This is a genomic window from Acidilobus sp. 7A, from assembly GCF_003431325.1.
Lineage (GTDB): Archaea > Thermoproteota > Thermoprotei_A > Sulfolobales > Acidilobaceae > Acidilobus.
On sequence record NZ_CP010515.1, the window covers coordinates 229,077 to 286,747 of the forward strand.

The 57,671-nt window shown below is 60.5% G+C and carries 51 protein-coding genes, 3 tRNA genes and 1 pseudogene; 25 read left to right on the forward strand and 30 right to left on the reverse strand.

Going from position 1 to position 57,671, the window contains the following annotated elements; all coding sequences use genetic code 11:
• Positions 1 to 122 precede the first annotated feature (122 nt).
• Complete coding sequence (locus SE86_RS01120) at positions 123 to 368, reverse strand: DUF5320 domain-containing protein (protein WP_117353936.1); 246 nt, start codon at positions 366 to 368, stop codon at positions 123 to 125.
• 150 nt (positions 369 to 518) lie between these two features.
• Here SE86_RS01120 and SE86_RS01125 point away from each other — a divergent pair, with 150 nt between their 5' ends.
• Complete coding sequence (locus tag SE86_RS01125) at positions 519 to 1,193, forward strand: GNAT family N-acetyltransferase (RefSeq protein ID WP_117353937.1); 675 nt, start codon at positions 519 to 521, stop codon at positions 1,191 to 1,193.
• Here the strand turns inward: SE86_RS01125 and SE86_RS01130 are convergent.
• Positions 1,190 to 2,200, reverse strand: coding sequence for a glycosyltransferase 4 family protein (locus SE86_RS01130; protein WP_117353938.1), 1,011 nt, complete (start codon positions 2,198 to 2,200; stop codon positions 1,190 to 1,192). The genes SE86_RS01125 and SE86_RS01130 overlap by 4 nt on opposite strands.
• A gap of 44 nt (positions 2,201 to 2,244) precedes the next feature.
• Positions 2,245 to 3,183 carry a glycosyltransferase family 2 protein gene (locus SE86_RS01135; RefSeq protein WP_158543065.1) on the reverse strand — a complete coding sequence of 313 codons (939 nt, stop codon included), beginning with the start codon at positions 3,181 to 3,183 and terminating at the stop codon, positions 2,245 to 2,247.
• Positions 3,184 to 3,378: 195 nt separating this feature from the next.
• On the opposite strand from SE86_RS01135, the gene SE86_RS01140 reads away from it, so the two are divergent.
• Genes SE86_RS01140 through SE86_RS01150 form a run of 3 tightly spaced genes read left to right on the forward strand, consistent with a single transcriptional unit; the run spans position 3,379 to position 4,930 of the window.
• Positions 3,379 to 3,822 carry a hypothetical protein gene (locus tag SE86_RS01140; RefSeq protein ID WP_117353940.1) on the forward strand — a complete coding sequence of 148 codons (444 nt, stop codon included), beginning with the start codon at positions 3,379 to 3,381 and terminating at the stop codon, positions 3,820 to 3,822.
• 5 nt (positions 3,823 to 3,827) lie between these two features.
• Complete coding sequence (sfsA, locus tag SE86_RS01145; RefSeq protein ID WP_211096623.1) at positions 3,828 to 4,568, forward strand: DNA/RNA nuclease SfsA; 741 nt, start codon at positions 3,828 to 3,830, stop codon at positions 4,566 to 4,568.
• The gene (locus SE86_RS01150) at positions 4,565 to 4,930 is read left to right on the forward strand and encodes a hypothetical protein (protein ID WP_117353941.1); all 366 of its coding nucleotides are present in this window, start codon (positions 4,565 to 4,567) and stop codon (positions 4,928 to 4,930) included. The genes sfsA and SE86_RS01150 overlap by 4 nt, the downstream gene beginning before the upstream one ends.
• A gap of 1 nt (position 4,931) precedes the next feature.
• On the opposite strand, the gene SE86_RS01155 is transcribed toward SE86_RS01150, so the two are convergent.
• The 5 genes from SE86_RS01155 to truD all read right to left on the reverse strand — a co-directional run bounded on the left by SE86_RS01155 (position 4,932) and on the right by truD (position 15,667).
• The gene (locus SE86_RS01155) at positions 4,932 to 6,281 is read right to left on the reverse strand and encodes an alkaline phosphatase family protein (RefSeq protein WP_117353942.1); all 1,350 of its coding nucleotides are present in this window, start codon (positions 6,279 to 6,281) and stop codon (positions 4,932 to 4,934) included.
• A gap of 161 nt (positions 6,282 to 6,442) precedes the next feature.
• Positions 6,443 to 10,567 carry a hypothetical protein gene (locus SE86_RS01160; protein WP_117353943.1) on the reverse strand — a complete coding sequence of 1,375 codons (4,125 nt, stop codon included), beginning with the start codon at positions 10,565 to 10,567 and terminating at the stop codon, positions 6,443 to 6,445.
• Positions 10,568 to 10,690: 123 nt separating this feature from the next.
• Entirely contained in the window at positions 10,691 to 13,357 is a 2,667-nt protein-coding gene (locus SE86_RS01165) for a hypothetical protein (protein WP_117353944.1), read from the reverse strand.
• Positions 13,358 to 13,532: 175 nt separating this feature from the next.
• A complete protein-coding gene (locus SE86_RS01170; protein WP_117353945.1) occupies positions 13,533 to 14,279 on the reverse strand; it encodes a hypothetical protein in 747 nt (248 codons plus the stop codon).
• A 272-nt stretch (positions 14,280 to 14,551) separates the two neighbouring features.
• Complete coding sequence (gene truD / locus SE86_RS01175; protein ID WP_117353946.1) at positions 14,552 to 15,667, reverse strand: tRNA pseudouridine(13) synthase TruD; 1,116 nt, start codon at positions 15,665 to 15,667, stop codon at positions 14,552 to 14,554.
• A gap of 198 nt (positions 15,668 to 15,865) precedes the next feature.
• On the opposite strand from truD, the gene SE86_RS01180 reads away from it, so the two are divergent.
• Both SE86_RS01180 and SE86_RS01185 read left to right on the forward strand, forming a co-directional pair.
• A tRNA-Trp gene (locus SE86_RS01180) sits at positions 15,866 to 15,943 on the forward strand.
• Positions 15,944 to 16,088: 145 nt separating this feature from the next.
• Positions 16,089 to 16,349, forward strand: a complete 261-nt coding sequence (locus SE86_RS01185) for a zinc ribbon domain-containing protein (RefSeq protein ID WP_211096624.1) — start codon at positions 16,089 to 16,091, stop codon at positions 16,347 to 16,349.
• A 22-nt stretch (positions 16,350 to 16,371) separates the two neighbouring features.
• Here the strand turns inward: SE86_RS01185 and SE86_RS01190 are convergent, their stop codons facing one another.
• The 7 genes from SE86_RS01190 to SE86_RS01215 form a co-directional block, all read right to left on the reverse strand.
• On the reverse strand, positions 16,372 to 16,998 hold the full coding sequence (locus tag SE86_RS01190; protein WP_117353947.1) for a DUF1641 domain-containing protein: 627 nt from the start codon (positions 16,996 to 16,998) through the stop codon (positions 16,372 to 16,374).
• A gap of 270 nt (positions 16,999 to 17,268) precedes the next feature.
• On the reverse strand, positions 17,269 to 18,360 hold the full coding sequence (locus tag SE86_RS01195) for an ABC transporter ATP-binding protein (protein ID WP_211096625.1): 1,092 nt from the start codon (positions 18,358 to 18,360) through the stop codon (positions 17,269 to 17,271).
• Between the two features lie 37 nt (positions 18,361 to 18,397).
• Positions 18,398 to 19,297 carry an ABC transporter permease subunit gene (locus tag SE86_RS01200; protein WP_117353948.1) on the reverse strand — a complete coding sequence of 300 codons (900 nt, stop codon included), beginning with the start codon at positions 19,295 to 19,297 and terminating at the stop codon, positions 18,398 to 18,400.
• A gap of 3 nt (positions 19,298 to 19,300) precedes the next feature.
• Positions 19,301 to 20,191 carry a sugar ABC transporter permease gene (locus tag SE86_RS01205; protein WP_117353949.1) on the reverse strand — a complete coding sequence of 297 codons (891 nt, stop codon included), beginning with the start codon at positions 20,189 to 20,191 and terminating at the stop codon, positions 19,301 to 19,303.
• Positions 20,192 to 20,204: 13 nt separating this feature from the next.
• The gene (locus SE86_RS01210; protein ID WP_117353950.1) at positions 20,205 to 21,641 is read right to left on the reverse strand and encodes an extracellular solute-binding protein; all 1,437 of its coding nucleotides are present in this window, start codon (positions 21,639 to 21,641) and stop codon (positions 20,205 to 20,207) included.
• A gap of 191 nt (positions 21,642 to 21,832) precedes the next feature.
• Positions 21,833 to 21,970, reverse strand: coding sequence for a hypothetical protein (locus SE86_RS07955; RefSeq protein ID WP_158543066.1), 138 nt, complete (start codon positions 21,968 to 21,970; stop codon positions 21,833 to 21,835).
• Positions 21,952 to 23,286 carry an alkaline phosphatase family protein gene (locus SE86_RS01215; RefSeq protein ID WP_117353951.1) on the reverse strand — a complete coding sequence of 445 codons (1,335 nt, stop codon included), beginning with the start codon at positions 23,284 to 23,286 and terminating at the stop codon, positions 21,952 to 21,954. Before SE86_RS01215 ends, SE86_RS07955 begins: the two co-directional genes overlap by 19 nt.
• A 399-nt stretch (positions 23,287 to 23,685) precedes the next feature.
• Between SE86_RS01215 and SE86_RS01220 the strand changes: the two genes are divergently transcribed.
• The gene (locus tag SE86_RS01220; RefSeq protein ID WP_148666733.1) at positions 23,686 to 24,678 is read left to right on the forward strand and encodes an MBL fold metallo-hydrolase; all 993 of its coding nucleotides are present in this window, start codon (positions 23,686 to 23,688) and stop codon (positions 24,676 to 24,678) included.
• 279 nt (positions 24,679 to 24,957) lie between these two features.
• Here the strand turns inward: SE86_RS01220 and cobB are convergent, their stop codons facing one another.
• Complete coding sequence (gene cobB, locus SE86_RS01225; RefSeq protein ID WP_257791331.1) at positions 24,958 to 25,767, reverse strand: NAD-dependent protein deacetylase; 810 nt, start codon at positions 25,765 to 25,767, stop codon at positions 24,958 to 24,960.
• Positions 25,768 to 25,969: 202 nt separating this feature from the next.
• Between cobB and SE86_RS01230 the strand changes: the two genes are divergently transcribed.
• Entirely contained in the window at positions 25,970 to 27,019 is a 1,050-nt protein-coding gene (locus SE86_RS01230; RefSeq protein ID WP_117353954.1) for a GTPase, read from the forward strand.
• A gap of 153 nt (positions 27,020 to 27,172) precedes the next feature.
• On the opposite strand, the gene SE86_RS01235 is transcribed toward SE86_RS01230, so the two are convergent.
• On the reverse strand, positions 27,173 to 28,054 hold the full coding sequence (locus SE86_RS01235; protein WP_148666734.1) for an AbrB/MazE/SpoVT family DNA-binding domain-containing protein: 882 nt from the start codon (positions 28,052 to 28,054) through the stop codon (positions 27,173 to 27,175).
• Between the two features lie 176 nt (positions 28,055 to 28,230).
• Here SE86_RS01235 and SE86_RS01240 point away from each other — a divergent pair, with 176 nt between their 5' ends.
• From SE86_RS01240 to SE86_RS01260, 5 genes are all read left to right on the forward strand, one after another.
• Positions 28,231 to 28,791 carry a 2-oxoacid:acceptor oxidoreductase family protein gene (locus tag SE86_RS01240; RefSeq protein ID WP_117355022.1) on the forward strand — a complete coding sequence of 187 codons (561 nt, stop codon included), beginning with the start codon at positions 28,231 to 28,233 and terminating at the stop codon, positions 28,789 to 28,791.
• A gap of 35 nt (positions 28,792 to 28,826) precedes the next feature.
• Complete coding sequence (locus tag SE86_RS01245) at positions 28,827 to 29,120, forward strand: 4Fe-4S binding protein (RefSeq protein ID WP_117355021.1); 294 nt, start codon at positions 28,827 to 28,829, stop codon at positions 29,118 to 29,120.
• Between the two features lies 1 nt (position 29,121).
• On the forward strand, positions 29,122 to 30,321 hold the full coding sequence (locus tag SE86_RS01250) for a ferredoxin oxidoreductase (protein WP_117353956.1): 1,200 nt from the start codon (positions 29,122 to 29,124) through the stop codon (positions 30,319 to 30,321).
• A complete protein-coding gene (locus SE86_RS01255; RefSeq protein ID WP_117355023.1) occupies positions 30,321 to 31,292 on the forward strand; it encodes a thiamine pyrophosphate-dependent enzyme in 972 nt (323 codons plus the stop codon). Before SE86_RS01250 ends, SE86_RS01255 begins: the two co-directional genes overlap by 1 nt.
• 100 nt (positions 31,293 to 31,392) lie before the next feature.
• Positions 31,393 to 33,297, forward strand: coding sequence for an APC family permease (locus SE86_RS01260; protein ID WP_158543067.1), 1,905 nt, complete (start codon positions 31,393 to 31,395; stop codon positions 33,295 to 33,297).
• Positions 33,298 to 33,366: 69 nt separating this feature from the next.
• Here the strand turns inward: SE86_RS01260 and SE86_RS01265 are convergent.
• The 4 genes from SE86_RS01265 to SE86_RS01275 form a co-directional block, all read right to left on the reverse strand.
• Positions 33,367 to 33,474: transfer RNA gene (locus tag SE86_RS01265), tRNA-Pro, on the reverse strand.
• A gap of 271 nt (positions 33,475 to 33,745) precedes the next feature.
• Positions 33,746 to 33,913 carry a hypothetical protein gene (locus SE86_RS07960; protein WP_158543068.1) on the reverse strand — a complete coding sequence of 56 codons (168 nt, stop codon included), beginning with the start codon at positions 33,911 to 33,913 and terminating at the stop codon, positions 33,746 to 33,748.
• A gap of 557 nt (positions 33,914 to 34,470) precedes the next feature.
• Positions 34,471 to 35,961: a lysine--tRNA ligase gene (gene lysS, locus SE86_RS01270; RefSeq protein ID WP_117355024.1), complete on the reverse strand. Its 1,491-nt coding sequence runs from the start codon at positions 35,959 to 35,961 to the stop codon at positions 34,471 to 34,473.
• An 83-nt stretch (positions 35,962 to 36,044) separates the two neighbouring features.
• The gene (locus SE86_RS01275) at positions 36,045 to 36,605 is read right to left on the reverse strand and encodes a hypothetical protein (RefSeq protein ID WP_117353958.1); all 561 of its coding nucleotides are present in this window, start codon (positions 36,603 to 36,605) and stop codon (positions 36,045 to 36,047) included.
• Positions 36,606 to 36,734: 129 nt separating this feature from the next.
• Here SE86_RS01275 and SE86_RS01280 point away from each other — a divergent pair, with 129 nt between their 5' ends.
• Together SE86_RS01280 and hemB are read left to right on the forward strand one after the other, a co-directional pair.
• On the forward strand, positions 36,735 to 37,904 hold the full coding sequence (locus tag SE86_RS01280; RefSeq protein WP_117353959.1) for a hypothetical protein: 1,170 nt from the start codon (positions 36,735 to 36,737) through the stop codon (positions 37,902 to 37,904).
• A gap of 37 nt (positions 37,905 to 37,941) precedes the next feature.
• Positions 37,942 to 38,958, forward strand: coding sequence for a porphobilinogen synthase (hemB, locus tag SE86_RS01285; RefSeq protein WP_117353960.1), 1,017 nt, complete (start codon positions 37,942 to 37,944; stop codon positions 38,956 to 38,958).
• A gap of 136 nt (positions 38,959 to 39,094) precedes the next feature.
• On the opposite strand, the gene SE86_RS01290 is transcribed toward hemB, so the two are convergent.
• Both SE86_RS01290 and glmS read right to left on the reverse strand, forming a co-directional pair.
• Entirely contained in the window at positions 39,095 to 40,225 is a 1,131-nt protein-coding gene (locus SE86_RS01290) for an NDP-sugar synthase (RefSeq protein ID WP_211096632.1), read from the reverse strand.
• A gap of 2 nt (positions 40,226 to 40,227) precedes the next feature.
• Positions 40,228 to 42,075, reverse strand: a complete 1,848-nt coding sequence (glmS, locus tag SE86_RS01295; protein WP_117353962.1) for a glutamine--fructose-6-phosphate transaminase (isomerizing) — start codon at positions 42,073 to 42,075, stop codon at positions 40,228 to 40,230.
• A 256-nt stretch (positions 42,076 to 42,331) separates the two neighbouring features.
• Here glmS and SE86_RS01300 point away from each other — a divergent pair, with 256 nt between their 5' ends.
• From SE86_RS01300 to SE86_RS01335, 8 genes are all read left to right on the forward strand, one after another.
• Positions 42,332 to 42,835, forward strand: coding sequence for a YbhB/YbcL family Raf kinase inhibitor-like protein (locus SE86_RS01300; protein ID WP_117353963.1), 504 nt, complete (start codon positions 42,332 to 42,334; stop codon positions 42,833 to 42,835).
• A 97-nt stretch (positions 42,836 to 42,932) separates the two neighbouring features.
• Entirely contained in the window at positions 42,933 to 43,337 is a 405-nt protein-coding gene (locus tag SE86_RS01305; protein ID WP_211096633.1) for an Lrp/AsnC family transcriptional regulator, read from the forward strand.
• A gap of 10 nt (positions 43,338 to 43,347) precedes the next feature.
• A complete protein-coding gene (locus SE86_RS01310; RefSeq protein WP_117353965.1) occupies positions 43,348 to 43,647 on the forward strand; it encodes a signal recognition particle subunit SRP19/SEC65 family protein in 300 nt (99 codons plus the stop codon).
• 65 nt (positions 43,648 to 43,712) lie between these two features.
• A complete protein-coding gene (locus tag SE86_RS01315; RefSeq protein ID WP_117353966.1) occupies positions 43,713 to 44,876 on the forward strand; it encodes a TIGR04053 family radical SAM/SPASM domain-containing protein in 1,164 nt (387 codons plus the stop codon).
• Entirely contained in the window at positions 44,864 to 45,835 is a 972-nt protein-coding gene (locus SE86_RS01320; protein WP_117353967.1) for an Lrp/AsnC family transcriptional regulator, read from the forward strand. Before SE86_RS01315 ends, SE86_RS01320 begins: the two co-directional genes overlap by 13 nt.
• A complete protein-coding gene (locus SE86_RS01325) occupies positions 45,832 to 47,004 on the forward strand; it encodes a radical SAM protein (RefSeq protein ID WP_117353968.1) in 1,173 nt (390 codons plus the stop codon). The genes SE86_RS01320 and SE86_RS01325 overlap by 4 nt, the downstream gene beginning before the upstream one ends.
• On the forward strand, positions 47,001 to 47,699 hold the full coding sequence (locus tag SE86_RS01330) for a bifunctional precorrin-2 dehydrogenase/sirohydrochlorin ferrochelatase (protein ID WP_158543069.1): 699 nt from the start codon (positions 47,001 to 47,003) through the stop codon (positions 47,697 to 47,699). The genes SE86_RS01325 and SE86_RS01330 overlap by 4 nt, the downstream gene beginning before the upstream one ends.
• Before the next feature lie 922 nt (positions 47,700 to 48,621).
• Entirely contained in the window at positions 48,622 to 48,939 is a 318-nt protein-coding gene (locus SE86_RS01335; RefSeq protein ID WP_148666735.1) for a hypothetical protein, read from the forward strand.
• A 56-nt stretch (positions 48,940 to 48,995) separates the two neighbouring features.
• Here SE86_RS01335 and SE86_RS01340 read toward each other — a convergent pair.
• The 4 genes from SE86_RS01340 to SE86_RS01355 form a co-directional block, all read right to left on the reverse strand.
• Positions 48,996 to 49,073: transfer RNA gene (locus SE86_RS01340), tRNA-Arg, on the reverse strand.
• Between the two features lie 251 nt (positions 49,074 to 49,324).
• Positions 49,325 to 50,194 (reverse strand): arginine deiminase family protein, encoded by an 870-nt coding sequence (locus SE86_RS01345; RefSeq protein ID WP_236747385.1) that lies wholly within the window; start codon positions 50,192 to 50,194, stop codon positions 49,325 to 49,327.
• Between the two features lie 485 nt (positions 50,195 to 50,679).
• Positions 50,680 to 51,519 carry a uridine phosphorylase gene (udp, locus tag SE86_RS01350; RefSeq protein ID WP_174221328.1) on the reverse strand — a complete coding sequence of 280 codons (840 nt, stop codon included), beginning with the start codon at positions 51,517 to 51,519 and terminating at the stop codon, positions 50,680 to 50,682.
• Positions 51,520 to 51,551: 32 nt separating this feature from the next.
• Entirely contained in the window at positions 51,552 to 52,490 is a 939-nt protein-coding gene (locus SE86_RS01355; protein WP_117355027.1) for a carbon-nitrogen hydrolase family protein, read from the reverse strand.
• 206 nt (positions 52,491 to 52,696) lie between these two features.
• On the opposite strand from SE86_RS01355, the pseudogene SE86_RS08330 reads away from it, so the two are divergent.
• A pseudogene (locus tag SE86_RS08330) lies at positions 52,697 to 52,903 on the forward strand (transposase); the annotation flags it as partial.
• Between the two features lie 46 nt (positions 52,904 to 52,949).
• Here SE86_RS08330 and gyaR read toward each other — a convergent pair.
• Positions 52,950 to 53,957: a glyoxylate reductase gene (gene gyaR / locus SE86_RS01365; RefSeq protein WP_117355028.1), complete on the reverse strand. Its 1,008-nt coding sequence runs from the start codon at positions 53,955 to 53,957 to the stop codon at positions 52,950 to 52,952.
• A 154-nt stretch (positions 53,958 to 54,111) separates the two neighbouring features.
• Between gyaR and SE86_RS01370 the strand changes: the two genes are divergently transcribed.
• Complete coding sequence (locus SE86_RS01370) at positions 54,112 to 56,220, forward strand: heterodisulfide reductase-related iron-sulfur binding cluster (RefSeq protein WP_117353971.1); 2,109 nt, start codon at positions 54,112 to 54,114, stop codon at positions 56,218 to 56,220.
• Here the strand turns inward: SE86_RS01370 and SE86_RS01375 are convergent.
• Positions 56,215 to 56,688 (reverse strand): Hsp20/alpha crystallin family protein, encoded by a 474-nt coding sequence (locus SE86_RS01375; RefSeq protein ID WP_117353972.1) that lies wholly within the window; start codon positions 56,686 to 56,688, stop codon positions 56,215 to 56,217. The two genes, SE86_RS01370 and SE86_RS01375, sit on opposite strands and share 6 nt — an antisense overlap.
• A gap of 11 nt (positions 56,689 to 56,699) precedes the next feature.
• The gene (locus SE86_RS01380; RefSeq protein WP_117355029.1) at positions 56,700 to 57,476 is read right to left on the reverse strand and encodes a PAC2 family protein; all 777 of its coding nucleotides are present in this window, start codon (positions 57,474 to 57,476) and stop codon (positions 56,700 to 56,702) included.
• Positions 57,477 to 57,671 lie beyond the last annotated feature (195 nt).

Genomic DNA, 57,671 nt, shown 5'->3' on the forward strand with positions numbered 1-57,671 from the left:
CCTTTCGCCCTCATCTGGGCAGCCTTAAACTTAAAAGCGTTGAGGCCCTTTCGACTAAGCTTAAAAAGGTAGCTATATTATATTAACTAAAAATAAAATAAGGTAGACCGGCGCCCGAGCTGTTATGCCTGCTGGCCGGACTTCAGCTCAGATATCCTCTTGTCTACTGCCCTCAGCTCCTCATCCAGCCACGACCTGAGGTCCTCAAGGTAGAGCCTGTAGGCCTGCAGGCTCCTCAGCTCGGACTCCCTGTCATACACGGGCACCGCTGCCCAGTAGGTCCATCCAGGCCTCTCCCACGGCGGCAGGTACGCGAAGGGCCCGTGCCCAGGCCAGGGTCCTGCCCACGAGCGCCTCCACCAGCCCATATCGCTCACCCGACTCGAATATACGATACAGGCCTATTAAGCTTTTCTGTCGCAGCTCAGGGAAGTCTGAGGGCCAGGTACATGAAAAATATATAGACATGCAGGGCCACAAGCTGGACGGGACTGTATGCAAGCTGCAGGTGGTGCGCCTTGCTTTCAAGGGTCAAGGTGTCCTTTGAGAGCGTGACGAGAGACGACAGGGAGGCCGTGCTATCGATGCTAAGGGGGGCGCCTGAGCTGGCTCACGTGAACATAGAGCCAACCTTTGACAGGTGGCTCAGGGAGGGGCTCTTCATAAAGGCGGTTGACGCGGACAACAGGATAGTCGGCGTTATACATGCCAGGCAGCTCGAGGACTCCTACTGGCTCGAGGGCATAGCCGTTAGCAACGACATAAGGAGGAAGGGGGTGGGGAGGCAGCTGGCCCTCCACGTCATTGAGCTCACGGGGGGCAGGACCTTCAGGGTCATGGCAAGCGAGAGGAACGTGCCCTCGAACGCCCTGGCGCTGTCGCTCGGCTTCAAGGAGGTGGACAGGGTGTACTTCTCTGACGGCGCCTCGTACTCAGCCCCGGAGCTGGCCTCGAGGCTTGGCCTCTCCCAGGGGGGAGCCGACGACCTGCCGGGCCCGGGGTTCGTGGACTCCTGGACCTGGAGGCCGATAGCGCTCTACAGGGGCAGGACCTTCAGGGGCAGCGGGGTCGTAGTGCTTGAGACAGACCCGCCCTTCTTCGCCGCGGGCGACGCTGAGGGCTACAGGAGGTTCTCAAGGCAGAGGGGGAGCTACTCGGAGGCATTCATAGTTTACGAGCTGAGAAAGCCTTAGAGGAACAGCGCCAGAGCCACGGCCCCAACTGCCGCCTGGAGGCACATGAGGCCTATTGTCACGCCGCGCTCCGTGGCCCTGCCCCTGAGGGCCCTCTGGAGCCTCAGCATCACGTGAGTTAAGCTGTAGGACCTGTCGTAGGGAGGGCTCAGGGAGCCGTCGCCGTTTACAACGCCGAAGTTCTCCTTGTAGACGCCGTGGGACAGCCCCCTGACGAAGAGGATAAGCTCAACGTAGTAGAGCAGGTACATGAAGAGGCCGAAGGCAGCTATGTCGCCGAGGACCACTACGCCGGCGTAGTAGGCCCCCACGGCGTACGTCATGGTGTTCCCCGGGAACACCTTGGCTGGGTACCAGTTGTATATTAGGAAGCCCAGGAGGCCGGCCACCATTATGAGGGAGAGGTAGGCCGTCATCCAGAGGCCCTTGGCTATGGCAAAGGCCGCCGTGAAGGAGTACAGCATGACCCCCATGCCTGCCTCGAGGCCGTTGTAGCCGGCTATCATGTTGTAGGCGTTTGAGGCGCCCATAACTCCTATAGGCACTACTACCAGGGGGAAGAGTAGGCCCAGGTATATCTCGTGGAGTATCGGCACGTGGACTATGTACCCGTTGTACTTGGCTATCATGAGGGGCAGGGCCGCCGGTATGGTTGAGAGCACCCTAACGAGGGGCGGTATGCCCTTCTTCCACCCCAGTATGTCATCTAGGAGCCCAATGAGGCCTGTGAGCATGAGCAGGGAGACCATTGAGAAGATGGGCAGGGGCTCGTATGGCGACCCGTTGACGAAGGTGTTTATGGCCTCCATGACAAGGAGGCCCAGGGCCACGCCAACTATGACCCAGAGCCCTCCAGCCTCAGCCGCCTTCCTCCTGTCGGCCTTGTTCATGTCAGACCCAACGAGGCCCCTGGACCTCGCGACCTCTATCCACGGGGGCTCGAAGGCCACCACTGAGCCGAAGGCGACCAGCGAAGATATCAGCGCCACAAGGGCCTCCTGAAGCAAACGCGTCAGCCCCAGGGCATCAGGCCCCTTGGCATTTTATTTAATCATGGACAGGAGCCCAGTGGCACGCCTATCTCCTTGGCCCTCTCTATCACCCTGGCAGGCAGCGATGACACTTCAAAGCAGGGCCTTGACCTCACGTCCTCCTCAATCATCCTGAGGCCCACCTCCCTCAGGTCGTCCGTGCCGTAGAGCTCCCTGGCCCTCCGCCTCACGGCCTTCATGGCCACCTCGACGCCCTGGGAGGAGGCTATGGAGTGGAACCCCACGTCCCTGGAGAGCCTCTTCCGCGCCAAAACCTCGGGCCTCCTGACCCCCGTGAGGTGAAGCCCCAGAGGGGCCGAGGAAAGCCTCCTCCTGAAGTAGTAAGGTGGAGCAAAGAGGTAATCGTCTCTGCCATCCCAGAGGTACTTAAGCCTCCTGGAGTAGGTAAAGGCGAAGTGCTCCTCGTGATACCTGTCAGCCCTGCACCTGTGGCTCAGGTCTCCGCAGAGCGTTATGAAGGGCCAGTAGAGGAGCACATACTTGTCCCTCCCCTCACCCTCCACGAAGGTCCTGAGGAGCTTCCCAAGTCCCTCAAAGGCTATGAAGTCCGAGTCCCACATGAGGACGTAGCGGTACTTAGACTCCCTGAGGGCCAGTCCCTTAGCCTCTGCCCAACCCTGGGGAGGGTACTGCCTCACAACCCTAATACCAAGCCCTGACCTGGCCTCCTCAAGCGCCTTCTCAGTTTCGTCCCAGGGGTCGGAGGAGTCAACGACCAGGACCTCGTCAGCCATTGAGGCGGCGTCCTCGAGGGCTAGGGGGAGCCAGTCGGGGTCGTTGTAAACTAAGACTGCAGCGGTTATGCCAAGGGGTCTTCCCTCCCTTGAGGGGCTCACTAGCCTGAGGCCGCTCGCGATATAGGCTAAGGCGTTATAAGTGGCCCACGTGACCCTTCTGCCCAGCAGCCTCCTAAGCCACTTAACTGCGACGGTTGCCAAGGCTCCCTGGCCGTTGAAAGGCTGACGGTTAAGTTTAAATCCATATGAAAGCTCGTACTGCTGTGCCTTGTGATCCGCGCGGAGATGTCCCTCCGCTGGCGGCGCTGAGGGCGTCCACAGGTGCAATCAAGTGCCGTTAGCAGGGGGGCTCACAGATTAATAGTCCAGCCGTTCCAGGCCAGCTGGGACTAGCCGTTGGAGTGGGACAGCGTCATCAGGGTTGTCCTCTCAATGCCGCCCCACAGGGACCTGGCGCTTGCAAAGCTCAGCGTCCCAAGGCCCCAGGCCTCCGGCTTCAGGAGGAGGTGGCTGGCGGAGCCCAGGGGGCAGAGGGCCGACTGGGAGAGGGTGATGCCTGACGGCAGGTCCATACACGTGAGGGAGTACAGGGACTTCTACCTTGTGCACTGGGACGTTGCCTCCCCCTCAAGGAGCGCCGTGAAGCACCTGGTCTACGACGCGCCGCACTGGCTTGTCATAGCGGCGGCCGCGGGCCTCACCGCCCTTGGGGCCCTGATGGGTCCAGGGGCCAAGGTCAGCGCGCTCGGCAGCCTGATGGCTTTTGGGAGGGTGCTTCTCAGCTACAGAAGGCCCCAGGCCGTCGAGGCGCTCGTCACGCCCCTGATGACTACGGGCTGAGCTCAGTGGTTGTTAGCCCCGAGCTGCTCAAGTATGGCCCTGGGCCAGGCTCAGAGGTCCTCGAGGTCCCGGGACCCCTGAGCGAGGCCGTCGTAAGGAGGAGGGTTAACAGGTTCCTCGTTGAGCTCCAGGACGGCAGGCCCTGTCACCTTCACGACCCTGGGAGGCTGCAGGATCTCATCTACCCCGGCGCCAGGGTGCTCGTGAGGCCCACCAGGGGCGTCAGGACGAGCTGCTCAGTGACGGCCTCCTGGGCCGGCGAGGCCGCCGGGTGGGTCCTGATAGACAGCAGGTTCCACTCTGACGTAGCGGCAAGGTTCCTGCCCCCGGGCGCCGAGAGGGAGGTGCGGGTCGGGCGCAGTAGGCTCGACTTCAGGCTGGGCGACGTCTACGTTGAGGTCAAGGGCTGCACGCTGGCCAAGGGCGGCGTGGCGCTCTTCCCTGACGCCCCAACCGAGAGGGGGGCCAGGCACGTGCGCGAGCTCGAGGAGCTGGCCTCCAGCGGCCACGGGGCCATGCTGATGGTCCTTGATATGAGGAGCGACGCCACGTGTTTCTCCCCTAACTGGGAGACGGACCCCAAGTTCGCGGGGGCGTTACTTGAGGCCCTCCGCAAGGGGGTCGCTCTGAGGGTTCTCAAGTTTGCCTTCAGGCCGCCGCACCTCATTTATATTGGCGACATAGGTCTCTGCCCAGGGGCCCTGTTTAAAGGGGCCGGGGCGCAGCCGAGGCAGGGGCTGCCTTGAGGGTCTGCGTCGCAGTTGACAAGGACGGCAAGGTAGTGGTGTCGTCAAGGGCTGAGCTGATGGCGCTGGGGGAGCTTGATGGGAACTCCGTCAGGGTTGAGAAAACAGTTGGCAACCCAGCCCTCAGGGCCAGGGAGAGGAGGCCCACCTTCATAAGGGCCTGCGGTGAGGCTGGGGCTGAGGCCGTGATAGCAGCCCACGGCTCCTTCTGCGTGCCGTCCTTCGCTGAGGCCAGGAGGCTCGGCCTGAAGCTAATGGTTGGCGACGGCCCTGCAGGAAGCCTAAGCCTGAGGAGGGCGGGCCCCTGGGAGGCCATGTACTCGAGCGCGCTGGCAGTCGCCGAGAGGCTCAGAGGGCACTAGCTTACCTGCCAAGGATAAGCTCCTCCAGGAGCCCCCTGACCCTGGTTATGTCAATGATCCCCATGTCGCCCCTGCTCACCGTGCCCTCAGGGTCATACACTGAGAGCACCCCGAGCCAGTCGTGCATGGAGTCGTCAGGCCCCTTGTCGTTCCTGTCCATGTAGTTGGAGGGCCAGCCGACTGTGCCTATGGGCCTCCAGTTGAGGTCGTCAAGGTAGACCGTGAGGTCAGGGGCGTCGCCCCTGGCCACCGGGTATATCTCCTGCGGCTCGTAGGCCTCGTTCCTCCACGCCTCGCCGTTGGGCCCCCTTATCCTTGAGACTGCCTGCTTGACCTCCTTCACAAGGCCCTCAAGCTCCTCCCTGCCCACTATGCCGTGGGGCTCCCTGCCCCTCACGTTGAAGAAGAAGCGGGAGTAGTAGCCTCCCCAGGCCCACACCCTCGTGTGGTCCCAGTCTATCATGTCAAAGGTCAGGTCCTGGCCCGGCGCCCTGGGCCTCTCCCTGAGCTTAAGGTAGCCCTCCTCCTCGAGCCACTGGTTTATGGCGAAGGCCCCGTGCATGGACTTAGTGCCGTGGTCGCTCGCTATTACAACTATAGAGTCCTTGAGTGGGCCCCTCACCATGTCCTCAAGCCAGGAGTCCACCACGCTGTAGACCTCAGGTATGGCCCTGCTGTAGACCTCGTGGTAGGTGTGCCTCGGGTGCCTCTCGTCGAAGTACTTCCAGAAGGCGTGGTGGGCCCTGTCCACGCCTATCTCAACGTATATGAAGGCGTCCCAGGCCCTCCTCTCAGCTAGGTACTTAACTATCCTGCCGTGGTTCTCCACCATTGAGAGCAGGTCGAGCCTCGCCCTGTCCCTGTCCTCGGTCCTGAAGACTATGTCAAAGATGGGGTCCCCTACCTGGGACTCGAGATCCTGCTTCAGCCACGGCGGCCACGTGTAGGGCCTCTGGGGCCCTGGGGTGTTGAAGTCCGTCACCATGAAGCCGTTAACGGGCTTAGGGGGGTAGGTGGGGGGCACGCCGAAGAGGCCGAACCTCAGCCCCCTCCTGCCCAGGTCGTCCCATATGGCCGGCTCCCTCACGTCCTGGGATGTCACTACGTAGGAGTCAAATGTGCCCGGCCTCCTGTGCCTGAAGCCGTAGACACCCAGCTCCCCGGGGCTCTTCCCCGTGAACATGACCATCCAGGCCGGCACGGTTATAGGCGGGTGGCATGTTCTCATGAGGTAGCGGGCTGATTCCTCAACTAGGCCCCTTATGAACTTGAAGCCTCCCCCGTCGTGGCCCTCGTAGAGCACGTAGGGGGGCAGGGAGTCAAGGCCCAGCACGAACAGCCTCCTTGGCAAGGCTCCTCGCCTGCGGGGGGAGGCGGGGAAGTTAAAAAGGCACCGAAGGCGCGCGGGGTAGCGCTGAAAGCAGAGAGAAGGGGACAACAGCAGCAAGAAAACGTGAAGGAAGAAGGGAAAAAAGAAGAAAATAAAGATAGAGTTAGGCTAAGCTGTGGCCCTCAGAACTTGGCGAATGCCACGTAGGCTATGAGGGCGAGCGCTATTATTGCTACTATCAGGGCGCCGAGGCTGTACGTAGCTGCGCTTGAGGCCGCTGAGAAGGCGCTGTGGGCGCTGCTCTCAGCGCTCGAGGCCGTGCTGCTTATCGTGCTGAGGGTTGACTGCATTGAGCTCAGCGTGCCCTGCATGCCGCTGACCGTTGAGCTCAATGAGCTGAGCGTGCTGCTGACGCCGCTGAGGGTTGATGACATGCTGTTCACAGTTGATGATATGGAGCTCACGGTGCTGCTGAGCGAGCTCAGCGACGAGGCAACGCCGCTTATCGTTGAGGTGGCCGAGCTCAGGGTGCTGTTTATGCTCTGTATCGAGCTCGCCAGGGCCGTCATACTGCTCGACAGCGAGCTCACGTCGCTCTCTACCGTGTTCACGTCAGAGGCCAGGGCGCCAACCTGGCCGCCCACGTTGGTCAGGTCGAACTCTATCGTTGATATGCTTGAGTTGACGTAGCTGAAGTTGCCGTAGAGGTAGCCGCTTATGGTGCTCACCACGCTGCTCACCTCTGAACTTATGGAGGCGTTGAGGCCCTTCACAGCGGAGCTTAGTGACTGTATGGAGGCGTTGAGGCCCTTCACCTCAGAGGCCACCGTTGAGCCCTCGCTCTGCACCTGCGAGCTCAGGGTGCTCACCGCGCTGCTTATCTCTGACTTTATGGAGGCGTTGAGGCCCTGTATGAGCGAGGCCACCTGCGACTCAGCTGAGGCTATCTCGCTGTTTATGGCCTGCGTGTTCACCGACACTATGCCAGAGGTCGCGGCGGCCTGGCCTGTGAAGGTGTAGGCGCTCGGGTCAAACTTGTAGGCGGCCGTCACAGTCACTATGATGTCGACAGTTCCATTTGCAACTGTGCTGGGCAGCGTCACGTAGTACACGTCGAAGCCAGGTATGGCCGTCACGAACCGCACGCTGGAGGCCGGCAGCGGGTACACGCCGCTGGCGTTAGCTATGTAGGCGCTCACCTGCGGCGCGGACACTGTGAAGAAAGTCGAGGCCTCGCTGGCCGGCAGGCCGAGCACTGAGACCTGCTTGGACACCAGCACCTCAACCGGCACGCCAACAGAGGCCGTGCCTGGGGCGGTCACGCTGAACTGCACCGGGATTGTCGGTATCTGCTCCACGTAGTACATGGTTAGCGTGACCGGCGTTGATGGGTAAGTGACAATAGTGCCCGTGGGCACGTAGGGCCCTGTCAGCTGGAAGCTCAGTTCGTTGTAGCCTGGGCACAGCGGCAGCGTGGTGCCGGCGCTCAGCGTGGAGCCCTTGACGTACGTGCCTGTGAAGTTGCTAAACAGCGTGCCGTTGATTATGTAGCCGAGCGGCACCACCTTTGTGGCGACGCCGCACTGCGCGGAGACTGTGAAGTTGACGGGCAGGGCCTCGCCCGTGGGCTTGCTTATTGGCGAGCCGAACACGTAGGCCGTCACAGGCACGCCTGGGAGTACCAGTATGGGCTGGCTGGTCAGAGGCGACGTCACAGTGATTATTCCGCCCGTCGTGCTGTTTGTTATGAAGTAGGCCAGCGAGTAGGTGCCGAGCAGCAGGTCGCCGGCCTTGCCCACGTAGAGCATGGTTGAGGCCGGCTCTGAGGTGATAGTGCCTGAACTTGTGACGTTAGTTATCGCTATCATGTATGGGTACTGGCTGCTTGTCATCCAGCCCGCGTTGCCGGGCAGGTCTGGCACGGGCACGTTGTTGAACACGCCGTAGCCTCCCAGCACCCACGTGCCGCTGAAGCTGCTGTCGCCGAAGGGGGCCACCTTTGACACGTTGAGGCTTCCGAAGTACTCACTGTTTATGTAGAACTTGAGCAGCACGGAGCCGTACTTGCCGGTGGTTATGTTCGCGTTGGCGCCGGCGCCGACTACCACTATCTCGTGTATCATGCCCTCGGAGGCCGGTATCAGGTACGTAGTGCCGTTAGTTATGTACTGGGTCGCCTCGAACGGGTACTTGAACAGCGTTATAGGCATCTGTATGGCGCCGAGCAGGCCGCTGACTATGGGCGTCGGCGGGTAGACGACGGGCGTCGGGTTGACGTACACTATGGCCGCGCCTGGGTTAGAGTTCAGGTAGACCTCGTAGTTGCTGCTGGCGTTGCTCATTACTGACGCGTAGACGGAGTTAGCGACGTAAGCCGTGACCTTCGTGAAGCTGGTCGACCGTATCTTCGTGACCAGGAAGTTATAGAAGGACCCGCTTATGGGCACCTGGCTTATGTAGGCGAAGTCGCCGTAGCCGTCTGTCTGGACGCTGGTTATGGGCGCCAGTGTTGTGGCCGCTATAGGCGCCGTGGTGCTGTTCATGATGACGGGGTACTCGCTAGAGCTTATGGACGTGCTGAAGCCGAAGCCCCTGACGAGCAGGTAGTTGCCGAAGAGCAGGCCCTCTGGGGCGCTGCTGGTGCCGTTGAAGTAGAACATGCCGTTAGCGTTGCTTGTGAACACCTGGTAGAACGGGTAGACCTCTAGCGGCCCGCTCGTGGTCCACAGCGTGCAGTTGCTAACGTAGGCGTACGGGCTTATGGTGCCCGACACGAGCTCAGGCGTGTAGGTTATTTCGTACTCGAGGCCGAGCTTAGCGAGCGGGTAGTAGGGCGCGTTCGGTATCAGGACGTCCACCGTGGCCTCGCCGCTCACCGGTGTAATAGCGCTGGTGAACGTGTTGTTAGTGAAGGTGCCGATACTCTCAACGACGTAGCCGGAGCTCGTGTAGTAGCTCTCGTAGTTCTCCTCAGCTGGGTATAGGTACGGGCTAGTGGGCAGGAGGGTGCCGTTGCCTATGGCCGTCACCGCTACGAAGCTCGTGCTGGTCGGCAGGTTGTAGAAGGTGAGAGCCAGCTCGTCGCCTGGGTTAAGCTGGCCGCTCGGGCCGGCCACATTCGGGTATTCGTTGGTCACCTTGAAGCTCGGGAATATGTTAAGGGTCCCAGCTGCTGGGCTAGGCGTGAAGAGGCCGTAGGGCTTGAAGGTCGACGGGTTGACGCCGTAGTTGCTGAGGGTGTAGTTGACCACCGGGAAGCTCACAGCCGCGGCCTTCCCTGTGGTCGTCCCGTACTGGTAGGTGCCGCTCGGGAAGAACTCAATGTAGGTCGTGCCGTTAGCCGGGACGACTGTAATCGGGGTCTTGTACATCACGTCAAGGCTGAAGTCGCTTATGTTGAAGTATGAGGTCACGGCGCCTGAGCTGAAGTGCACGGAGTTGGTCAGCGCGGGCGGGATGAACGTGCCGTCGAGCGTGCCCTTAACGCCTATGCTGACCGGTGTGGAAGTGTAGTTCACGTAAATGGAGCTCCCGAATACCTCTGAGGAGTTGGATGATTTACTGATATTCGCTATGATAGCGGATGTCGTGGAGACCGTAGAGTTAGCGAAGGAGCCCAGGAGCGTGAGTTTGTAATTAGCAAGGTCCGACATAGTGCTGCTTATTATGCCTGAGGCGTAGGCGTTAGTGCCCGTTATGTTGAGGAACGCATTGCTTGACGTCGGCAGGCAGAGCGAAACATAGCTCAGGTTGTTCAGGGGTTTTATCGTGACCTCCATGGTTGGCCTTATGGTCAGGTTGAAGGGCCCAGCGGCTATGGCCGGGGCTGAGCCGCCGTACTGCACAGGGGCTGACGTCGAGTACTTGAGATAGACGAGGGCCCAGCCCTGCGTCGTCAGGTTGTGAAGCACAGTCGTCTCCTGGGTGGCGCCGTTTGAGGCGGCGTCCTCTGCCGGGCCGTAGGTGCTCAGGGCTGTTATGAAGTTAGCCAAGTCCGTCGCGGTTATGGGCACACTGCCGACAACAGCTGTCACGTTGCTCGTTGAGAATGCTGGGGTTATCGGGACGTCACCGAAGTAGACGGCATTTATGCCGTTGGCCGAGAGGTATATGTGGGCCGCGGCGCCCTGGTATGATGACGAGAGGTTGAAGTCAAAGGTCACGGCACCACCGACGCTCACAAGCTTGGTGTACACCAGGCCGGTTCCGGGCTGCGGGTATGTTGCGGCCTTCGCCACCAGCCCCAGGAGCGGGGCCAGCAGCACGAGGGCCAGAACTACAGCCGCCACTATCTTATACGATCTCACAGCTATTCACCACTTGTGGCTCGGTCTAACGTAGAGGCCTATGGGGTATTTAAGAAGTAACACCCTCCCCCCGGCCACATAGAGTCCCACATGTGGGATAGGGGTTATGCGCCGCGGAGGTGCTCAGCCGCCCCTCGGGGCCACCAAAATAACTAAGCCAACCCTGCCCGTGACCTCCAGCTCGACCTCCCCCGAGAGGGGCGAGGGGGAGAGGGCCAGGTAATACTGGCCGCTGGCGTTCAGCAGTGCCAGGTATGACGTTGAGCTCAGCTCAGCGCAGGCAACGACCCTCGCAGTTATCAGCGTCACGTTGACCTCAGAGAGGGCGCTCAGTAGGGCGGTCGCCGTCGACTCCATGAGCTCCGCCGGCACCTCGAAGTCAGTCAGGTTATACCTGCCCAGCACAGAGGCGGCCGCCTCCGAGAGGTTAAGCGCCTCCTCCGCGTAGCTGGCCCCCTGGGAGCCCTGCACAAGGGCCAGGGCGGCCTCCCTCAGGTAAGTGACAGCTGCCCATAGCTCAGGGAGGGCCCTGGCAACAGCGGCCCCCTCCTCGCCCAGGGCGCCCTCAGCCTTCTCCTGGAGCGCCTCTAGCTGCTCCGCAGATGATGCCAGGGCCTCGCTCAGGTTATAGACAGGGGCCGCAAGCGAGGCTATTGCAAGCACGGGCTGAGGGCCGCCGGCCTTTATGCCGGCAACGTACGACTCCGCCTCCTCCGCGTAGCCTATTGCTGAGCTGTAGTTCCCCTCCCCGGCCTCCACGGCTGAGAGGGAGTCAAGCCTGAGGGCCCTGCTCACGTTACCCCAGTACTCCGCGGCCTCGGAGGCCCACGACCTCAGCTGCGCGACGGAGGCCTGTGAGCCCGAGAGCTGCCCTGGGACGGCAGCGGCGACCTCAGCTATAGCTATAGCGTCGTCCGCTGCGGAGGACAGCGTCGCGTTAAGCTCCGGCAGGCTCGGGGTCCCGTTAACGGCCCTTGAGTAGCTGTATATGGAGTACGCGGCCTCCGCTGACGCACCCGCAAGGCCTATGGCGTAGGTCACGTTGCCCTCGTAGGTCTCGCTGAGGGACCAGGAGAGCAGCTCGGAGGACCAGATGGCAAAGGTCAGCTCGCCGACGGTGGCGACGCCGTTTGCTATAACTGCTGCAGCGCTTGGGGACCTCGTGCTGACCTCCCTCGTGAGGTTCGCAACGACGGGGGCGGCCCGCCAGAGGTAGCCGCTCGCGTTCTCCAGGGTCTCATTCGCCCTGCTAAGCATGCCCAGGCCGCTCTCGTTCACAGCAATTGCGTCAAGCATGAGGGCCTGCGACAGCATGTCAGTGACGTTAATGGCCTTCTCCAGGTACTGGTCGTAGCCTGATGGGAACGCCGGGTAGTTGCTTATGCCGTAGCTGACGTAGCTGTCAAGTGTCAGTATGTCAGCGCTCAGGCTGCTGACTGAGCTCCCTGAGAGGGCGCCTGTGTTAACGTAGTAACTTGTTGAGTACTGGAGGGCCCTCTCAGCCAGGCCCTGGGAGCTGCTGACATATGAGGACGCCAGGCCGTCGTTGCCGCTCATGTATGCCTCAAGGGCCGCCGAGAGGTTGCCCGCGGCCTCGTAGTCCCACCACAGGAGCTGGGAGGCCTCAGCGGGCGAGGCCCTAGCTATTGACGTCGAGAGGCTCACGTTGTCGACGCTGTAGTTCACAACCTCAAGGAGCTGGCCCAGGGTCCCTGTGAGCACGCTGATGTTGTTAATGGTCCAAACGGCGTACTGGGCCTGCGGCGACCCCTGGACCTTGGCCTCTAGGCTCATGGCCTCGCTGAGGGCCGCGTAGGCGCCCGCCAGCGATGGCAACTCTGAAAGCGAGAGGCCCTCTATAGCCTGCCTGGCGCTGGCGTACGTCATGTTAAGGTAGCCGAGGGCCGCGCTAAGGCTCACGTAGGCGCCCTGCAGGCCGAGGCTCACGTTGACGTTCTTGAGCCCCGCCGCCACCTCCCCCGTGTAGTTGATGGCCAAGCTTATGTTGCCGTGGAGCTGCCCCTGGGGCAGGGTCACGCTGCACTGGGCCGGGGGCTCCACGGCGCGCGCCTCAAGGGCAAGGGCGCCGCCAAGGCATGAGAGGGCTGAGGACGCGTTCTCCATCTCCCCCAGGATCGCTGCGTAGGTGGAGTTCATCTCCTCGGCCTCCGCCTCAGCCCTCTGAAGCTCCGAGTACGCCTCACTTATGTTAGCCATGGCCTCCCCGTAGACTTTGACCCTGAGGCTCGCGTTGAGCAGGGGCTGCACAAGGCCCGCGTTGGCCCTTAGCGCCTGGAGAAGCTCGAGGATCTCAACCACCTGGGATGGGCTGGTCACGTTAGCCCTCGCTATCAGCCCCTCAAGCGGCTCAACGTAGCTGTAGGCGTTCATCATCATTTCGCTGCTGGCCGTCGAGTTGAGCAGCCCCACGTCATCCTTGGCCAGGGAGCTGATTGCGCTGAGCGAGGCGTTGAGCCCCTGGGCGCTCGACGCAGAGGAGTAGGATGCAGTTGCGCTAAGCGCCCTGAGGCCCAGCTCCCTGGCGCCGCTGTAGTTGCCCTGCTCGAAGAGGCTGTAGGCCTCCGCGGCCAGCTGCCTCAGCTGAGACGCGTATGTGGAGTTGAAGGACAGCGACGCCGCCAGGTATGATGCGAGGGCCACGTAGGCAGCGGCCTCAGCCCAGGGGGCAGGCCTCGGCTCTAGGGCAGCAAGGTACCCTGAGGCCTCCCTCATGACCTTCAGGCTGAGGGCCTCAGAGCCGCTGTAGTTGCCCTGCTCCTCGAGCTTCACGGCCAGCGAGAGCGTCGCGTTGAGGGAGCTGACATTGATGTTGTACCTCTCAAGGACGGCAAGGTCCTCTGAGGCGGCGGCCAGCCAAGGCGCCTGCGGCTGCGGGCAGCGATGGGGGCTAGGAGCGGGAGAAGCATAACTGCTATAAGGGCCGCTGCAAGGGCTCTGGCGGGCCTCAAGCTCTCGACCTCCTCAGGGCTAGGGCCACAGCCACTATAACAACTACTATGACAACGGCTGCCGCGGCGTAAACGTAAGCCGCGCTGCTCGGGTGCCCTGTGACCGTTGTCGTTGGCGGCGTAGTTGACGCGCTGGTCGTTGAAGTTGTAGGGGTGGTTGTTGAGGTGGTCGCGGTAGACGTGGTTGTAGTAACTGGCGTCGTGCTCGTAGATGTCGTGGTTGTTGAGGTGGTCGTAACGCTACTGGTTGTTGTCGTGGTTGTCGTGACGGGCTCCACGGTCACGTCAACGGTCAGGTTGCCCGGGCCGGCCTCGAGCTCGGAGGCGTTTATCAGCGTCGCGTTGGCCCCGCTGTAGTACACGAGGACGCTGCCGTTAGCCACATAGACGTATGCCCTCGCCGGCAGGTATATCCAGTAGGTTGCGAGCGCGCCGCTCACCGAGCAGGGCGGCCCGTAGACGCTTACGTTTACCACCCCTGGGTCAAGCACGGACACCTGCAGCGTCCCATTCACGTACTTGGCGTAAAGGTTGCCGTAGCCCTCCTCGTAGGCAGCGTATGAGTACGGCGCTGAGCAGAGGGGCACCTCGAGCAGCTTTGGGGCTGAGGTGACGTTCAGCTGGAGGCCCAGAACGTAGCCATAGTAGCTCACGTCGACGCCCTGCGAGAACGCGAGGGGCAGGAGCGTAAGGATGACGACCGCCACAACAGCTAAGGCGAGCGACGACCGCCAGGCCTTCATAGTAGGACCCGCGTGGGCTGGCGGGCGCCTTAAAAAGTCTGTAACCTTTTTAGTAACTCTGTTATTTTTAATCACTTCTAATCTTAAGCTTTAAGCAGGCTGAGGCTGTGCTAATCAATTTTATAGCTTTTATGCTAACATTAGATCGGAGGGCGCCACAGTGAACTCCCCGTCGTGGCCGGGAGCTGTGCTCCCTAACCTAGGCGCGGGAGGGGAGGAGGAGTGATGAGGCCGAGCGACTATTAGTCACGATGAAGGCCGACTCTACTGCCTCAGCCTGCGAAGGTGAATGGGTCCTGCCTCAGCAGCTCCCTGAGCACCACGGTAGCGTACATGCCCCTTGGCAGCGAGAACTCAAGGCCCGCCTCGCCCAGCCTCAGCCCCCTGACCTCCATTAGAGACGGCCTTGTAAGGTCCCTGGCTGCGGCCCCCAGCTGCCCAGAGGCCAGCTCCTCGACCCCCTCATCCCTCATGACCTCCCTGCAGGCCCCCTCGGCGTCCGAGGCCCTCCTGGGCACCCTCAGGGCCCTCGGCAGCGCCCCGTTGGCCTCGATGAGCCTTGAGAGGCACAGGTTGAATATGTAGGACTGGTAGGCCTCTATGAAGAACCCTGGCCCCATGGGGTAGGCCTTTATGGCCCTCGCCGGGTCGCTGCTCCTAAGCAGCTCCCTGAGGACCCTGGCCTCGGGCCACAGGCTCCTCGGGGCCGCCCTGAGGGCCTCCTCGGGCCTGCCATCGTCGTAGAGCCTCCTGAACGTCCTCCAGGCCTCCGGCTCAGCCTCAAAGGGCCTGCCGAGCAGCAGGTCAAGGGCCTCCCTCAGGTCGCCCCTGACTATCGCTTTACCCACCAGGTGGCTGTTGGGCCTCACGAGGCCAAACCTCTGGTAGCCGAAGAAGGCCGGCAGGAGGGGGGCTGAGGCCAGCCTCTCGACCCTCCCCTTAAGCTCGGCCTGGTCGCCCTCAACCCTTATAATAAACCTGTTGCCCGTGTGCTCAAGCCTGCTGTCGTGGTCCCCCAGGTAGGTGAGCTCAACCCCGCTAAGCCTCGTCCTCCCAGGCCGAGGCCTGCCGCCCAGCGTGTAGACCAGCTGGTAGGTCACCGCGTTGGAGTCCTTCATGCCGAGGTGGTGGGGCCTTGAGCCCAGGGCCCTTGAGGCTAACCTCACGGCAGTGGCGTGGTCGACGCCCACCTTGGCGAGGAGGTAGACGCGCATGTTGCCCCTTCCGCTCGGCCTGAACTCTGTGCACGGGGCGCCTGAGACCTCCTCTATCACAGTGAAGCCCTCGGGCCTCCTTATGGTGGCCCCGAGGGGAGGCCACCCCTCGTCTAAGTAGTACACGAGCATGCCAACGTGCCTGTCGAGCCAGTGGGGGCTCCTCAGGGGCATCCCTGTGGGCTCTCCCCGACGGGGCAATTAAGCCGTTGGCGAGGGCGACGGCCCAGGCTGACGGCCCCCCGCCCTTAAGGGCGAAGCCTCCAACAAGGTGAACGCCCTAGCGCACTGCATAAGCTTAGGGGCCGACACCTGTACAGCATTTCAAGGCCAGCAACGCTTTAAACTCTTGAAGGCCAGAGAGGCAGCGGCGGGCCCGTAGCTCAGCCAGGTTAGAGCGGCGGGCTCCAGACCCGTAGGTCGGGGGTTCGAGTCCCTCCGGGCCCACCACAGAGGCCTTTCCAGGGCTCCCGGCCAGCGCCTAGGCGAGCGCCAATACAGCTCGGCCCTCGCCTTCGAGGGCCATGATCGCCTTGCGCTGTCCTGTGGTTGCTTTGACTCTCATATAGGTTTACAATGTTGATTACCAAGCTCTTTGGTAGACCCCCGAGGCACCTCATCAACGTGTCCAAGGTGCGGTACTAAGCTCGTTGAGGTTGGCTATCGCAGGCTCAGGTGCCCTAGCTGCGGCCTTGAGGCCGACAGGGACACAATAGCTATACTGAACATTGAGGGGAGGGCGCTTAGCCAGATGGGGGGAGCTCTGGCCTCCCCGACTGCCCCCCAGGTGACAGATGTAAGCCCGAACAGATGGGGGGAACCTGTGAACCGCCCTAAGGGAACCCTCGCCCTTTAGGGCGGGGAGGAGGTCAGATAGTCTACCTTCCCTTAGACCTCTCCCTGACGCAGCGGCCGAGGCCCTTGGCGATCTGAATCAGTATCCAGAGCGAGGCGCCCACGTCGGGGTCCCTCAGCCTGTACCCCATCCCAAGGGCCCCGTAGCGCCTCTCCTCGGTGACGTCGACCCTGCCCAGGGCCGTTATGGAGCACCTGGCCAGGTCCTGAAGGGCGTTCTGGGCGTTAGCTATGTCGTCGGCCGAGACCTTTGAGACTCCGTAGCTTACGGACGCCAGCAGGGCCAGGAGCCTCATAAGCGCTGGATCCGTGGCCGCCGCGAGGAAGGACTCCTCTGCCTTGTCCGCGAGGTAGGACAGCATGCCGAGGATGCCGCTCCTCTTGAGTTTGACTACAGCCTCCACGAGCTCTACCAGGGCGAGTGTCCCCACGTCAACGTTTGGGGGAGGCGGGAGCTCAGGCAGCGCCGGCTTAGGGGGCTGCGCTGCCTGAGGCGCTGGGGGCTTCGCCGCGGGGGCCGCCTGGGGCTTAGCGGCCTGCTGGGCGGCTGGCTGCTGTTGCTGGGCCGCCTGGGGGCCCTGCTGCGCCTTCTGGCCCGCGCCCTGCGGCTGGGGCTTTGTGGGCTGCCCTGCGCTGGGCTGGCTTGACAAGCTCCCTTTTCACCGGCTGGGCGCGGCCCGCCTAGAAATTTATGTCTAAGGGCCTTGCGCTCATTAGATTCTAACCAAACAGGCCGCTAACTCTTAACCCACCGGAGGCACGCGTAGCCATCATGCCTCCCCACGTGGAGATCTCCTGCCGCGTCATTAGGCCGAAGGCTGCCCATAAGCCCACTAGGAATACCCTGGTGACAGACGACCCTGAAGCATGGGGGATTTAAAATTTCTGTGAGCGCCCCGGCCTGCCCCTTAAAATGCCGCTCAGGACGAGGCGGCCTCTACTCTCTTCCCGGTGGCCGGGTCGAAGAGGACGAGCGACCCTGGGCGCACGGTGAAGGAGACCTTGTCGCCCCTGTTGACCTGCATCGTGGACGGGTAGAGGATCCTCAGGAGCGTCCCGTCGCCAACATCAACGTGAACCACTGTGTAGGCCCCAACCCTCTCGATCATTGAGACGACGCCCCTTAGGTCGCCCTCCCCAACAACTGCGTCCTCCGGCCTGAAGCCGAAGGTCACGTCCTGGCCCTCCTTAACTGACCCCCTGTAGCTGCTCGGCAGGGGCAGCTTCAGCTCGCCCTTCTTTGAAACTATGTAGCCCTCCCTCACCGTGCCCTCGAGCACGTTCATGGGTGGGTTGCCGACGAACGAGGCCACCCAGGTGTTCCTGGGCCTCCTGTAGACCTCCATAGGGTCGCCGAAGTCCTGTATTACGCCGTCGTGCAGCACTGCGAGCTTGGTCGCCAGGGACAGGGCCTCAACCTGGTCGTGCGTGACGTAGACTATGGTGGTGCCCAGCTCCTTGTGAAGCTGTTTGAGCTCCTCCCTCGCGTACACCCTGACTATGGCGTCAAGGTTTGCCATGGGCTCGTCCATCAGCAGTATGTCGGCCCCCTTGACGAGGGCCTTGGCTATGGCCACCCTCTGCCTCTGGCCGCCGCTGAGCTCTGAGGGCTTCTTGCTCAGTATGTCGCCTATCCTCAGCATCTCAGCGACCTTCTTGACCTGGGCGTCTATCTCCTGTTTAGGCCTGTGCATGAGCTTAAGCGGGAAGGCTATGTTGTCGTAGACGCTCATGAAGGGGTAGATGGCGTAGCTCTGGAACACCATGGCCACGTTCCTCTCCCTGGGCGGCAGGTCGTCAACAAGCTCACCCCTGAGGTAGACATGCCCCTTGTCCTGTCTCAGCAGGCCAGCTATAACCCTTAGCAGAGTCGTCTTGCCCTCGCCCGAGGGGCCTAGGACCACCACCAGCTCACCCTTGTCGACGCTCATGCTGAGGCCCCTCAGGGGGGTCACCGTGACGCCCTTCGTCTTGTACGTCTTCCAGATGTCCTCAAGCTTTATGTACTCCAAGCCTGCTCCCCCTCCAGCCTAGCCCCTGCATAAAATATCACTTTATGCCTGCCAGGCTGCTGTACGCCCTGGTCATCATCCTCTGCGACACAAGGAAGAGCGCCATTAGCGGTATCCCCATCAGGACCGCGCCAGCGGCGAATATGTTGTAGTTGGGGGCTGAGGCGTAGTTGTAGAGGCCAGCAAGGTAGTAGAGGCCGAGCATGGCGGTCCACTGGTTTGAATTTGTACCTATGAAGGCGTAGGCCGTGGCGTAATCCATGTAGGCTCCCAGGAAGCCTAGCAGGGCAGTCAGTGCCACGATAGGCATAGCCATCCTGAACACTATCCTTATGAAGACCCCAAAGCGGGAGAGGCCGTCGACCATTGCCGCGTCCTCGTAGTCGGGCGGTATGGAGTCTATGGCTAGCTTGGCCAGGAAAGCAGCGAAGACGGCCGTGCCAGGCGTGTAGGCGAGAACGAGCCCATAGTAGTTGAGCAGCCTGAGCTGAGCGAAGAGGAGGTAGAGGGGGACCGTGGTGGCGGTGACGGGCAGGAACGTGATTATGTAGGTGAATGTTGCCAGCGTCTTCTTGGCTGGCATGTCAAGTCTTGAGAGGCCGTAGCCGGCCAGCATCGCAAGCGCTATTGAGAGCAGCGAGGTGGCCGCCGCCAGCATTATGCTGTGAGCCACCCACAGCGGGAAGTCGGGGGCCTTTATCGACGGTATGAACCTGCCGAAGAGCAGCTCCCTGTAGGCCTGCAGGGTCACCTGGGTGGGCACCAGGTCCTTTATCGAGACAGCCAGCAGCCTCGTGACGTGGCTGAAGGACAACATTATAACGTAGTATATTGGCATTATGGCCCATATTGCCACCACTATGAGCACGAGGTACGATATGCCAAGCCTGAGGGCCTTGTATGCCAGCCTCCTTGACCTGCCCTTCAATTCTACCACCCCTCACGTTATGCCCTCCAGGACGCCTGTGAACTTCATGACCACCACCGCCAGCACTATGGTTATCACCGTTGAGATTATTGACAGCGCCGCGGCGACGCCGTAGTTGTTATAAGAGAACGCCTGCTGATAGGCGTAGACTATGAATGTCTCAGTCGATATGCCGGGCCCGCCGCTCGTCAGGACGTATATGGGGTAGAAGTTGTTCCAGGTGAAGACGAAGCTGGTTATGAAGACGAACGCTATGGTCTTCCTCAGCGAGGGCACAGTTATCCTGAGGAACTTGGTGAGGGCGCCGGCCCCGTCCACGTCAGCTATCTCGTAGAGCTCGGCTGGTATGCTCTGGAGCCCCGAGTAGAAGACCGTCATGTAGTAGGGGAAGCTGAGCCAGAGGTTGGTTATTATGAGCTCGGCCCATGCGTCGCCCACCGACTGAAGCGCGTTAATCGTCGGCAGGTGGAGGGAGGGGAGGACGTACCTGTTCATGAAGCCGTAGGGGTAGACCCACATGCCCTGCCAGACCAGGAGCGATATGAAGCCTGGGAAGGCCCAGGGCAGTATAAGTATGGCGTAAAAGAAGGACTTGCCCCTCAGGTCCCTCTGGTTAAGTATTAGCGCCAGCGCGAAGCCGAGGGCCATCATTGGGATCAGGCTCCCAAGGGTCCAGATGACCTCGTTTATCAGCAGCGTCGATATGTAGTGCTGCCTCAGCGCAAGCACGTAGTTGAACGCGCCCACGAACCTGTACGTGTGCCTGAAGAAGTTCACCAGGTTCATGTTAGTGAATGACACGTACGTGGAGTAGAGCAGGGGGTACAGGAACAGGAAGAGCACGGCAGCGAAGAGGGGCAGAAAATAAATAAAACCCTCAAGTTTGTCGCGAGCGCTTGGCATTAAGCTCCCCGCCTCAGTACCTTGAGGCAGGGAGCTCTGGCACGGTTAAAACTTCACTTGGCGTTATGGGGACAGGGCTTAGGAGGCCGGCGCTCTGCAGCGCGCTTATGAAGGCCTGCTCCATGCCCTGCGCCGCCTGCTCGGCGTTTATCTTCCCGGCGAAGAACTCGCTGGCGTACTGGTGGAACGAGTTCCAGTAGTAGGACATCTGCGGTATGTTGGGGAACTTCTGGCCGTGCTGGCTCTGCTCAAGTATCCCCTTTATGACCTGGTGCAGGCAGGCGAGCGTGGTGTTGCTAGTAGGCGCGCTCAGGTTCTGCATGGCGGCGTTGTAGGCGCTGTTAAGCGCAGGTATGTCGCCTGCGTACTTGAAGAGGTCGTACTCGTTGCTGTAGTTCGTCATGAACTCTATGAAGAGCAGGGCCGCGTGTAGCGTGGCGTTCCACTGGCTCGCGGGCACGCCGTTGGCCTGCTCAGTAGTTATTGACCAGCCCATGCTCCCTATGAATGGCGTCGCGTAGAGGCCCGTGCTGCTAACCACGGGCAGCGGGGCAGCCCCCAGGTTGCATCCCAGGGCCTTGAAGTAGGGCATGAGGTCCCAGGGGCCGTCGAATATTATGGCGGCCTTGTTCTCCATGAACAGCTGGCCCTCGACGCCCCCGGCCCCAGTGCTAGAGGCAAGGTAGTTTACCTTAAGGTCGTAGGTCAGGTTGTACCAGAAGTTGAGGGCGTTGACCATGGCGCTTGAGTTGAGTGCCGGCACTATCTTGCCGTTCTGGGTTGTGAATATCTGCCCGCCGAAGCCCGCGAACCAGGCGGCGAACCTGTAGCCGTACTCGTCGCTCGCCCCATAGGCTATGCCCCAGACGCCGCTCTTGTTGACCTGCTCAGCCATCTGTATCATCTGGTCAGTCGTGTTGGGCGGGGCAGTTATGAACTTCTTATTGTAGAACATAACTATGTAGTTTATGTTGTCCGGCAGGCCGTAGACTGAGCCGTTGAGGGTCCAGTCCTGTATTGCAGTCGGGTTGAACCGGCTGAAGTAGCTGGGCGGCAGGTACTGGGACAGGTTTACAAGTATGCCTGAGGCGAAGAGGGCGCCTGCCGAGTCGCTGCTGTCCCTTATTATTATTGGCGCGTCGTGCGCCTGGGCCTCAGAGGTGTACGGGCTGGTGCCTACGCTGGCGCCGTACTCGACCTTAACGTGAATCCACGGGTACTTCTGCTCGAAGGCCGCCAGGCTGGCGTTGAAGGCAATGTTCTCACTGCTGCTGTAGCTGTCAGCCACTGTTAAGGTCACGACCTGCGTCGTAGTTGTGGTAGTAACGTGATGCCTTGTCGAGACGTAAGCCATGTAGCCTCCGACCGCCGCTACCACTACCACCACAATTATGATGGTCGCCAGGGCAACAGTTGAGATAGACCTCCTACTTGACTTCAAAACACCCACCTCTCAACTTGCCGCTTTCTTTAAGGCGTCCAGGTAGTATAAAAGGCTATACTATTTAGAGAAAAGTTATTTAAAAACATAAAAATCTAAACGTATAACTTAGAGGAAGCTCAAGGGAGCTGACCTCCTCCCCGCCCTAGAAGGGCGAGGCTTTCTATAATAAGGTAAAGGGTAGGCATGACAGCAGGAACTCAGCCGACGCGAAGCCTTGACCTGAGCCTCACAGCCACGTCGTATGGGTAGTAGCCCTTCGCGCTCCCCCCAAGGGCCGCGCCGTCGGCTCCCTTGGGCAGGGGGAGGCCCATGAGTGCTAGGGCTGTGGTGGCCACGTCGTGGGTCTCAGCCCCGTCGCCCTGACCTCCTCGCCAACCACCAGGAGCACCCCGTTGACCTCGTGGTCTGGCATCAGGTCGCGCCTCAGCTGAGCCATCGACCTGCTTGAGACGGGCCAGTACCTCTCCTCGTCGACAGACTCTACGAAGAGGGCCGGGTACGGGGGCAGGTAGGCGCCCCTGAACCTCTCCTCGAGCCTCGTCACCTTAAGGTAGCGCGATGCCTTGGAGCTGGCTATGGCTTTAAGCCCCCTCTCCCTCTCCGCCTCACCCCTGAAGTAGAGGACCCTGTCTATTGAGAGCCCGCCTGCGTCGTATGTGAACGGCTGCCCCGAGAGCTCGCTCTGCTGCCCGGCGCCCTCGTGCGTTGCCGCCCTTGTCACGGTCACCAGCTCGCCGCCCACGCCCTCCCTCAGCCTCCTCAGCGGCCCCCTCCTCGAGATCTCCCTCGGCGACAGGCTGGGCGGCAGCACCCTTGAGAGCTCGTCAAGAGCACTGACAAGGCTTAGCGAGAGCCTGCCCCTCAGGCTGCCCGGCAGCCCGACCCTGAACTCCCTCATGAGGGGGGCTAGCACGTTGACGCAGGTCCTGTGGACCCCGGCGCCGTGGTCTGAGACTATGACGAGGTACTTGGACCTCCTCATGAGTTCCCCGGCGAGCTCGTCTATGGACCTCCACACCTCCTCGGACCTGGGGCCCACGGAGAGCACGTCGTAGTGGTCCTTGTGGAAGGCCTGGTCCGGGTACGGGAGCACCACGAAGTAGGCGTCCGCGTCGACCTCGCTGAGAAGCTTAAGGGTGCCCTCCACCAGCAGCTCAGTCCTCCTGTAGGGGTCAGGCATGGCCTCAAATGTCACGAAGTACTTGCCGAGCCTCTCGGCGAGGCCCTGGGGGCTGTACTCAACCCTTGGGGCCAGGAAGGTGTCTCCAACGACTGTCATCCTCTCGTGGCAGCAGAGGCCCCTGATGGGCCAGGTAAGCGGGTAGTTGACCACAGCCACGTCAAGGCCCATGAGGGCCGCGTCCTCAAAGGCCCTTGGGAACATGACGTCAAGGGACGTGTAGGGCCTGGAGAGGTGCTCCCCGCTGGGCCCCCTGTAGTACTTTGTGAAGCCCCAGACGCCGTGCTTGGCCGGGTTCACCCCAGCCGCTATGCTAGTCCACTGCACAGGTGTTATGGGAGGCATCGAGCGCAGCGGTATAGGCCTTGAGCGCGAGAGGGCCTCGCCCAGGTTCCTAAGCTTAAGCTTTGAGACCGCCCTACCAAGCAGCCACGGCGACAGGGCATCAAGGCCCAGCAGCGATAGCTCCAATGTCCGCTACCAAGGGGCTTCCTACGGCAGGAAATTTTAAGGTGAAGGTTATGCGCCCTCGGCGAAGGCGCTGGAGAGGTACCAGTCTAGGCGCCCCTCGTCCTCAGCTGTGACCCTGAAGCTTATCCTCCTCCCTGCGGTCCTCCCCTCCTCAGCAGCCCCCTCTCCTCTACCCTTGCGCTCACTCCTCTCACCAGTCTTGTCTATTGTTGACGAAGCCTAATAAAGGGGTGTCCCTGAGGCCCCCCGACAGCGTCTAAGTAAAAACTGAGCCCCTGTCGCCTGCGCGCAGGCTACCGCCTTTCTCGCTTAGCACAAAACAATAGCGCAGGCACCTATATACGGTTTCAACTTCTCCCGATGCAGGGACGCCGCTGAAGGAAGGTAGAAAAGGCCCCCTTGACAGGTCGCATCGGGATCGACGTGATGATCGCCAGGCTTAAGGTGGACATCCCTATAAAGGCCCTTGGCCACGTCAACTCCTACGCCATAATTGACGATGAGGGCTTCCTGCTGGTGGACCCCGGCATGTACTGGGCCGACGGCTTCAGGAGCCTTGCGGCCGAGCTCAGGAGGGCGGGCCTAAGCCTCAGGGGGCTTAGAGCTATTGTGGTCACCCACTTCCACGTGGACCATGCCACCGCCGCCCCTGTGTTAGCTGAGCTGGCGGGCTCTGAGGTCTTAATGGGCCCCAGGGACCTTGAGGTCGTGAGGAGGGGCTTCAGGGAGTACTTCAGGGACGTCACTGAGACCTTCCTGCACTACGGCGTCCCGAGGGAGGAGGTTAAGGCCATGGAGGAGGTCCACCCAGTCCCAAGGCTTGGCGACGTCTATGATGAGCTAGCGGCCGTCGCGAGGCCCGTGGGGGAGGGCGAGTCGATAGGGCTTGGCGACGGCGAGCTTAAGGTCCTTGAGCTGCCCGGCCACACGCCTGGCCACATAGCGCTCCTCCAGGGGGTCACAGCAGTTGTCGGCGACGTACTGCTTAACGGCATAACTCCTAACGTTGTGGCAGACTCCCCTGACCCCAGGAGGGACCCCCTGGGCGACTACCTGAGGACCCTTGAGAGGGTCTCATCCCTTGGCCTCTCGTCCGCTATGCCCGGCCACGGGGAGCCTATAGGCTCGCCCTCCGCCAGGGCAAGGGAGTTAATGGCTCACCACGAGGAGAGGCTGAGGCTAGTTAAGTCGCTGCTCGACGCCCCCAGGACCCTATACTACGTTGCGAGGAACCTCAGGTGGAGGACCTCCGCCGCCTCCTGGGACGACATGAGCCCCTATGAGAGGTACTTCGCCGTCGGCGAGGCCCTGGCGCACCTGAAGCACCTTGAGGCCGTGGGGGAGGTTGAGGAGATGACAGCTGGCGGCGAGGTGTCCTTCCGCCTGGCTTGAGCTGCCGGCCTGTAACGCCTCTGCAGGCTAATCACAGCCTCTGACCCCTTTTGCACTACCAGGCAGACCAAGTTGACCTCCTCCCCGCCCTGAGGGGTGAGGCCTTCGGCTGCAAAGCTCGTTTGCTTTGCTGTCAAGTGCAAAGGAGGGCGCCACCGTGAAGTCGATGAGCAGCCGTGAGGCAAAGGGGCGCCCGGTGAGGCCCCGCGTCCCGAGGGAAGGCGGGCCCCCGCAGGCAACATGATGAGAGGCGAAGGATGATGAAGTAGATGCCTAAGGTCACGTAGAGTGGCTGCTAGTCGCGGTGAACGTCGAACCCTCCCTGCACGGGCTCCTGGCGGCTAGCATGTCCTCCGCCAGGGCGCAGACCATCGGCATGAACTCCTCCGCCGGGGCCTCTACCCTCACATCGGCCAGGTCGTCAAGTGCCGTCTCGCCCACGTTAACTATCACCAGCTTGGCACCCCTTGACCTGGCCACCAGGGGCAGCTGGTTGGCCGGGCTGACCGCGAGGCTCGACCCAACCACTATGAAGAGGTCTGAGCTGCCGGCCAGCGAGAACGCCTCCTCAAGCGCGTCGGGCGGCAGCGGCTCCCCGAAGTAAACAACGTCAGGCTTCAGAAGCCCCCCGCAGACGGGGCACGTGGGGAGCCTGCCTTCAGACACTGCCCTGAAGGCCTCCCTTATGTCGTACTTCCTCCCGCACTCCGTGCAGACGGCCCTGCCGGCGTTGCCGTGGAGCTCAACGACCTTTCTGCTCCCGGCGGCCTGGTGGAGGCCGTCTATGTTCTGGGTTATCACCGCCTTAATGAGTCCCATCTCCTCAAGCCTTGCTATGGCCACGTGGGCTGGGTTTGGCCTCACCCCGCTAAGCTGGCCGAACCTCTCCATGAAGAGCCTCCACGAGCCCAGCGGGTCTGAGTAGAAGTGGGATATCTCAAAGAGGGAAGGGTCAAGCCTCCTCCACAGCCCGTTGGGGCCCCTGAAGTCAGGTATGCCGCTGGCTGTGCTGACGCCGGCCCCTGACATCAGAACTGCGCTGTTTGAAGCTACCAGCATCCCCGCGACCTCCTTGGCCTTAGAGCTCAGCGACGTCCCGCTTCACCTCGAATAAGGCCTGGCGCCGACAGGTTAATAGCTAAAGGCCCCTGACAAGTTTAATGGCGCAGGAGCGAGGTGTCAGACAATCGTAACAAACCTGCCGGCCGAGGCCATAGCTAAGCTAAACAAGTACAGCGAGGCTAAGACAACGGAGGAGAAGATCAGGGCCCTCGAGGAGTTCCTCAGCTCCGTGCCCAAGCACAAGGGCACGGAGAAGCTCAGGCTGTGGGCCACGAGGAGGCTCTCCGAGCTCAGGGAGGAGGTGGAGAGGGAGAGGGCAAGGAGGTCGGGCGGCGGCAGGCCGGGCATGTTTGTCGAGAAGGCAGGGGCCGGGCAGGTGGTTTTGATAGGCCCCACGAACTCCGGCAAGAGCTCAATAGTGGCCAGGCTGACTAACGCAAAGGTAACGATAAGCCCCTTGCCCTACGGCACCCAGGCCCCCGTGCCGGGCATGATGACGTACCTTGACGTCCAGCTCCAGCTCGTCGACACCCCGCCCCTCATAAACCCTGACGGCAGCGTCAACTCAAGGGTTGTGGCCCTAGCCAGGAACGCTGACGTCATAGCCCTGGTCATAGGCCTTGACTCCCCTGAGCCCAGGCGCGACCTTGACGTCTCCCTTAGGGCCCTCGAGGACAGGGGGGTTGCATACTCCCTTGAGAAGGGCTTCGTCAGGGTTGAGAGGAGGACCCAGGGAGGGATAGCGTTCACCTACAGGGGGACCCCGAGGTTCACCGAGGAGGAGGCGAGGAGGCTGCTGAACAGCTACAGGGTGTACAACGCGCTGGTTGAGGTCAGCGGGCCCGCCACCCTGGACGACCTCGAGGAGGCCATATTTAGCGCTAAGGTCTACAAGCCCGCCTTCGTCATATTCAACAAGGCTGACCTGCCCTCAGCTGAGTCGAGGGCGAGGGAGGCGGCCTCGGCGCTACCCAAGGACGTCCAGTGGGTGCTGGCGTCAGCTGTAACGGGCGTCGGCCTCAGCAGCGTGGGCCCCGTGGCCTACAGGCTCCTGAACATAAAGAGGATATACACTAAGAAGCCGGGCCAGCCCCCGAGCCCTGAGCCCCTTGTTGTTAGTGCCGACGCCACCGTCAGGGAGATAGCTGAGAGGATAAGCCCCTCCCTGGCAAGGTCCATGAAGTACGCCAAGATATGGGGGAGGGGTGCTAAGTACGGGGGGCAGAGGGTGGGGCCTGACTACGTGCCCCAGGACGGCGACATACTAGAGATAAGGTAGCTGACCTCCTCCCCTCCCAGGGGCTCGGGGATATGTGGGCCCCTGTTGGGACATCCCTTGCGGGGACACCATTTGTTCTGCGATGCTTTCAAGTGCTCAGGTGTTTTATGCCTTACCCCGCCCCTGGAAGGGGCGGGCCTGCCGTTCACTTTGTCACTCTATGGGCTCCTCAGGCTCCTGCTCGAGCAGGCTTGGGCACAGCAGCTTCATCGAGACGCTTATCAGGGCGTCAGCTATTGGAACCACCGCTGCCGCGGGCCCGCCGACGTGCATAGCCATGTTCCTCAGCTCCGATGCCAGCATAGCAGCGTTAAGCAGCCTCCTGCCGCTGGCGCTGGCGAGGCCCCCCATGAACTCCCCTACGGCCTCCTTAAGCTTCCCAAGCAGGTCGGCCCTGCCCTTCAGCATGAGGGCCGCGTCCGCGACCATGGAGGGCAGCGACAGCAGCACGCCATATGCCATCGGGTCGATTATGTTGCTCTCCTTGGAGCTCCTTAGGGAGGCCTCAACGAGCTCGAGGGCCTGAGCCCTCAGCCCCTCGACCTCGGCCTCCTCCGCCCCCCTGGAGGCCTCGTCAAGCATGTCCTGGAGCCTGCTGCTGGCCTCCTTGATTAGCCTTGTGGCGTCGGCGCTCGGTGACGGAGCTATGGTGACTACCACCCTGTCTGAGCCCCTCTCCACCGACGCCACCTTCTCATTTTCGTTGAGCTCAGCCATGAGCCTCTTAACGTCAGTCTCCCCGAGGCCCCTCAGAGGTATCTCAACCCTGCTGTAGCCGTGAACAAATGCGCAGTCAACTATTGCGTCAACGCCAGCTGCCCTTGCGACGCCGTTGTACCTTAATGTGACCGTGCTAGCCCTGTCCTCCGCCCTGCTGTCCCTCGGCCTTACGAGGAGCTTACCGCCGGCCTCTACAACCTCTATCTCGTCGCCGACCTTTATCCCGAGCCTCCTAGCCCACTGCTTGGGCAGCGTTATTATCAGGCTGGACCCGCCGAGCCTCTGGACCTTCCTTGTAGTTGCGCTCTCGCTCAACTCACGCACCCTTGCAACTAGTATTGGCGGCGTATATATAACTTTAACGCTGTTAAAGAAAAATGTATATTATTCTAAACGAAAAATCTTTCTTATAAACAAGGGACTGCCTCCCTGCACTCAGCTTATATTTTACGAGGCCCGCAGCAAGAGGGGCGAGGCGCAGGAGCTTGAACATGCTTGAGATAAGGTGGCACGGCAGGGGCGGCCAGGGGGCAGTCACAGCCAGTGAAATCATAGCGTCAGCCTCCATAATAGAGGGGAAGTACGCCCTCGCCTTCCCTGAGTTCGGCGCCGAGAGGAGGGGCGCGCCAGTTAGGGCGTACACGAGGATAACTGACAGCCCTCTCATACCCAGGACGCCAATTGAGCGCCCTGACGTCGTAGTGGTACTTGACAGGAGCCTGCTCAAGCCTACCTACATAGAGGGCCTCAAGGAGGGCGGCACCCTTGTCGCCAACAGCCCGCTGAAGCCCGCTGAGCTCCTGGAGAAGCTGGGCCTCGGTGGGGGCAAGTACAGGGCGGCGGCCGTCGACGCGAGCTCAATAGCGATGAAGTGGCTCAGGGCCAACATAGTGAACACTGCCATACTGGGTGCTTTTGTAAAGTCTACAGAGCTCGTGAAGTTGGACACCGTTTTAGACGTAATAAGGTCCAGGTTCCACGGTAAGGTGGCTGAGGCGAACGTGATGGCCGTTAAGGAGGCATATGAGTCCACGCAGCTCTCTTGGGGGTGAGGCAGGTGTCGGTGAAGCTCCCAGGATGGAAGGAGATGACGATTGGAGGGGTCATAACAAACCCCGGCAACAGCCTTGAGTACAAGACGGGCGACTGGAAGGTCCTGATGCCGGTCATAAACCAGGAGAAGTGCATAAGGTGCAGGATATGCTGGTACGTCTGCCCTGACAGCGCTATACTTGAGCTTGACAAGCCCTACACGACCAAGGCTAAGAGGGTATACAAGATATCCTACGACGTCAACTATGACTTCTGCAAGGGGTGTGGCATGTGTGCCCAGGAGTGCCCAGTCAAGGCGATTGACATGGTCCCCGTGGAGGTGAGCTGAGGTGGAGGCAGCGCAGGAGGTTAAGTCGAAGAGGCCCATACCGCTTAGCACTAACTACGCAGTGGCTCACGCTGCAAAGGACCTAGATGTCGACGTGGTGGCAGCCTACCCAATCACGCCCCAGACAACTGTGGTCGAGAAGCTCTCGGAGTTTGTGGCAAATGGTGAGCTCGACGCTGAGTTCATACACGTCGAGAGCGAGCACAGCGCCCTCAGCGCGACCCTGGCAGCGTCACTGACGGGCGCGAGGGCCTTCACTGCGACTGCGAGCCAGGGCCTGGCCCTCATGCACGAGATGCTGCACGTGGCCTCGGGCCTCAGGGCACCGATAGTCATGAGCGTGGCAATGAGGGCCCTGAGCGCCCCCATAAGCATCTGGAACGACCAGACGGACCTCTTCAACGCCAGGGACACGGGCTGGATAATCTACTTCGTCCACACGGCCCAGGAGGCGTATGACACAGTAATACAGGCCTACAGGCTTGCTGAGGACAGGGGCGTTATGCTGCCTGTCATGGTCGGCTATGATGGCTACGTGATGAGCCACACGACGGAGCCGGTGGTGGTTGAGGACAGGGCCAGCGTCCTCAAGTTCGCGCCCAAGAGGCCGTACCCCTACAGGCTTGACCCCGACAAGCCCGTTACGATTGGGCCCATAGTGCCGCCCGAGTACTACTATGAATTAAAGTACCAGCAGGTGAAGGCCATGGAGGGCGTCCCCGAGAAGGCCGAGGACGTAGATAGGGAGTTCCAGAAGGCCTTCGGCCGCGGCTACGGCATAATGGAGTGCTACATGTGCGAGGGGGCCGATGCCCTCATAGTTGCAAACGCCAGCTACGCAGCCACGCTCAAGAGCGTCCTGCCGGACGCCTGGAGGGAGGGCCTGAAGGTCGGCCTCCTGAGGCTCAGGCTCTACAGGCCGTTCCCAGCCAAGCACTTCGTGAACTACACCTCGAACGTCAAGAGCGTCCTGGTGATAGACAGAGCCATAAGCTACGGCGCCCCGTACCAGGGGCCACTCGCCAACGAGATAGCTGGCCTCAAGGTAAGGGAGGACCTGGGCTTCAACCTGACTAGCGTCGTTGCCGGCATAGGGCAGAGGGCTATGGAGCCTGAGGACTTCTTGGCCCTGGCCCGCCTCGCGTGGGAGGCGAGGACCAGGAAGTATCCTGAGACCATATTCTACGGGGTGAGGGAGTGATGGCACAGCAGGCGGGCAAGTCGCTCAGGATAAAGAGCCTGTTCGACCTGCCCAGGGAGGAGCTCTTCATAAGCGGCCACGGCCTCTGCGCAGGCTGCACGGCTGGGACAATAATGAGGATGCTGACCAAGGTAGCCGGCAAGGACACGATAATAGTCAACGCCACGGGCTGCGTCGAGGTAGCAACAACCAGGTACCCGTACTCCAACTGGCTGGTGCCGTGGTTCCACTCAGCCTTCGAGAACGCAGGGGCCAGCGCCAGCGGCATAGCCAGGACCATAGAGGTCCTGAAGAGGAAGGGTGTAATACCAAAGGACAAGCAGGCGAAGGTTGTAGTAGTAGCGGGCGACGGCGGCACTGTTGACATAGGCCTCCAGAGCCTAAGCGGCATGCTCGAGAGGCGCGACCCCGTAATGTACGTGCTCTACGACAACGAGGCATACATGAACACAGGCATACAGAGGAGCGGCGCCACGCCGTTCCACGCGTGGACCACCACGACGCCGGCAGGCAAGGTCTGGAGGGGCGAGTGGAGGACGAAGAAGGACATAGCTATGATAGTTGCGGCGCACAGGATACCTTACGTCGCCACAGCTAACCCCGCCTACCCGCAGGACATGATAAACAAGTTCGCCAGGGGCCTCGAGGTCCTTGACGAGGGGCCGTCATTCATACACGTCCTCATGGCGTGCACCACTGGCTGGAGGTTTGACCCAGCCCTCGGCATAACCATATCAAGGCTTGCAACGGAGACCGGCGTGTTCCCGCTCTACGAGATAGACCACGGCAACTTCAGGGTCACCTTCCCGGTAGCCAAGAGGAAGCCCGTCTCGGAGTACCTCAAGCTGCAGGGCAGGTTCGCCCACCTGACGCCTGCTGAGATAGAGGAGATACAGAAGCTCGTAAACGAGAGGGTGGCAGAGATAAACAAGCTTGCGGGCAAGGAGGTCATAGGCCCCGTAGCCAAGTAGCCTTCTTTATACATATCTGTATCCAACTAATCACGTCCTTTTTTCCTGAAACGTTTAAATAGTGGTCCTACCGTAACGCGGGCTGAGGCGACCCACCTTTGTGGTGGAGAGGGAGCCCGGCCCTGAGTCCGGGCAAGGGAGCCCTGACGGTCAGTCCGGCGGGGGTAGCCGCGGCTTTGTATCGCGGTCTCCCCCAGGTCATCTTGTAGAGTCCGACCTAAAGCTGAGCAGGTCGCTCGGCTTCTGGCACTACGTCGGCTTAAACATTGGTGCCATCATAGGAGCCGGCTGGCTCCTGGCACCTCTGGGCGCAGCCGCCTTCGCTGGTCCGCTCTCCATAGCCTCCTGGCTCGTAGCAGCCGTCCTGGTGATCTTCATGGCGCTTGCCTACGCCTACCTCGCGGGCTTAGCGCCCAGGACAGGCGGCGTGGTCAGGTACCCCCAGATGGCCCACGGAGACCTGGCTGGCTTCGTCACCGGCGTCCTCTACCTGCTCTCCATATCATCACTTATGCCGGCCGAGGCCATAGCTGTCGTCAGCTACGCAAGCTACTACGTTCCTGGCCTCGTGACCAGGGCAACTGTGCTGGGCCAGCCCGTCACTGTGGTCACATGGAAGGGCATGCTGCTGGCCCTGGCCATAGTTGCGCTCGTGTTCCTCATCAACTACTTCGGAGTTAAGTTAGTTGGTAATGTGAGCCTGGGCCTCATGATCTGGAAGGTGATAGTGCCGCTCGTTGCAATCGTCGCACTGTTCGCCCTCGCCTTCAACCCCCATAACCTAACCCTCCAGGGCCCGACCCAGGCGTCCTCCATGGGCCTCACCGGGGCGGCCGCCGTCCTGATGGCCATACCGCTCGCGGGCATAGCCTACGCGATGCTGGGCTTCAGGCAGGCCGTCGACTACGGCGGCGAGGGCAGGAGCTCCTCCAGGGACGTCCCACTGGCAGTGATAACCTCAGTCCTCATAGCTTCAATAATCTTCATCCTGCTCCAGGTGGCCTTCATAGGCGGCCTCAGGTGGTCTGCCATAACCGTCGGCTCGCCTAGCGACGCAGCCCCGCTAACCCCTGGCAACTGGAGCGGGCTGGCGACCTCCAACATAGCCTCAGCCCCGCTGGCCAGCGAGCTAGCCCTAGCTGGGCTCGGGGCCCTGAGCGTGCTGATGATAATAGACGCCTGGGTGTCGCCTCTGGGCAACTCCATAATACAGATGGGCAACCTGGCCAGGATAGTTTATGGCATAGCCGCAAACGGCCACCTGCCCTCCAGGCTGACCTCGCTCAACAGGTACGCCGTGCCGGGCCTGGGCCTCCTAGTGGCCCTAGCCCTAGGGCTCGCCTTCATGGTCCCGCTGCCCAGCTGGTACGCCATAGGTGGCTACGCCGTGCTCACCACGCTGATGACCTACGTGACGGGCGGCACGGCGCTCGGGGCCTTCTCAAGGAGAGGCCGCGCGGTCTTCAAGGTAGTTGGTGCCCTGGGGGCCATGGCGGCGGCGCTGCTGGCCTACTGGGCCGGCATGACCCTCATGATACCCGTCTTCATGACGTTCATCTCAGGCGTAGCGGCCTACCTAGTGATAAGGGGCGTTACCGGCCAGAGGAGCCTGCTGAGCATCGGGATCCCCTACGCGGCCGTCATCGCCTTCGTTGACTACATGCTGGCTGTTAACGTCTTCTACCCCATCAGCTCAGGGTTAACGACCTCAGCCCATGAGGTGACCGCCCTGGTAACCATCTCGCTGGCGCTCTCGGCCGCCGAGACCGCTGTAGCGCTGGTCTCCTATGCCTTGGTCGGCGGGCCTGAGGAAAGGAAGGCCGTGAGGTCTGGCGCCTGGTTCGTGACCCTGGCGTTCCTGATATTCCTGATAGACGTGATTGGCCCGTACGGGCTGTCCTCAGTCTACGGGGGCAGCCCGCTCCTGCCCTTCCCCTACGACCTGGTCACCGTGGCGGCTGGCGCTGTGACCCTTTACGTGGTGGCGGTCCTCACGGCGCCTTAGAGTTCCCATAGAACACACCTTCATGTTTTTCTTGTGTTGACCTCTGCCATAGGCCTTCGTCACAGGAGGTGGTGGGCCCGGGGGGATTTGAACCCCCGACCACAGGGACCCGAGTCGGGCGCCATGTCACCTCGGCACTGGCGTACCCCGCATCCTGCCAGGCTGGACTACGGGCCCACCAAGGGAGGAGCAGCTGGCCAACATATTTAAGCCTTGAGGGGTTCAGCTCTCACAAGTTCACGTGATACGTTTTCATCGCCTCACCCTTATTTCCCGCGCCCCGCTCGGGTTTCATCGGGCCCGGGGCGCTCAGGGTTACCCCAGGGGCCCCACATCTTGAGCGTCCTGCTACATACCTCCTGTAGATGTTGACTATAGCGATGACGTCCCCTATCTGCCTCAAAGCCGCACCTTGCTGACATCTCGCGTTTTGTGCTGTCTTCCCACTTTACCTTGAAATAAGGCTTCCAATACTCCCTCCAGACCCCTCGGCAAGCTCGGAGAGGCTCGCGGCCGCTGCCAGAAGCGCCTTCAACTTCCCCTCGTCAGGCCTCTCGCTGCCCATTACCTTGGTCAGCGTGTAGAGCTTCACAACTAACTCCGCGTAATCCTTCACGTCTGACCTGTGGCAGAGGGTGTTTACCCGTGGCGTACTTTTCCTTACTTTTAATCTAGTTCCGCCGCGGGCACCCCTCTTAAGGGATCACACGCGGTCACCCTTAAGTCACTGGGGCTTGTCGAGGGAAACGCCGCTACCCTCCCGTCCACTTTTATCACTCCCACCCTCGTTGAGCAGCGCCCGTCATCAGGTGGGGGGTCACCAATGAAAGCTGCCTCGGTAATGCTATATAAAAGTAACTTGTCAAAACAATATTTAGAAGTAATTAAAAATAACTAGTAGTTATGTAGAGGCGTTACAGTCTCCTCGACAGGGTTCTCCAGTGTCCTCCCCACGTCAGCCTCTAAGTGGACGATAGCGTAGATGCTGACAATAGAGCTCATGCCTCTGGGCCTCATTCATCACAGCTGTGACCCTGATGAGACGAAGGGGGAGCCGTGGGTCTGGGCTGCCCTGAGGGGCGGAGCCCCGTGATATGGGCCCCCATGAAAGGGGCCCTGAGGGCCGCGAGGCCAAGGCGGAGGCCCAATAAATGATATCGAGCCCTATGAAACCTAAACCCCCTGGACCAGCTTTGAGCTTACCATAGGGAACGGCAGCGCCTCCTTTATGCTGTTGACGCCAACTAACATCATTACCAGCCTGTCTATGCCGACGCCCAGGCCGCCCGTTGGTGGCATGCCGTAGCTGAGGGCCCTCACGAAGTCAACGTCGTATGGGTGGGCCTCAAGGTCGCCCCTCTTCCTCATCTCCTGCTCCTCCTTGAACAGCTTGTCCTGTAGGACCGGGTCGTTAAGCTCGCTGTATGCGTTGGCGAGCTCGACTCCCGCCACGTAGAGCTCAAACCTCTCCACGAGCCCAGGCTTTGACCTGTGGGGCTTGCAGAGTGGCGTCGTCTCAATGGGGTAGTCGAGCACGAACGTCGGCTGTATAAGCTTAGGTGTGACGAGCTTGTCGAAGAGCTTCTCTATCATCAGCCCCCTCGAGTAGACTCCTCCCCTCGGCACCAGGCCCAGCTGGTCAAGCATGTGCTTCATCTCGTCGTCACTGACGGAGTCTAAGCTCTTACCTATGGCCTCGGAGAGCAGGTCAAACATGGTGGCCCTCCTGAACCTCTGGCCAACGTCGACCTCGGCGACGCTGCCGTCTGGCATGGGTATCTTTAGCTTGGTGGTGCCCAGGACCCTCTGGGCCACAGCCCTTATCATGTCCTCCGTCAGGTCCATGATGTCGTTGTAGTCAGCGTAGGCCCAGTAGAGCTCCATCATGGTGAACTCAGGGTTGTGGGTCACGTCTATGTCCTCGTTCCTGAAGACCTTGCCTATCTCGAAGACCTTGTCAAAGCCCCCGACTATGAACCTCTTAAGGTAGAGCTCGAGCGATATCCTGAGGTACCAGTCCTCGTCAAGGGCGTTGACGTGCGTCATAAAGGGCCTTGCCAGGGCCCCGCCGTAGACCGGCTGAAGGACGGGCGTCTCGACCTCGACGAAGCCCCTTGAGTACAGGTACTGCCTTATCTCCCTTATGGTGTTGAACCTTATCTCCATGGCCCTTCTGGCCTGGTCGTTGTAGAGGAAGTCCACGTACCTGTGGGCGTACCTGAACTCAGGCGTCAGCTTTGTCCAGTCCGGGGGCTCTATGAGGGCCTTGGCGAGCAGCTGGTAGTCCTTGACCAGCAGGGACAGCTCGCCCTTCATGGTGTAGAACAGGTCGCCCGTGACCCCTATTATGTCGCCCCTGCCGACGAAGTGCAGGAAGTCATCATACCTGTCGCCGAGCTCGTTAACTCTGAGGTAGAGCTGAAGCCTCTCCCCCTCGTCGAAGATGTCAACAAACGACGCCTTGCCGTGCCTCCTTATGTTGGCGACCCTGCCCGCGGTTGACACGCCAGCCACGAAGGGCTCGTGGGGCTTGTCCGGCCTTGATGCCGCCAGCTCCCTTATCTGCCTGATCGTGTGCGTTACGGGGAACTTGTGGGGGTAGGGGTTTATGCCCCTGGCCTTGAGCTCGTCAAGCAGCTTGAGCCTCTCCTTGTCCCACTCCACGCTCAAGATCGCTGCCCACTGAGCTATACCTTGGGCTAACTTTTAAAGCTGGCCCCCTCCCTGCCCTGAAGGGTTAAGGCTTTTCAAATGTTAAGGCCTCTGGCCACCTCCTTAAGCCACTCTGAGATCTCCAGCGCCGCCACCTCGGCGAGGGTACCCAGGGCCCTCGAGCCGCAGGCCTTGGCCGCCTCCTCGGCCTCAGAGGCTATCCTGCCTGGCAGGAGGGCCAGCGGGGCTATGCAGTCTGCGCACCCATCCATTACCACGTTAAGCCCCTGGAGGGTCAGCACAGCTGCTATCCTGCCCACGTCGTCCAGCTGCTCCTCGAGGTGCCTCTTGGCGGGCCAGAAGTAGAGCCTGACGCTCGTGCACCCGGCCTCCCGGGCTGCCCTTGCAATGGCTGCTGCCGTGAGCTCCGTCGGTATGTGACCGACCCACCTGGCGCCCGCGGAGGCGGCCGCAGCCATGATCTCCCTGGCGTGGCCCCCACCCATTGGCATCAGTAAGGCCACGGCGTCGCCCGAGCCCAGCCTGAGGGAGCCCACCTCTGATACCTTAACTAGAGCCGCGCCCCTAAAGTGGGCCGCCAGCTCCTTAAGCTTAGAGTCGTCCCCTCCCGGGTCGTGGTAAACTAGGTACAGCAAAAGGACCTCTCCCGCGGCCATATGTGTTTCATACAAAAATAAATCGGTATATACTAGCTTAGTTTGAGTGGCGCTGAACATAGGCAACGCCTCTAATAGTGCTAAGGCGCCCTAGGGCCGGCGCTGCCCTTGGAGTCCGAGGACTTCGACATAAATGCACTTGAAGTCTACGGCGTGACGTTCAGGGACTCGTGCTTCCTCAGGCTCTCCCCTGAGGCTGAAGACCTGGCGGAGAGGGCCTACAGGGAGCTGGCGCCGCTCTCGAGGGGCGTCGTTATCGTATCCACCTGCAACAGGTTTGAGGTCTACCTTGACTCGCCCGCCCGCGGAAGGGTTGAGGAGGCTATCGGGGGGCTCTTCACGTGCGGCTTCCACCTCTCAGGCGTAGACGCAGCCAGGCACCTGCTCAGGGTGGCCTCAGGACTTGAGTCAGCCATACTTGGCGAGGACGAGGTCCTCGGGCAGGTCAGGGAGGCCTGGGTCAACGCCAGGAGGCGCGGCTACAGCAGCGAGCTGCTTGACACGGTCTTTCACAGCGCTATCTCCGCCGGCGCCAGGGCTAGGAACTCAACCAACATATCGAGAGGCGTGCTGGGGTACCCGAGGGCCGCCGTTGAGATGGCCGCGGAGAGGCTGGGCGGCCTCGACGACAAGGTAGTCCTTATAGTTGGCGCCGGCATGGCGGCCAGCGAGATGGCCCAGCACCTCTGCTCCAAGTGGAGGCCCTCAAAGGTCATGGTGGCCGACAGGAACGCTGAAAAGGCTAGGGCGATCCTGTCCCTGTGCCCCTCCGCAGGCGGCGAGTTCATAGAGCTGACCAAGGTGGCGAACCTAGACGTGGTCGACGCCATGCTGGTTGCCATAAAGGGCGGCATGAGGCCCGAGCTAGGCGTGGCGGCGAGGAGGTCAAAGGTGGTCGTCGACATATCGACGCCTCAGGCCTCGCCCACAGCGCACGTCACTATAGATGACGTTAAGGACTTCGTTAACCACAACCTGTCGCGCAGGCTGGCCGAGGTCCCAGCGGCTGAGGGCATAGTGGAGGACGAACTGTCAAGGCTTCAGGCCATGTTGCTGAGGAAGTCCGTGGACAAGGCCATATCCTCTATCATGAGGGTCATCAGCGTCATAGTTGACGAGGAGGCCAAGGTGACGGCGAAGAACATAGAGGGGGGCGAGGACCCGTACCAGGCCATAATGACAGCGCTGAACAGCACAGTGAAGAGGGCCATGTTCCCCATCTTCTCCTACCTCAGGGAGAGGCCGGAGTCAAGGCTGAGCTGGCAAGGGAGCTTATGAACAGGTACGAGTCCATGCTAAGCCTGAGGGGTAGAAGTTGACGGGGTTCCCAAGGATAAGGCCCAGGAGGCTCAGGGGGTCGGGCGCCCTGAGGTCGCTCATAGCGGAGGTCGACCTGACGCCCTCAAGGTTCATAATGCCCCTGTTCGTTGACGAGAACCTCAAGTCGCCGGCCCCGACCCCAGGCCTAGACGGCTACACCACTTATCCGCCTGACTCCAGGGAGCTCGTGAACCTGGTCAACGCGGCCATGGAGGTTGGGGTTAAGTCGTTCCTGCTCTTCGGGGTGCCCTCGGTTAAGGATGAGGTGGGCTCAAGGGCCTTCGCTGATGACGGCCCAGTGCAGAAGGCCCTGAGGCTTATAAGGTCTGAGGTGGGCTGGGAGCCCGTCCTCATGACAGACCTCTGCATATGCGAGTACACCTCCCACGGCCACTGCGGCCTCCCAGTTAACTCAAGGAGGGGTGCGGTGATAGACAATGACTCGACGCTGAAGGTCTACCAGAGGATAGCGGTGTCGCAGGCCCAGGCGGGGGCCGACTTCGTAGCCCCCTCGGGCATGATGGACGGGCAGGTGAAGGTTATAAGGGAGGCCCTTGATGACGCAGGCCTCACAGACGTCGGCATAATGGCCTACTCCGTCAAGTACGCCAGCTCCATGTATGGCCCCTTCAGGCAGGCTGTTGACTCAGCGCCAAGGTTTGGTGACAGGAAGAGCTACCAGATGGACCCGCGCAACGCCAGGGAGGCGATAAAGGAGGTCAGGCTTGACCTTGAGGAGGGAGCCGACATAGCGATGGTGAAGCCGGCCCTCCTCTACCTTGACGTGATAAGCCTCGTGAAGAGGTACTACCCTGACGTGCCGCTGGCCGCCTATAACGTGAGCGGGGAGTACTCCATGATAAGGGCGGCGGCAAGGCAGGGCCTCATAGATGGAACCGCTGCTATGCTGGAGGCCCTGTATTCGATAAGGAGGGCGGGGGCTGACATGATAATAACTTACTTCGCCCTCGACGCGGCGAGAGCCATAGCGTCAGGCAAGTACTTCTTCTAACTCGTGATGAACTGCTTCTCACCCCTTGAAAGCCTTGAGCCGCGCAAGCGCGCCTCAGCCGCGAGTTTAGTTATGCTATAAGGAACTAATAGAGGCAAGCTAAGAGGGCGCCTATGAGAGAACAGAGCCCCGCCGCTCATGGTGCAGCAGGGCACCTTAAGCCCGGGGCCACGACAGCGCCCAGCCTCACGCCCTGGCCCAGGTAGTCAGCCAGCCACCTGAGCCTCTCTGGTAGCCTCTCAGGGCTGTCCTCAACTAGGTGGGCCCCAGGCCCTATGGCGGCCCCCTCGCCCACCACGGATCCCCTGACCTCTGAGAGGGAGCCGACCTGGACCCTGGCACCTATGTAGCTCCTCTCGACCACCGCGTTCTCGCCTATCACGGAGTCGCGCTCTACCGCGGAGAAGTTCTCAACTACCGCCCCGCTCCTGACCCTGACCCCCCTCCCTATGTAGGCTGGCCCCTTCACTATTGCGCCGTCCTCCACAACCGCGCCGTCGTCTATTATCACATTATCGCCAACGATGGCCGACCTGGAGACGCTGGCCTTGCTTGAGATCACGCTCCCGCTGCCCTCGAGGAGCATGTCTATCGCCTCAAGCAGATCCCAGGGGTAGCCTATCTCAACCCACCTGCCGGGCCACTGTATGCCCCCTACGACGCCCTGGCCGGCGAGGCTGCGCATTGACTCGCCGAAGGAAGTCCTCGACGCCTCCTCAAGCTTGCCCACGTCAGCAACCATGACGCCGCCGAACACGTAGCCCCTCCCAACGCCCCACCTCTTGGCCTCAGGGGACTCCCACATGAACTCCTTGACGACCCCCCTGTAGTCGACTGTGACGAAGCCGTAGGTCTCAAGCCCGGTGGCCGCCGAGGCCAGGGCAAGCACTATAGGGAAGCCGCTTGACTGGTAGTAGTCGACTGCCAGCTTAGCTATCGTAGGGGGGCTCGCCAGGAAGCCGGTGTACACTATCACGGCGTCGCGCTCCTTTGCGGCAGAGGCCTCGTCATAGGCTGTCCTCAGGGCCCCCTGTATGTCGTCCCCACGCTGCTCAACTACCCTGACGCCCTCCCTGCCCACCGAGGCCAGGTTAGCGAAGCCCTTGGTTACTACTACAACCACGTCATCAACCTTGGCCTCCCTCAGCGTCTCTATGCTGTAGTCGAGCAGCTGCCTCCCCATAAGCTGGAGGAACGGCTTGGGCGTGCCCTGTGTTATGGGGAGCAGCCTCTTCCCGTAGCCGCCGGCAAGGACGAAGCCTATCATTGTCACTCCACCGTCACGGTCTTGGCGAGGTTCCTGGGCTTGTCAGGGTTGTAGCCCTTGCCCACGGCGAACCTGTAGGCGAAGAGCTGGAAGACAGGCGTCAGTATGAACGGCTCCAGCTCCAGGGTGCCTGAGGACGGCGGCATGTCTATCCTGGTTATAGTTTCCTTGGCCTCAAGGTCGAGGCTTAGGTCCGCCGGCTTGACTACGTAGACCCTCGCTCCCCTGGCGGCCATCTCAACGGCGTTGCCAGCCACCTCCCTGGCGTCGGAGGTCGCAGCTATGAAGACCGGGAAGCCCCTCTCAACTAGGGCTATGGGGCCGTGCTTGCTCTCCCCAGCCGGGTAGGCCTCCGCGTGCAGATACGCTATCTCCTTGACCTTGAGCGCCCCCTCCCTAGCTATAGCCGAGCCCAGCCCCCTCCCGAGCACGTACATGCTGCCCCCGGCTACGCTCTTTGAGAGCGCCGTGGCGACCGGGTCCGAGGCCTCGAGGGTGTAAGTTAGGAGCTGCGGTACCTCCCTGAGGGCGTCGAGGAGCTCCTTGGCCTCTGACGGCTTAAGCCTCCCGGAGTCCACCCCGGCCCTTATGGAGAGCAGTTCGAGAAGCATCACCTGGGAGAGGAACGTCTTCGTCGCGGCCACGCCTATCTCTGGGCCTGCCCTCGTGTAAAGTTTAAGGTCTGAGATCCTGTCAAGGGCGCTGCCAAGCACGTTGGTGACGCCAACTACGATCGCCCCGAGGTCCTTCGCCATCCTGACGGCCTCAAGGGTGTCGTAAGTCTCGCCGCTCTGGCTTACAGCGACCACCAGGTCGCCCTCCTCCACGGCGTTCATGAGGTAAGGCGCCTCCGATGATATTATGGCGTGGGGCAGCAGGCCAGCCCTCCTGGCCAGCAGGTACGAGAACACGAGCCCGGCATGGTAGCTCGTGCCGGCCGCCACAACTATAACCTTGCTGGCCCCTGCCAGGGCCGAGCTAACCTTGGCCAGGGCAGGATCATCAATATTGCCCTCGTAGGTGTCCCTGACAGCCTGGGGCTGCTCGTATATCTCCTTAACCATGAAGTGCGGGTAGCCGCCCTTGCTAGCGGCCTCGGGGGTGAGGTTGACCCTCCTGACCCTTGAGGCTACCTCCGCGTCTGAGAGCTTTGCATAGCCGTCCTTGGTGAGCCTGTATATGGCCACCTCAGTTGGCGTCACGTAGCCGAACTCCCCGTCCTCGAGGAATATAACGTCCTTGGCCGCTTCAAGCATAGCCGGCAGGTCGCTGGCCACCACCTTAACCTTGTCGCCGACCCCCACCAGCAGGGGGCTCCTGTTCTTTGCGAAGTAGACCCTGTCAGGCTCCCTTGAGTTAAGTATGGCAAAGGCGTAGGTCCCCTCAACTCTCATCAGGGCCCTGGCCAGGGCCTCTACAAAGTCCCTGCCCTCGCCTAGGCCCTCCTCAATGAGGTGAGCGACCAGCTCCGTGTCGGTCTCACTCCTTATTCTGTGCCCCTTGGCTATAAGCTCCTCCCTGAGGGAGGCGTAGTTCCTTATGACACCGTTGTGAACTATTGCCACTGTGCCCGTGCAGTCGGTGTGGGGGTGCGCGTTGACGTCGTTGGGCGGCCCGTGGGTGGCCCACCTAGTGTGCCCTATGCCCGTGGTCCCGCTCATCCCATCTATGGCGAGCCTTCTCCTGACAACCTCAAGCTCGCCGGCCCCCTTCCTAACAGTGACAAGGCCGCCGCTGACAACGGCGACGCCAACACTGTCATAGCCCCTGTACTCAAGCCGCTGCAGCCCCCTTATCAGGAGCGGCACAACATCAGAGCAGCTGGAGGTGGCTCCAATTATGCCGCACAAGGGCCTTCTCCGTGACAGAGGAAGAAGTGCTGTGGGCTAATAAGTGCTCCGCACACTCTTGGCAGCGCGCAACGCTAATTAGGATCAACAAAACTAGAGGGATTGGATGAGGAGGCCACGGGGCTGAGCTGCGCGATGATGCAACCTGTCTCAGCTGACAGACGGGGGGGCTATAGTGGTTATCCATGCCGCCTTCAGGCGCCTGGTGCTAAAGTTAAAGCCTTCCTCTTGCATAAATAAAACTAGGTAAAGAGTCTTGGCGAAGGAATATGTGATACGTGAGGGAGCCCAGTTCCAGCTCGCAAGTGACGCCTTCAGCGACGGCGACATAATACCTGTTAAGTTCACGTGCGACGGCGAGGACGTAAGCCCTCAGCTGAGCTGGAGCGGCCTGCCCCAGGGCACCAGGAGCCTGGCCCTGATAATGTATGACCCCGACGCGCCGGCCGGCACCTTCATACATTGGGTTATCTACAACATACCACCGACGCTCTCACAGCTTGAGGAGGGCGTCGGATCAAGCGGCGCCAGGGAGATACCGGGCGTTGGCACCCAGGGTGTTAACGACTTCGGCGACGTCGGCTACGGTGGCCCGTGCCCTCCCAGGGGCCACGGGCCTCACAAATACTACTTCGCTCTTCACGCGCTCTCGTCCCAGCTCTCCCTCAGGTCGCCTGCGACGGCCTCAGCGCTCCTTAACTCCATGAAGGGCAAGGTGCTGGGCTATTCCCTACTGATGGGGAGGTACTCAAGGCAGTGAACGCGTTTGAGTTTTCTATCAACAAAATTATTAAGCCCTCACAAACTTACTTAAAGTTAGAACGCCAAAACGAACAATTAATGCAGAGGTGAATGAAATGTCGGAGAACAGCAATGACATCGACGAGAGGGCCCTGAGCGTACTTCGCCAGTATAAGGACGGCATGCTGCAGAGCGAGCTGTGGAAGACTCTTGGTATATCAAGTAGGGAGGGCTCAAGGCTCGTCCTCAGGCTCATGCGCAGAGGCATGATTAAGAGGGAGGAGGTCACAGTAAACGGCAGGAGGACCTACAAGCTCTACGCCGTCGAGGTCGGCACCCCGAAGTTCTCCATAAGCGTTGACGCCAGCAGTATCCTTGACATCCCGTGCGCGGCCTGCCCGCGCATCAACGAGTGTGGAGCCGGCGGCTTCTATGACCCATCCACGTGCCCCCTCCTTGAGGCCTGGCTGAGGAAGGAGAGCGCTAAGCTCAAGTTGCAGAGGGCCCAGAGCGCAAGCTAAGGTGCCTCCTATGCCAAAGGATGAGCTTGAGGGCAAAATGGTTGTGTGGCCAACTTTTATAGACTGCGACAGGCCGAGGTCTATGGGGAGGAGGGTCCCCCTGGACGTCTGCGTTAAGTCGCCCAGCCTGCAGGAAATAGAGAGGGCTGCCGCAGGGCTGGGCCTCAACCCGTCCATTGACCAGGGCGCCAGCTACCCTAGGCTCTGGTACGAGGTTAAGGGCCGTGTTATAGTTGACAAGAGGATGGGGAGGCAAGAGACCCTGAGGGCTATAGCCTCAGCGATAAAATCCTTCAGGCAGCGCAGCTGAAAGGTGTCAGTGCGAGCATATACAAAGGTTATCAAAAGCAGCTACAATGGCAGCTGGGGTGAAACTTGCCCAGGTGGCCGTTTGAGGAGAAGCCGCTGCTGGTGTTCTGGGAGACAACGAAGGCCTGTCCCCTGGCCTGCATACACTGTAGGGCCGAGGCCATTACAAGGCCAATGCCAGGGGAGCTGAGCCACGCCGAGGGTCTTGAGCTTGTGAGGCAGGTAGCGGAGTTCGGTAGGCCCTACCCCGTGCTCGTGCTAAGCGGCGGCGACCCGCTGTCAAGGGAGGACATATGGGAGCTTATAGATGAGGCCCACTCCCTCGGCGTCCCCGTAGCCATGGCTCCAAGCCCTTCGAAGGTCCTGCTTGATAACATTGATAACATAGCGGGCGGCAAGGTCTCAGCGGTCTCAATAAGCATAGACCACCCGAGCCCTGAGGTCCACGACAGGGTGAGGAGGTACAGCGGCTCCTGGGAGGCCGGGGTCACGGCCATAAGGGAGCTGCTGAGAAGGAACGTCAAGGTCCAGGTCAACACGGCTGTGATGAGGTCAACCGTTGACGGCCTCCCAGGCATGGTGAGGCTCATAAAGGACCTTGGGGTTGGGGTCTGGGAGGTCTTCTACCTTGTGCCAGTTGGAAGGGCCCGCAGCGAGGAGGACCTGACGCCGGCCGAGTGGGAGGACGTCAGCGCCTTCCTCTTCGAGGCCAGCAGGTACGGCATAACCGTCAGGACCTCCGAGGGTCCCATGTTCAGGAGGGTCTCGCTGCTGCTCAGCTACGCCATGGCCAAGGGCCTTGAGCCCTCCAAGTTAGTCAAGGTAGGGGCCCTCTACTCGAGGCTTGTAGGCGACCTGAAGGACCTGCTGGGCGAGCCGGGCAGGGAGGCCAAGTTTGAGACCTCAGGCACCAGGGACGGGAAGGGCGTCATATTCATATCACACGACGGCATGGTCTACCCGAGCGGCTTCCTGCCGGTGCCGGTGGGCAGCGTCAGGAGGGACAGGCTGGTCAACATATACAGAAGGTCAAGGCTCCTCGTAGACGTAAGGGAGGCAAAGTTCAAGGGCAGGTGCGGCGCCTGCGAGTTTAAGGACATATGCGGCGGCAGCAGGGCCAGGGCCTTCGCCTACAGCGGTGACCCTCTTGGGGAGGACCCGGCCTGCCCCTACGTGCCCGGAAGCCTTGGCGACGCAGTTAAGGAGGTGACGGCCTCTTGGATGGGCTGAGCGACCTCCAGGTAAGGGCCTTCATGGAGCTTCAGTACAACTTCCCGGTGACTGCTATTGACCCCTACGCCCACGCGGCCTCATCCCTGGGCATCAGCGAGGAGGACCTCCTGGCTGAGCTGAGGCGGCTCAAGTCCGCGGGCGTCCTGAAGAGGGTTGGCTTCTACTTCAACTTCAGGTCGCAGGGCAAGGACGCGGCCCTTGTAGCTATAAGCACTGATGACGTAGAGTCCGTAGCAAAGGCCACGCGGGCTGACCCCCTTGTGACTCACTCATACCTAAGGGATGACCCGGAGTACAACGTCTGGATAGTTATAAAGCGCGACAGCCTTGACGAGATAGTCAAGGCAGCCGAGGAGCTGTCAAGGCTGAGTGGGGCCAGGAGGTACGTGATCCTGACCTCTGTGAGGACCTACAAGCTCAGCGTCAAGTACGACCTTATCAAAGGCGTCTCAAGGGCTGGTCCCTACGCCATCGTTCCCCCGAGCGCCCCAAGGCCCGAGGCCCTTGGCATACCGAGGACCCTGCCGGAGGCCCTTAGGTCGCTGCCGCTTGAGCCCTCGCCGTACTCCGCGGCCTCAAGGGTCAGCGGCCTCGGAGTTGAGGAGATCGTTAAGGCGATACCTAAGCTCCTTCAGGTTGGCGTCCTCCTGGACCCAGGGGCGGCGATAGACGGCGAGCTCGTCGGCTTTAGGGAGAACGGCATGGTGGTCATGGAGCCCTCAGGGGCCCCTGAGGAGCTCTGTGAGGCCGCGGCCAGGAGCGAGTACTCAACGCACGTGGTGCTGAGGTCCTCGATGCCTGAGGGGGCCTGGAGGTACCCGTGCTACTCCATGGTGCACGCCAGGAGCAGAGACCTCGTGGAGGAGGTGGCTAAGACTATAGCTAGGGACGCCGGGGCTAAGACGTACAGGGTTATCTACAGCCTGAGGGACCTGAAGCCGGGTGCAGCAAGATGATACCGGTCAGCGTCATGGTGACAGGCAGGGGAACGGTCTCAACAAAGATAAAGGGCCACTACAGCAAGGGCTCGCCCTCAAGGTTCAGCGAGGAGCTGAGGCCAGTTGTCTTCTGGAACGTAACGTATGCCTGCAACCTGAGGTGTGAGCACTGCTACATAGACGCAGGCCCAGGGCCGAGGGAGGGCGAGCTCAGCAGGGGGAGGCTGCTGGAGGTCGCGGAGGAGATGGCAGAGCTCGGGCTCCCCCTCGTCATATTCAGCGGAGGGGAGCCGCTGCTCAAGCCGGAGTTCTGGGATATCGCCAAGCTACTTGCAGAGAGGGGGAGACCTAAGATGGCCCTGAGCTCAAACGGCACCCTCATAACTAGGAGCGTGGCCAGGAAGCTCAAGGAGCTCAACTTCAGCTACGTGGGCGTCTCCCTCGACAGCCTGAGGCCTGAGGCCCACGACAAGTTCAGGGGGGTCCAGGGGGCCTTTGACATGACAGTGAAGGGCATCAGGAACGCAGTCGCCGAGGGTGTAGACGTCGGCATAAGGACAACGGTTACCAGGTGGAACTACCTGGAGGCCCCTAACATGGTTGACCTGGCGGCCAGCCTCGGGGCCAGCAGGGTCAGCTACTACCTGCTGGACTCTGTAGGAAGGGCCAGGAACATAACCTCTGAGCTCCCGACGCCGTCACAGGTCAAGGAGTTCGTTGACAGGGCTGTTGGGAAAGCCAGGGAGTACAGCGGCAGGGTCGAGATAGAGCTCGTTAGGTCAAACTTCGCGGGCATCTACATAGCTGACGCTCTCTCGAAGAGCGGCGAGGAGTTCCAGGAGTACCTGCACATGATAAGCGCCCAGGGGGACTGCGGGAGGAAGACGATAAGCATATACCCTGACGGCACTGTCAGGCCGTGCCAGTTCATAGACCAGTACGTCATAGGGGACCTGAGGGGGCAGAGCCTGAGGGAGATACTGAGCTACAACAACCCTGAGCTTGTTAAGTTCATAAGGCTCTACGAGAACCTGAGGGGGCCCAAGTGCAGCTCATGCCCCTTCAAGCTCATATGCGGCGGTGGGAGCAGGGGCAGGGCAGAGGCGGCCACAGGTGACTTCTGGGGCGACGACCCGCTCTGCTTCATTAACCCCAAAGAAGTAGCCTCCAGGTGGGGGCTGGCTTGACATTCATACCCCTCTTCATAGACGTCAGGGGGCTAAAGGTAACCGTGTTTGGCGGGGGCTCCGTGGGCACCAGGAGGGCCCTCGAGTTCTCCTCAGCCGGAGCCAAGGTCGTTGTGGTGGCCTCCCAGTTCTCCCACGAGCTTGAGGCAGCGGCCAGGGCTGGCCATGTGGAGCTCGTTAGGGAGAGCCTAAGCCCGGGCAGCGACGTTGACAGGTTCATAAGGGGCTCATTCCTGGTGGTGATAGCGACCTCCGACAGCTCTCTCAACTCGTACCTGGCCTCAAGGGCCAGGGAGCTCGGGGTTCTTGTAAACAACGCCACCGAGGCGTTGGAGGGCAACGCGGTCTACCCGTTCACGGCGGAGCCCATAGAGGGCCTCAAGGTTGCCGTCACGACGCTGGGCCTCTCTGGGGTAGCCGCAAGGAGGGCCAGGGACAGGATAGCTGAGTGCCTGGGCTCTGACAGGTACCTGGCCTTGCTCCTCTCTGTCATGGCTAAATTTAAGGTTATGCTCAAGGAGAGCGTGAGCGACCCCAAGGTCAGGGTGCCGCTGTACTTCAAGGTCGCCGAGGACCAGCTGTTTAACCGGCTCATAGAGCAGGGCGACGAGGAGGGGGCCCTGAGGAGGGCCCTTGAGATAGCTAGGGCAGACGCAGGAGGCACCAGCGCGGGCAGCGCCGCTGGACGTTCATGAGCTCTAGTAACTGCGTAGCGGCTCTGACCTCCTCCCCGCCCTGAGGGGTGAGGCTTGCCTTTCATTTTGTCATGCTCTAATGCAAACAGCTTAGTGTTGGCCCTAGGACTCGCGATGTCACCTCAACTGTACTACGCGCTACGTCTCTCACGCCTTTAAGTGAGGCCGCCGCCCACCCTGCAGCATCAATGTATTCCTATGTAGTATGACGCCAAACTGCACGCTCGGAATTAGCGTTCCTGCGCTCAAGAGCATAAACTCTTAAGAGTGCAGGAAGTTACAACTGTGCCACGGCCTGAGAGGGCCGGTGACCTGAGTTGGCAAAGAAGAAGAAGACTGAGCAGCAGGGCGAGCAGAAGAAGTAAGTGCCCTGAGCTTTTAGATTAAATCAACCTTAAACTTAAGCGCTTTTTGAATCCTTCCCGGTTTGATGCGATGCCCGCTAAAAGGAAAGCTGAGAGACTGAACGCTTCTACATAACTACTAGTTATTTTTAATTATCTCTAAATATTGTTTTGACAAGTTACTTTTATATAGCATTACCGAGGCAGCTTTCATTGGTGACCCCCCACCTGATGACGGGCGCTGCTCAACGAGGGTGGGAGTGATAAAAGTAGATGGGAGGGTAGCGGCGTCTCCCTCGACAAGCCCCAGCGAGTTAAGGGTGACCGCGTGTGATCCTTAAGAGGGGTGCCCGCGGCGGAACTAGGTTAAAAGTAAGGAAAAGGAACGCCACGGGTAAACACTCAGTTGCTTGAGTGGAGCTGCGCACCGGCTGTTGTCGCGCTCGTGCAGATATGGTAATACCTCCAGACTACTGCTAGAAAATGTATTATGAAAGGGCTACATGGTATACCTTATTTGCATGTTACCCCTTAATATTAGCGTTAGGGGCAAGGCGGGCCCCAGTTGGCTGATAGCCTTGAGGTCAAAGGAGCAGGCGGCTAAGCTGATGAATGACGTACTTAAGAGATTCGCCCTGGGCACCCTAGTTAACCTTGACAGCTACTTTTACTCGAACGGCGGCCGCTCCTTCGTTGAGTCCCTCCTTGAGGACCCGGTTGGCACTTACGTCAAGACGCTCAACGTGCTGCCAGAAAGTATGGCAAAGTCCGTTATAAGAATAGCGCTAAGGTCCCTCGGAAACTTCTCAGTGATGGAGCTTGAGAGTGCCTTAAGCTCCCTCAAGGCGGGTGACCCGCGCCCCTTCCTGAACCTAGTCTTCGGAACCTCTGAGTAAGCTGCTCAATTATAGCCTGGCGCTAAAGGACCTCGATTCCAAGGAGCCCCTCAGCGTGGCGGACCCGGGGGGATTTGAACCCCCGACCACCGGCTTAGGAGGCCGGCGCTCTGTCCTGGCTGAGCTACGGGTCCCCGGCCTCCTGGCGACACTGTGAGGTGACCTCTTTATTAGCTTTAGCTTCCGCCGCCCAGCCTTATACCATAAGGTAAGCGCCTGCGTGTGCATTCTAAGGTAATCGATCGTTTGACCTCTTCCCTAACCTGTTCTATTATTGAAATGAAGGGCGAAGGGCCTGCTAACCCTCTACTGCAGGACAGAAAGTTCATCGTAGAGACTCTGAAGAGCTTTAGCGTTATGCACGGCAACTGTAAGTGCTGAGGCTTTAGTTCTCCTTTACCGGCTCGCGGCGAAGGACCCCTGTAAGGCAGTGGACACCGCCGCCCCCCTTGAGGACCTCGTCCACGTTAACCTCTATAACGTCCATCCCCTCACCCTCCAGGAGCTTCCTTACGGCGTTGCACCCAGAGCCCATGACAACCCTGCCAGGCCTTACGGCGACCATGTTCAGGCAGAGCCTGGCGCTGACCCCTCCGGGCAGCTGGGAGTACTCAACGGGCACCACGTTAAACCCGAGCCTGCGGAGCCTGTCCATGGCCTCCCAGGGGAACATCTGCCTCACGGCAACTATCGTCTTAACGTCAACCTGCGCCACGTACTCATCTATGTGTATCACGTTCATAGGCACCTGGACCTCGATGACCTCGCTGACGCCCATTGACTTCACGACCTTAGAGAACGCCTCAAGCCCGGCCCTGCTGGTCCTCTCGCCCACGCCAGCCATGGCTACGCTAGGCGACAGCAACATAGCGTTGCCCCCCTCAAAGACCTCCTCATTGCCCATAACCTTGACTATGGGGTACCCAAGCCCCTTCATGACCTCCATGAAGGCCTGTTCCTCACCCCTCCTAACGTCATACATGAAACTTGATATTATTGCGCCCCCTGGTGTCATTAGGAAGGGGTCACGGGCGTACATGGCGTTCGGCTTGTCCTCAAGGCCATCGACCGTCCTGACGACTACCCCCTCGCGCCTGTAGACATCTATGAGCTCCTCCACCTCCCTCCTGGCCTCCTCCAAGCTCATGGGGGCGCGGAAGAGGTAACGGCGGTAGTTGCTCTCGTTCACCAACGTGACCTCCTGCCCCGGCACGTGCATGAGGACCTCCCTTAACCTGCCCACCTCTGAGGTCACAAAGCTCAAGCTCTCAGCCCAGCTTCGCTGTAAGGTCAGTCGCAGCAATAAATCTGCGCGAAGCGACCTGCCTGCAAATCCTGGTGGCTAGAGCGCCTGAGCTTCAGGCCTCCGAGAGCCACTGTGAACTGCCCCGCCCTCACGGGCGGGGCACCCCACCTCGCGGTGATGACTTCCTGCCTCCCAGGGCGGCCTCGATCCCCTCACCCACAGCGGAGGCTCCATCGGGCGGAGCCGCCCCTGTGGCGCCCCGCGCGGAGGAGGGGTTACGGAGGGCCGCCCTCCGCAGGCGTAAGTTCCCCAGTCCAGAGGGCGCGGCCTCAGCCCTTACAGCCAGAGGTCTGCACATGTCTTTTTCTTTTTGGTATAAGAACTTTTCTATGGGGGCTATCCACCCCCCACCTCACGGAGGGGACTTTCGCCCCCTTAGCCCCCATAAAGTTAAACCGAGCAGAGGCCTGAAGGTCGCAGACCTCCTAAGGCCTTCATGCCCTCGCGAGGGATGGGTAGTAGAGCCTCTTCCCAGCCCTTCCCTTCACCTCGTCCCACTCATGAAGGATTCTGACGGCCTCGTCAGCTACCTTTATCAGCTCATCCTCGCCAGCGTGGGCCACGAACTCGTCCTTAACCCTCTGGGCATAGACGGCGTGCACAGCACCGGCCCTGAAGCCGTAGATGTTGGCCAAAGTGAGCAACGTGGCGCTCTCCATCTCAAAGTTAAGGACCCTCATCTGCCTCAGGTCGGCCATTAAGTTCTTGGCCCAGCTCGGTATGTAGCCCCCATGGCCTGGCCTGCCCTGGCCGACGTAGAAGCTGTCGGTCGAGGCCGTGACGCCGACGTGATATGTTACCCCAAGCTCCTCGGCCGCCTCTATAAGGGCCATCACGACCTCATAGCTCGCTGACGCCGGGTAGCCCGCTGGGGCGTACTGGTAGCTGGTGCCGTCCATCCTGACAGCTGCAGTAGTTATGATTATGTCGCCAACGTTTATGTCTTCCTGAATGGCGCCCGTGCTGCCAACCCTTAACATAGTGTCCGCCCCAAGCTCCAGGAGCTCCTCAACAGCTATTGCGGTGGCCGGCCCCCCTATGCCTGTTGAAACCACGGCCATGTCAACGCCCCTGTAGACGCCCCTGTAGCTCAGGTACTCCCTCCTCTGCGCCAGCTGCCAGCTCCTGTCCCAGGAGGAGGCTATGCGCGAGGCCCTCTCCACATCCCCCGGCATGAGGACGTACCTTGGGACGTCACCTCTCCTAAGGCCTATGTGGTAGGCCCTGCCCTGCGAGTCGAAGGGCCTCGAGGCCGACGACATGCGCTCCTCCAAGACTTACACCTAGGACGAGGAGAGAGCTTGAGCTAAAATTCTTCCTCCTCGCCCGCGCCCCCCTTCTCACCACTAGGCCTGCAGAGGGACCTCAGAAGGGGGAGGAGGAAGTCCCTGCTCTCCTTAGACGCAGACCTATCCACCTCGACGTAGACCGGTATGTCAAGGTCATCAAAGAGCCTGACCCTATCCTTTATGACACCGCTCTCGGGCTCAGCTATCATGGTCGGCATGAAGGCCACGTAGCCAAGCCCGTTGGACCCCTCGACTGCACCGCCCACCAGTATGGCGGAGAAGTTGTTCTCGCGCGTCCTGACGTCAAGGAGCTCCGCCACCTGCTCGTTGTCAAGCGTGAGTATCCCGTTGCCCTGCTCAGACCTCATCCTTATGAAGCCTGACTGGAAGGGCAGCATGGTTCCTATGACTACGTCCGCCCCCCTGTAGGAGAGCGACCTCAGGACCTCTGGGTAATTTATGTCCTCGTCTATGTAGACCCCAACCCTCAGGTTAGAGCGCGCGATGTCGAAGACTAGAACATCCTTCCCGGGGGTCAGGCCACTCTCCCTTTCCTTCTTAGTGAGGGCCACCTTCCTGTACTTGCCTATGAGCCTCCCGTTGGGCCCAACCACTATTGTTGTAAGGTAAAGCCTTGGGCCCGCCCTCTCCACCAGGGGGCCAGCTATAACGTAGACGCCGTACTCCTCACTGACCTTTGAGACTATGGAGAGCGTCGGGCTCAGCTGCATCTCTGACTCCGAGATCCTCTCGGCAAACCCCTTGAGTATGGAGGGGACCTTCTGGTCGGCGTAGTAGCCCACTATAGGCCCGGTTATGGGGTAGGCCGGCAGCACGAGGACGTCGACCTGGCGCTCCGACAGCGCCTTCGACGCGAGCTCAAGTATATGCTTTGTGTTGGTCCTCCTAGCGCCAAGTCTTATGCGGGTGTGGAGTACGGTTATCCTCAGCGGCATTGACTGCACCTGGGCTCTCTTAAGCAGTTACTCTAAGTAGACTTAAAGCCTATGCAACCCTTGATGTCTATAACGGGAAGGCTTGACAAAAAGAACGACAAGCCTCGCCCCTTCCAGGGGCGGGGTAAGGCATAAAGCCTCTGAGCACTTAAAGTTGCGTGGAACAGATGGTGTCCCCGCAAGGGGATGCCCCAACAGGGGCCCCACATATCCCCGAGTCCCTAAGATCCGTGAGCCGAGGGCAACTCACGGTGAGGGATAGGGGTAATGGGCTGAAGGCCCAGCCCGCGGTCTACCGCTGGACGAGCGGAGCGGGGTGGGCGCTTACCGCGCCCGCCAGCCATGATACGATGAAGGTGAAGGCGGTAAGCCGCAAACCAGTGAGCCGCCCTAAGGGAGCCCTCGCCCTTTAGGGCGGGGAGGAGGTCAGCCTAAACTGCAGGGGACCCTTAGAACTGCTCAGAAGCCTGGTGGCCTGACCCTCAGGACACCCTCGTTAACAAGGGTCGGCGGCCTCTGCCGCCTGTAGAATGCCTCCAGGTTCCTATAGACGATCTCTGCCATCCTGGCCCTGGTCTCTATGGTAGCGCTGCCTATGTGAGGGGCAAGAACCACGTTGCTAAGCTTTGTAATGGGATGGGAGGGGTCCAAGGGCTCGCTTGGGTACACGTCAAGCCCGGCCCCGGCTATCCAGCCCTCCTTCAGGGCCTTGTAGAGGGCGTCGAGGTCAATTATCTTGCCCCTGGCGGTGTTTATAATGAAGGCCGTCCTCTTCATAAGCCTCAGCCTGGACTCGTTAACCAGGTTCTGGGTTTCAGGGGTCAGGGGCGTGTGTATCGTAAGTATGTCGCTCTCCCTGAACAGGGTCTCAAGGTCGACGTACCTGGCTCCCAGGGCCTCCACCTCTGGCACCCTATGTCTGTTATAGTATATTATCTTCATGTCGAAGCCGAGGGCCCTCTTGGCCACCGCACTGCCTATCCTGCCGGCGCCGAGTATGCCCAGGACCTTGCCCTTGAGGTCGTAGCCCAGCATCATGGTTGGGTGCCAGGCGGTCCCTGAGCGCTTCCAGCTACCGTCCCTCACGAACCTATCTGCCTCAACAACCCTCCTCGTCACGGCCAGTATCAGGGCCCACGTGAGGTCCGCAGTGGCGTCAGTCAGCACCTCTGGGGTGTTGGTCACGTAGACGCCATGCCTCGTGGCGCACTCAAGGTCTATGTTATCATAGCCAACTGCGTACTGAGCTATTATCCTGAGCTCAGGGCTCAGTGCCTCTATCACGTCGCACGTCACCTTATCCTCAAGCATGGTAACAAGCGCCTGGTGCCCCTTGGCATTAGCTATGAGCTCCTCCTTGGTGGGCGGCCTGTACTCCTTCCAGACATCAACCCTCTGGAACATGGCCTTGAGCTGGTCAAACGCTGGGAACGGGACCTCCCTCGTGACGAAGAGGCTCAGCTCCACGTCCAGCCCTATATCTGACCTTTGTATAGAAAATAAAAGCGCTGCTATCAGGGCGCCCGTAGCAGGCCTTAAGCCCAGAAGTGCCAAGAGTTAAGGTACGAGCGCTATTCAACACTTTTATATCAAGGTTACGGTTCAGGCCGCGGCGCTCAGCTTGACGTATATAGGCATTGTAAACTTTGTGTGGGTAAGAGGCTATGAAGCCATAGTCTATGCAGTAGGCCTCGTCGTGTTTCTATGGCTCCTCTACGCCGCATATGAGGGGTACCGCCGCTGGACCCATGGCCTACCGAGATGGAAGCTCATGTGCTGGCCGCCGGGCTACTCCGTGGTCGCCGCCCTCAAGAACTTCGTCAAGTTCGCGCTGCTCCAGTGGAAGGTCCTCAGGCAGCGCTTCCCAGGCACCATGCACGCGCTCATATTCTATGGCATAAGCTGGCTCTTCATAGCGACGCTTCTCAGGGCCATAAACGCGCATATTGTTGTCTTCCTGACAGGCGACGTGTTTTACGGCTATAAGCTGCTCAACAACATAGCGGGGGCTATGGTGATAGTTGGGGTATCGATAGCTATAGTCAGGAGAAGCCTGAGGCTGACGCCGAACCTTCCCCAGGACCCCTACTATTACCTTGTGCAGGCGCTCCTGCTCATAATAGTCGTCACGGGCTTCCTGGTGGACGGCATAGCTGGCGTTGCCTACCGCTACACCTGGGAGAGGCCCTGGTTTGACCCAATTGGCTACCTGGTCTTCATGTGGGCCAGGACGGTCCCAATACCGACCCTGCAGGAGATCTACAGGGGGCTCTGGCTCTTCCACATGAGCATAGCTATGGCAACCCTTGCGATAATACCGTTCACAAACCTGTGGCACATATACGCCGCGGCGCTCAACGTCACCTTCCAGAGGCAGGGCCAGGCCCCCCAGGGCGTCAAGCCCGTCACGGACCTTGACCAGAGGATAGAGCAGGGCAGGCCCCTGGGCGTTGTAAAGCTCTCTGACACCACCTGGAAGCAGCGCCTGGACTTTGACGCCTGCACCTCGTGCATGAGGTGCACTAACGCCTGCCCGGCCTACGCGTCTGGGAAGCCCCTGAGCCCCAGGGACGTCATAGTTACCCTAGACAAAGCTATGAGGGAGGGCCTCTGGGACCAGCAGGCTTGGGGAAGCGGGAAGCTTCAGGTCAACCCTGAGGCCATCTGGAGCTGCGTCACCTGCGGCGCCTGCGTGTACGAGTGCCCCGTGACCATACACCACGTCGACACGATAATTGACGTGAGGAGGGGCATGGTGAGCATAGGCTCAGAGGACGTGCCCAAGGACGCCCTTGACGCGCTCTACAGGCTTCAGCAGACAGGCAACCCTCTCGGGGCCAACCCCTATGACAAGGAGCAGTGGCTTAACGAGCTGGCCCAGAGGCTTGGCGACGACATAATAGCAAAGGAGGGCGAGGAGTACGACTACCTATACTGGATCGGCTGCACAACATCCTATGACCCAAGGTTAAGGCCTGTCGCCGAGGCGGTTATAGAGCTGCTGAGGACCGCTGGGCTCAAGGTGGCGGTCCCGGTCGAGCAGGGCTGCTGCGGCGAGCCAGCGAGGTCTGTAGGTGACGAGGCCCTCTACGTGGAGCTCATGAAGCAGGCCCTCGAGGTGCTTAGCAAGTACAAGTTCAAGAAGCTCCTGGTCAGCTGCCCGCACGGGTTCAACAACTTCAAGAACAACTACAAGCTTTACAGGGGCTACCTTGCCAAGAACCCAGATACGGCAAAGCTGGCGCAGGTGCTTGACAGCCTGCAGGTGGAGCACCACTCCATTGTCTTAGCAAAGTTAGTTAAGGACGGCAGGCTAAAGCCCACTAAGAAGCTTAACATGGCCGTGACTTACCATGACCCGTGCTACCTCGGCAGGTGGAACGGGGTATACGAGGAGCCGAGGAGCGTCGTGGAGTCAACAGGGCTCAGGATAAAGGAGATGCCCAGGAACAGGTCAAGGAGCTTCTGCTGCGGCGGAGGAGGGGGCCAGCTCTTCTATGAGGTGAAGAGGGGGGAGCGCCTCTCAGCCATGAGGGCTGATGAGGCCTCTAAGACCCTCGGCGAGGGAGCGCAGAGGAGAGTGGTCGCTGTGGCCTGCCCGTTCTGCAACACCATGTTCAGGGCCGAGGCCAACAAGTTCAACTTCGAGGTTAAGGACATAGCAGAAATTCTTAAGGAGTCTCTAGACAAGGGGCAGAGCGGCGGAGGCCAGAGCAACGGAAGCTCATGAGGGCGCTTTCCTGACAGTTATTATAAGCAGGCCCCCCTTCAGCTCTGACTTAGCCGTGCTGGGGTCCACGAGCTCCGGCAGGGTGTACTCGCCGCTGTAGTAGCTCACCTTCCTCGCCCACGAGGCCTGGCCGAAGGCCCTCCTGACAACCTCACTCCTTATCTGTGCCCTCACGGAGATGCTCTGCCTGCCGAGCCTCACGTCAACAGTGCGGGGATCTGAGCCCGAGAGGTCAACAACTATGACGAGGCGATCCCCCTTGTCGTGGAAGCTCACGAGCGGCGTGAGGGCCCCCCTGCTGAGCTCTGACAGCCTGCTGTTGAACAGGTCCTCGGGCCTCACCTGCTCCTCCATGTCATCTATCATCGACCTCATCCACGCCTCCATCTCGTCAAGGTCTGACATCATGTCACGCACTATCCTCAGCGCCCTCTTCCGCATGCGCTCAAATATGTCGTCATAGGACACGACTGATCCCCTTAGCTGTATATTAGCGGCGCCCTGTACTCATACCCCTTACCTACCTTGGCCAGGGCGTCCTTAGCCTCCTTAGCCATGCCCTGTAACCTGAGCCTCAGGGTCTCGGCCTCCTGAAGGAGCTGGCTGACGTCGACGCTAACGCCCGTGACCTTTGAGAGCCCCTGGAGGGCCACCGCGGCCGCCTCGGGGTCAGGTATGTCAATGAAGGACTCAGCCATGAGGAGCAGCGTGTTAACCCCCCTCTTGACGGACTCTTTCAGTATAGTTGCGTAGGGGCCTACTATGAGGCCACCAGGGAAGGGCTTACCCACATCCTTAAGGGACGACGCCAGCGACTCGGCCTGGGGCGTCGTGGAGAGCCAGTAGAGCGAGGGCTGCACCTCAGCCCTGTCAGGGTTGCCAAGGCCCGACATGCCAACTATGTACTCAATGCCCCTCTTCCTAGCAAACTCCACTATGGCTATTGAGAGGGGCACTATGCCGCTGGCCACTGGCATGATCTCGGTCACGAGGACCGCCATGTCGTTGCTAACGTATATCCTGAGGGGGTACTTAACGGAGCCGTTGACCACGACGGCTGCTGGGGGCAGGTAGCCGTAGCTCTCTATGCCGACAACGTCGTTCATGTTAAGTCTGTTCACCATGTGGCTTGACGCTATGGGGCCCACCAAGCCAGCGTCAGGTATGCCAAGTACCAGGTACTTCGGCCTACCCAGCTCCCCGTACTCTATGAAGTTGTAGCCGAGTATCTCCTCCTCATATGCTGCTAGGGGCACGGTCAGCACCGCGTCTGGCTTTATCTGCAGGGACTATTATAGATGCATACGCGCGCCACTTAATCTTAACAGGCCCTTCAAGGTCACTGAGCGGCCCCTTGTGTGGTACTTAATTAATGCACGCCTTTAGGTCCATCCCTTAGGCGCAGGCGGCGCCACGCTACCATGCATGTATATTATGTTCACTTCAGGTAG

Bases quoted from the DNA above. Each gene is read 5' to 3' on its own strand.
- SE86_RS01310 (WP_117353965.1), top strand. From the start codon at position 43,348: ATGCCAAAGGATGAGCTTGAGGGCAAAATGGTTGTGTGGCCAACTTTT.
- SE86_RS01170 (WP_117353945.1), bottom strand. From the start codon at position 14,279: ATGAAGGCCTGGCGGTCGTCGCTCGCCTTAGCTGTTGTGGCGGTCGTC.
- SE86_RS01205 (WP_117353949.1), bottom strand. From the start codon at position 20,191: ATGCCAAGCGCTCGCGACAAACTTGAGGGTTTTATTTATTTTCTGCCC.
- SE86_RS01240 (WP_117355022.1), top strand. From the start codon at position 28,231: ATGCTTGAGATAAGGTGGCACGGCAGGGGCGGCCAGGGGGCAGTCACA.
- truD (WP_117353946.1), bottom strand. From the start codon at position 15,667: ATGCCCCTGAGGAGCCCCCACTGGCTCGACAGGCACGTTGGCATGCTC.
- SE86_RS01255 (WP_117355023.1), top strand. From the start codon at position 30,321: ATGGCACAGCAGGCGGGCAAGTCGCTCAGGATAAAGAGCCTGTTCGAC.
- SE86_RS01120 (WP_117353936.1), bottom strand. From the start codon at position 368: ATGGGCTGGTGGAGGCGCTCGTGGGCAGGACCCTGGCCTGGGCACGGG.
- SE86_RS01355 (WP_117355027.1), bottom strand. From the start codon at position 52,490: ATGCCGCTGAGGATAACCGTACTCCACACCCGCATAAGACTTGGCGCT.
- SE86_RS01290 (WP_211096632.1), bottom strand. From the start codon at position 40,225: ATGATAGGCTTCGTCCTTGCCGGCGGCTACGGGAAGAGGCTGCTCCCC.
- SE86_RS01245 (WP_117355021.1), top strand. From the start codon at position 28,827: ATGACGATTGGAGGGGTCATAACAAACCCCGGCAACAGCCTTGAGTAC.
- SE86_RS01325 (WP_117353968.1), top strand. From the start codon at position 45,832: ATGATACCGGTCAGCGTCATGGTGACAGGCAGGGGAACGGTCTCAACA.
- SE86_RS01305 (WP_211096633.1), top strand. From the start codon at position 42,933: ATGTCGGAGAACAGCAATGACATCGACGAGAGGGCCCTGAGCGTACTT.